Raw genomic sequence first — 57,671 nt, forward strand, 5'->3', positions numbered from 1 at the left:
TCCGCGGTCGCGCCAGCGTGCGCGGGATCATCGACGCCCGGGCATTGGCGGAGACCACCGACCTGGTCGTCGCCGCCGGCGGCCGCGTCGAAGCGGTCCGCGAGGGCATCGCCGAGACGGTCAAGCTGTCGACGCTCTCCTACAACCACCCGACGTGGTGGTTGCAGAAGTCGCAGCCGGACAGGTGGTTCCACATGGAGGTACGCGGGGACGCACTCGTCACCCGGCTCGAGGAGGTGGAGAAGGTGTACGAGGGCGGCATGCTGCATCTCGAGGTCGGCCACGAGATGATGTTCGGGATGCTCAACGGGATCTACCGCAGTCCGCAGCAGGTCATCGACGGCGTCGCCGCACTCGAGGATCTCGGGGTCGGCGTCCACTCCCCGCACCAGTGGTACGTCGATCTCGATGCCGAGCGCGTCCGCGCGCTGGCGCACCAGACCGACCCGAAGGGTCTGCTCAATCCCGGAAGGTGGATGTGAACACGGTGACCACCAGGACGACGCGCCCGGCCGCGCATCGGCGTTATGCCGAGCTGACCACCGAACAGATCGGCACCACCCTGTCGCGGGACTCGATTCTCGTACTACCCACGGGCGCAATCGAACCGCACGGCCCGCACCTGCCGTTGGCCACCGATCTCATCGTCGCGGAGTCGGTCGCCGAGGCCGTCGTGGACCGCGGTGCCGCCGCGGGGCACGATGTCTGGCTCCTGCCGGCGCTGGGTTACACCAAATCCGACGAGCACTCGCGGCTCCCGGGCACGATCTGGCTGCGGGCGAGCACCCTGTTCGAGACGATCGTCGACATCGGGGCGTCGCTCGCACAGACCCCGGCGCGTCGTGTGCTGTTCCTCAACGCGCACGGCGGCAACTCCGCACTGATCGAGGTCGCCGCGCGCGAACTCCGACGACGGTTCGACCTGCAGACCTTCTTTTCCTCCGGCCCGGGTCACCCCGGTCCCACCGAGCGCGGACTCGGTATCCACGCGGGCTGGGCGGAGACCTCGATGATGCTGCACCTCCGGCCGGATCTCGTGCACATGGACAAGGCGGTCGCGACGGTGGCGGACGCGGTCGCCGACGCCGGGCACGTCGGTTTCGCCGGCACCGTCCGATTCGGTTGGCTGTCCACCGATTTCGCCGAGTCGGGGGTGATCGGCGACCCCACTGGAGCCGACGCCTCGATCGGCGCGAAGCTTTTCGACGAGCGCGTCGAGGACCTGGTCGCCGCGCTGCCGGAGATCGCCACCTTCGACCCGGGCCGGGTGGGGCGTTGATCACCAGCGGTACCGGATTCGGAACCGATTGCGCGAGCGCGGATCAGCTCTCGGTCCACCCGATGACGCTGCTGCGGAACTGGCTTCCCCCGTCGGACGAGCCACGGCCGTTGATGGCACTGGCGACGTGCGGCCCCGACGGTTATCCCCGGGTCCGACACGTGCTGATCACCGAGGCCGACGACACCGCGGTCTACTTCCACACCGACAGCCGGTCGGCCAAGGTGGCCGAACTCGCCGACAACCCCCGGGCCTCGATCGCGATCGCCTGGCCCGCCGTCGGCCGGCAGGTCGTCGCGCACGGTGACGTCCGGCGAGCGTCGGACGACGAACTGTCCGAGGCCTACTCGCGCCGTTCCCGGTACCTGCAACTCCTGGCATGGTTGAACGACGACGACCTCGCCGCAATGCCACCCGAGGAGCGGCGTCGGCGATGGTCCGACTACGACTCGGCCCACCCGCGACTGACCGCACCGCCCACCTGGACCGGGTACGCCGTCGACTTGCGGGAGATCACCTTCTGGCGCGGCGACCCGGACGGGCCGTCGCAGCGAGTACGGTTCACCGACAACGGAAATCATTGGAATTCGGAGGTTCTACCGGGATGACCGGCACTTACCACAACGCCCTCGTACTGCCGGTCAGCGGCGATAGGCCCTGGTTCTGGGGATGGCTGTCGGTGGGCGAGGACGGCCGGATCTCCGGGATGGGCGAGGGCTCACCGCCGGCCGACGCACCGCTCCCCCGCCACGATCTCGACGGCGCCTTCCTCGCACCCGGTTTCGTCTCGGCACACAGTCACATCTACACCGGCGGGATGCGCGGGGTGGCGCCCAACAGCCCACTTTATGAATGGGTCACGCTGAACAGCACGATGCTGCTCGGCGCCGAAGCGCAGGACCTGTACTGGATGACGCTGGCCGGCGGGCTCGATCACCTGTCCTCGGGAATCACCTCCGTGTACAACTTCACCCAGTCCCGCGTCCTGGCACTCTTCGACTACGAGGAGTCCGTCCTCAAGGCGGCTCGGGTGCATTCTCCGGAGTTCGTCACCGCCCAGGTGGACGGCCTGGCGGCCACCGGGATCCGATTCGTCACCAGTGTGCGACTCGACGACGAGCAACTCGGCGAGGACGCCGCGTTCGCCGGTTTCGACGAGGTGATGAGCCACCTGGCGACCGTCGACCGCGACCTCGATCTGGGTGGTTCGGTCTACGGCTCGGTGCAGTGGTCGTCGTCGCAAGCGACCGCCGAACGCGAACGGGCACTGATGGACCGGTACGGGATCACCAATCAGGCGCACTTCGTCGAGACTGCCGAGCAGATCGAGATCCAGCAGTCGAAGTTCGACTGGTACGACGCCGCAGGCGTTCTGGGCCCCGGCTTCGCCTTCGGACACTTCGTGCACCCCACCGAGAACATGGTCGCGCGTGTGCGCGACACGGGGTCGGCGGTGGTGTGGCAGCCGATGTCGAACGGTCGGCTCGGTTCCGGCATCGCCGACATCCCCCGTCTGCTCCGGGATTCGGTGACCGTCGGCGTCGGTGTGGACGACCAGTCGTGCACCGACGTGTCGGACCCGTTCGAGAACATGCGCACCGGGCTGTTCCTGCAGCGCGGAAAGCACAGCGACGCCGCGATTCTCACCCCCGTCGACATGCTCGCCCTCCACACGCTCGGGTCGGCGTCGGCGATGGGCGTGGCCGACAAGGTCGGTTCGCTGGAGGTCGGGAAGTTCGCGGACTTCCTCGTCGTCGATCCCCGGTCCCCCCACCTCGGCCCCATCTGGGACCCCGTCGCCACCTACGTGCTCGGTTGCGGACTGCGCAACCTACGCGAGGTCGTGGTGGGTGGCCGCACGATGTGGGACCGCGACGTGGCCGATCCGCGACGCGCACAGGCCGATTCCGAACTCACCGAGCGGATGATCGCGTCAGCGGCGCAGTCGGGGATTCATGCGGTCCGCCCACCCCTCGACGTGTCCCACTGACGCTGCCGTTGACAACGGCGCCATGCAGATGACACCATCCCACAGTCATAGGAATCACCCGATTCCTGTATCGTGCGATGTCAGACGTCGAGACGAGGTACAGCCATGTCGGAACCCGACCGATCAGAGTTGCTGGAGCGGTCCGCCGACGGAGACGTAGGCTATTTCGGCCCCGATTCGTGGTCGTGGAAAGTCTTCCTACACCCTGCGACGCAGGTCATGATCGCCCAGATCACCAACGCACTGGAATCCCCACACATCGTCTTCCAGCACGTTCTCGCCGAGCACGATCCCGTGTTCGGCGCCCCGTCGCGCACAGCCCGAGTCCCCGACGGACCCCAGGTCACCTTCTTCGAGCGGGTACAGCGGACGGTCAGCGTTCCCGCTCCGATCCTCTTCGGATCGAAGAGCCAGGCCGACCTGGCCGCTCGCAAACTGTTCAACTACCACCGACCGATGCGCGGGACGATTGCCGGTACCAGCGAGAAGTATGCCGCCACCGACGAGTCGAGCATGCTCTTCGCCGCGGTCACGATCGTTCACGCAGCAATGCTCGCGTATGAGAACTTCGCTTACCAGGATGGGCGACGCGTTCGGCGTCTCACGAAAGAGGAGGTGTGCGAATACCTTTCCGAGGGAGCCCAGATCGCTGTTCTCATGGGTGTACCCCGCGACGCCTTCCCGACCAGCCCGGACCAGCTCGACGACTACTACGACTCGGTCGCAGACCAGTTCCGGACCAAGCAGGGTTGGTCTGCGGACCGGTTGCGCGCCATCCGACTGCTGACGACACTCGGCAACGGCCGTCGTCCGCGGCACGTCGCGGTCGACCTGGTGCTGGGACTGTCCGAACTGATGTGTCTGGCCGTTCTCCCCGAGGTGTTCCGACGCGGCAACGGCGTGCCGACGATCGCCGATCCGCTTCTCCGTCTGATGTACGTTGCCGTGCAACCCCTTTTCCGACGCCTCGGCAGCAGCGCATCGCTCACCACGAAGGTGCATGATCTGTATCGTCGCGACGACCCGTTGACCTCCCAGCTCCTCGACAACGCTCTGCGACTCACTGCGTCGCACACGGAGCCGCAATCGTTCCCGTTCGCGTCGACGCAGCTCACCCGGCACGCCGACGGTCGCACCTTCGGCGAATACTCTGCGGTACAACAAGTCTTCGACGAGCTACCCGCCGTCGAGGCCGGCGAGTTGCGGGGACGGTGGCGCGGTACCGAGATCCTCACGAAGCACAGGCTGGATGGGTCCCTGGAGCGGATCGGCTGGTACGGCAAGCACTTCGACGGCGAGGGCAATGCCCTGCCGATCCTGATCCAGACCCAGTCCGGGCGAATTCACCCCTTGAACCCGGCATTGATACCCACCCCACTGTTCCTTCGACCACCGAAACTCCCGCAGCGGGTCGACCGGTTGCTGCGTCGGGTTCTGAACGCCACGGTCCCGATCACGCCCGCCGACCGCCCAGCCGCGTCCGTGCGCATGATGGACTACCGCGGAGAGCAAACCGCCGCCATGATCTACGACAAGCAACCGGTCATCGACCTGTTCAAGTCAGCCGGGCCGAACGTGGTGCTGGGCGCCATGCAGTCGCGTGCGGAGGACCGCCCACACTTCTTCCTACTCGAGAAGGACGACGACGCGCGGAGCCCGATCTCCGTGCACTGACCCCGTCGACTCATTCGGGCGCCGCGCCGCGCAGTCCCGCCGATTCAGCCAGGGCACAGACGATCTCGACCGCGGCGTCCGCAAGTTCGTCGCGATCGACAGCCAACCGGCCGTCGGCGAAGTCGAGGTAGAGCGCGACAAGTGCACCCGACAGGCCGGTCGCGATGATCGGTAAGCGCCCCGGAGTCGGAACGAGCTCGTCGTCGACCCCCAACAGGCCCATGGTCGTCTCGACGAACAGCCGCGATCGTTTCGCACTGTGTTCACGCAAGACATCGTCGCTCAGCGGCTCACGGAGCAGGATGCGAGCACGGCGCGGATCCTCCTCGAAGAACTCACCGCACGCGCGGCACACCGCGTGGACCGACGCCCGGAAATCGCCGCCGGTCTCGATCGCGGCCACCCGCTCGAGGACTCGAGATTCGACCCTGTCGTATATCGACACAAGGAAATCGTCTCGGCCGGAGAAGGTCTCGTAGAAGTAGCGTGGACTGAGGCCCGCCTCTCGCACGACCGCCCGCATCGTCACCGCACCGGCACCAGAGGTTCCGAGCAACCTCTCACCGACGTCCAAGAGTTGGTCGCGCCGCTTCAGGGAACGATCCTGGAGCGTCTGACCTCGCCACCGCTTCTGCGACGAATCACCCACCGTCCGACCCCTCTCCACACTTTCGACCATCGTCCTTGACAGTACTCAACGCAAGAGGAATCATATGATTCACGTTGGTTCGAGATTCGACGCGCCGCCTTCACCGGGCCTGCGAGTCCACCTCTCCACCGTTCGACTCGAGGACACCGAACGCCGAGTTGGGCTCTCGCACAACGGCGACGAGCTCGACAACCTCACCACCAGCGCCGCTACACGCCGATCATCGCCGCCACCGCGGCACAATCGAAAGGACCGAAGATGACTTTCAGCGAAGAGATGTTCCAGGAGGCGTTGCGGAAACCCCGCCTCGCACGACCCGCACCCGAGTACCTCGATTCGAACCGTGGCGAACGGGTTCGTGTTTTCTCGGAAGAGGAACTCCAGGCCACGACTCGCGAGTGGTTCACGATGTGGGAAGCAAAACTTGATCTGTACAGCAGGGCCTTCGGTCGCGACTTCTCGTGGCTGATGACGTGGGCCAAGAAATACTGGTGGAGTTTCCTCGTCCGCGACATGAGTCTGAACGACGAACTGTACGCGGCCGACATGACATACACCGATGTGACGACGTTCGGCCGGACGATCGTCGGCATCGACGACTTCGTCACGTACAACTTCGCATTCTTCGATGCGATCCCCGACTGGCGCTATGACCCGATTCCCGACCAGGTGTACGTCGACGTCACACCGGAGGGAACCGTCCGCACCATGATCCGGTACATGGGGAGTGGACATTTCGACGGATCGCTACGCCTTTACCCCTACGACGACACGGCGGCGGTCGTCCACGGCAACGGCCGGTTCCTCCAGTGCCCCGCCGTGGATCGCTATCACTTCAACAAGGACGGCCTTCTCCAAGAGGGAGAGACGCTCTACGACTCGCTCGATGCGCTCCAGCGTTCGAGAATCCTGCCACGCGACGACAGTTGGCAGTTCCGCACCCTGTTCGCGGCATCGAAGGTCCCAGCGGTCCTACGGCAAGCACAGGTGAAGCTGGGCCGCGCGTCCTGAGGCGCACTGTGACGGCGCGACATCGCCACGGTCGGGGGGTCAGGACCCGAGGAGCGTCGACGACCAGCGGTCGGTGTAGTCGGCGATCCGTGAATCGGTGGTGTAGGTCGAGTCGATCAGGTACAGACCGGGTGCCGGGCACACCGCTCCGAGCTCCACCAGGACCGGTTTGAGCAGCAGATCGGGCGCCATCGCGTGCGCGGGGCCCGCCCCGAGCATCAGCGGGACGGCGACGACATCGCGCAGGCCCTCGGCCGTGGCGAACTGGTCGAGGAACAGTTTGAGGATGCCGGTATAGGTCGCCTTGAAAGTCGGGCTCGCCACCACGACGAGATCCGACGAGGCGACTACGTCGACCGCGGCCTGGACCGCGGCGTCACCCCATCCGAGCAGACCCGGCCCGAGTTCGATCACGTCGACGACGTGGTCGGGATCGGTCCCGGTCAGTGCCCGCGCCAACTGCCGGGCGGCGTCGAGCGTGCGCGAACCGGGCTTCGGGTTCCCGGCGACAACAGTGGTGGTCATGGTCCGCCTCTCGAGTATGGGTCCCGGCTATCGTGCCGCAGCAGGAGCGGGCACACCCGCCCGACGCCGCAGTATCGTCACTGCCGCGGTGGTCACGACCAGCGCGACGATCGTCCCGATCGCGACGCCGACGACCGCCGTCGTCGAGGCCTCGGCGGCCACGATGATCCCGACGAGCGCCCAGATCAGCGTGAGCGGGTACGCGACGAGCACCGACCCGACGGCGGCGGTCACGGCGAGGCCGAGCAGGGCACACGCCAGCAGGATGGTCAGCTGCCATCCCAGGGACCGAGGGTCGGCGAGGTCGGCACCGATCGCCGCAGCCCAGTTCTGGAAGACCGCCGTGGTGGCCCAGGCCGCATAGACACCGACGAGGATGCGGGTCAGGACCGTGAGCCACCGGGGCGCCGCGTCGTCGGCCGGTCTCGCGGCGATGCGGGCGGCGTCGAGCAGGACCACCGTCATGACCGTCAGCACGATCGGTGTCACCCACGTCCACTCCGCGGCCGACACCAGAATCCAGACCGCCGCGCCGGCGAACGCGACTTCGAGGTCGATGAGCAGACGCCGCGGGTCGTCGGTCCCGGTGGCACCTTTCCACACCACGGCAATGGCGAAGACGATCGACAGCAGGTAGATGAGACTCCAGATCGAGAACGTGTAGCCCGCCGGGGTGATCAACAGATCTGTGGTCGACTCGTTGGGCGAGGCGCCGAAACCGGAGAACGGGACCACGGGCGCGACCACCTGCGCGACCGCCAGGAACACGGCAAGCCAGGTGATCGGACCGGAGATGCGTGTGGGTGTCATGTGATCCAACGTAGGCACCAGTGTCCGGTTTGCGCCGCGAACTCTCTTGAGGTTGCGAGCGAGACACCCCCTCCGCCTAGCGCCCGAAGCTTGCGGCGGGACGTCTCCCCGCTCCTGAGGAGCGGCCTGAGCTTGCGGAGGCGCGGGCCCACTGCTCCCCATGGAGCGTCGGGTATACGCCATTGCTCGTTACAGAATCCCGTTGAGCAGAACGAGTTTCACACTGTGGAGTTGTCAAGGATCGTGTGGCGCCGGGGCCGACGCCGGAGGGTCTGTGGAGTGTTCGCGTGGACTGTCTAGACGAGGGCGTCGTCGAGTCGCATGGTGCGCCGGTTGTAGGCGGGCCGGGGTAGGCGCCGTGGGTCGATGTCGACGGGCGGAATCAGCCAGGGGTGCCGGTCGGGTCCCATCACGACCTGCCAGCCGTGGTGATGGACCTGGGTGTGACAGCGTTGACAAAGCAGGCACCCGTTGTCCAGATCGGTGGGACCACCGTCGGCCCAGTGGACCAGATGGTGAACTTGCGTGTGCGCTGCTGGCGCACCGCATTTCACACAACACCGATCACGGACGATGATCGCCTGCCGCAGATGATGCGGGAACAGTCGTTTCGTGGTGCCCATCCGCAACGGCACCCCTTCGGCGTCGAGGACGATCTCGGCCACCCCGCCATCACACGACAGCCGGCGCGCCGACGATGGCGACACCGCACCCATCCACGGCAGGCGTGCCGGGTCAGCGCCGTCGGCAGGGATGGTGACCAGGAGTTGGGTGCGGGGTGCGCCGGCGGTGGTCATCGCCGCGCCGATCGCAGCTTGATCCAACAACAGCTCCAGCCCATCGGCGCGGCGCTCGGCCGCACTGCGACGATCCGTCGCGCCGTCGGGTTCGGGACGCGGACAGGACCGTTCGTCGATCATGGACACGAACTTCTCTCCGATCACCGCAGTCACATCTGCGGTGATCGCGACCCGACCCTCGTCGGTGATGCGGGTGTGCACGGTGTTCAGCGACGCATCATCGGCCGCCGGCACAGTGCTGGGGTCGGTGGCGGCGACCCGCATGGCGATCCCGCGGGCATGGTCGTCGATCTGGGCCGGGGTGGCACCGGAGAACGCCTGCGCGAGCAACTCGCTCTCGAACGTTGACCGGTCGTCGTCGGACAACGCTGACGCGGAACGCTTGCGCACCAACGTGATCCCACGGATCACCGCGTCGACACACTCAGCAGACAGATAACCCTCGGCAGCACAGTCGGCGACCTTCGGCACCGACTCCAGCCCGCGAGCGATCCGCACATAGCGGTGCGCGGCCGCGGGCGGCATGCCCATCTCGATCAGTGCGTTCCGTGTGGTCGAGCCCGCCCGCGCTGCGGCACCCGTGACGTCGAAAAGTGCTGTGTGAAACGCGATCTGGTGGTCGAGCACGTTGTGCAACATCCGTAGCTCGTCGAGCCGCTCGTGCAGGGCACGACCACTGCCGTCGTCGGGCGGTGGTTGCAGGACGGCGAGGGTGTCGCGGAGTTCGGTGATCGAGGGCATGACACCAAGCTACTCGCAATCACGTTCGACGACGAGATTCATCCACAACCGCGGTGACAGCGAATCCTGTTGCACAGCAGTCGCTGTTACTCTCGTACCAGCAGTGAACCGTGGTGAACTGTGGTGAACAGAAGCCCCATCAGTCCCACTTGTTCAGTCAGAGCCGGTGCGCCCGAGTCACTCATGACCCGTTCCCCGAGGAGCGAGCTTGCGAGCGTCAATGCCTGCTCCCTGAGAAGCCGCCATCACACCTGCGGTACTGCGGACTTTCGGATCGGGGCGCGGAAAGGCTCGTCGAACGACCAGACCGATGGCGACGGCCGCGACCGCGGCGTAGACGACGCCGGTGACGATGGCGCCACCGAGGGTCCCGACTGCCTGGCCGGCGACACCGTCGAGCACCACCATCACACCCGCACCGCTGTAGGCGAAGGCGGAGAACCGCGACGCCACACGGCCCTGCTCGACGGCGCCGAGACCGCGGGTGACAGCGGCGAGCGCCACTCGGTACCCCCCGGCCTGACCGATCCCGCCGACGACCGTACCCAGGACGATCACGTCGAGCCGGCCGAGGACGAGACCCACCACCGCCGTCGACCATCCGACGACCAGGAGCACGCCGACCGCCGGTAGCGTCGTCACGAGCCGCACCCCCACGCCGGCGAGACTCGCGACCATCGAGACCAACAGACATGCGCCACCGACACATTGGGCCACCAGGAGCGAGTCGCTCGCTCCGGTGGCGAGGATCGCGGCGGGCATCGCGCCCACCGCGAGCGCACCGATCGCCCACGCCAGCGCGCCGACCAGATAGGCACCGGGATCTCGACGACGGGTGCCCGCGACGTCGAGGTCGCCGGTGTGGACGTCGAGGTCGCCGGTGTGAGCGTGCGTCGACTGCGCCGCTGAGCCATCGTCCGTCGACGAATCATTGCCATACGCAAGCAGATCGGGAGCCAGACGCAGACCGACGAGCAAGACGATCAGGCATACGGCGGTCGCCGCGGCGTGGATCGCGTACACCGTGACCAGCTGCCAGGGCAGGAACACGGCTATCGCGATGGCCGCGACCAGCCCGCTTCCGGCGCCGATGAGCGAACCGGAGGCGATGAACGCACGACCCCGTTCGCCGCGGGCGGCCACCATGATCGCCGCGGCGGCGCCCGTGCTCAGGCCCACCGACGCCCCGGTGAGGAACCGTCCCGGAAACAGCAGCACCTCGACCGATGCGCCGACGATCTGCAGGAGGTCGCCGACGATCGCCGCGAGGAGGGCGAGCGGTAACACCGTGCGGCTGTGCCGGATGAGCGGGCCGCGAGCCGAGATCAACAGGATGATGATCAGGGCGATGAAGTAGGTGGCGAACAGCACCGACGCCGCGGCGGGCCCGAACCCATGGGTGTCCATGTATCCCGGGAGCAGTGGCGTCATCGCATTCGAGTCGCAGATGGCGAGAATGAACCCGACCCCGGAAGCGCCTGCGAGCACACGGATTTCACGGTCGGATCTCAGAGCGATTGCCATGGGGAGAACTCAAACCGACGTCTGTGACCATCGGGCAACCCCGTCGTGGCCGTCGTATTGCGCACCTCGTCGCCCCGACGCCGAGGCGCTGACCTGCCACGTTCTGGCGGGTGACGACGATGGCGCCGGTCGCGCCGGAGACTCAGCCCACCGGGCGAAGGTCCGGAGTCGCCCCCGGACGGGGTCCCCAATACCTCTCGACCCAACTGCCCGACCCGGCCGGTTCATCGGTCTCGGTGATGTCCCAGTCCACGAACTCGTGTAGATCGCCCGCCATCTCGACGATGACGTCGCGCAGTTCGAGGGGCTCCAGCCAGCGCGGCGGGATGGCCTCGACCCCGTCGCGCGCACCCAGCAGGTTGCCTGCGATCGCGCCGGTGGAGTCCGAGTCGCCGTCGTGATTGACCGCGATGATCACCGCGTCCTCGAGGTCGTCGGCCACCAGCGCGGAGTAGACGGCGATCGCGAGCGCCTCCTCTCCGACCCAGCCCTCGCCGAGGCGCGTGATCGCCGACTCGTGGGACAGGCCCGAACCGGCGAGGACTTCCGCGGCCTCCAGTGCGGCAAGGGTCTCCTCGTGACCGGCCCGATCCCGGAGGATGCCCTTCGCCGTCGCCAGCGCCTCCGGCAGGCCGGCCCCGACGATCAGCTCGCGAACCGCGACCGCGAGAACGCCGGCGGGAAGCGAACCGGAGGGATGGCCGTGGGTGAGCGCCGCGAGTGTGGTCGCGAGGTCGAAAGTGCCTGCGGCAGACCAGTCCGCGCGGGCCGCGAACAAACCGACCGGCGCCACCCGCATGACACCTCCGCAGCCCTTGCTGTCGTTGTCGGCCGGGGCGCCCGGACGAGTGGTCACCCGGAGCGCCTCGAGACAGGTGGTGCCGGGTGCCCGCCGGCTGTGCAACTGCTGGTGCCCTGCCAGCCAACTGGACCGTTCGGTCGTCGCCAGCACGCCGTGCCGCGGATGGCCGCCCTGCGTGATGAACCACCGCAGGTATGCGCGGGCCGTCGTGGCCGCGTAGCAGGAGATGCCTCCCGCGCAGTCGCGGGCCCAGGCGCGCAGCAGACCCTCCGCAGTGAACAGCGTCATCTGGGTGTCGTCGGTGATGGTGCCGAGGCCGCCGTACGCCTCGGAGTAGGAGGTGATGCCCGCGGGTCCGAACCTCTCCAGGATCGCGTCCCGAGTCGAGAACTCGACTGCCCCGCCCAGCGCGTCGCCGGCAGCACCGGCGAGCAGACATCCGGTGAACCGATCCATGTTCGCCCCCTGTGCTTTCCCCGGCGTTCATCCATGGTCACACGGTTGCGCCGACTCTGCTGGACAGCGGACCGCGAACGGGTACTTTCAGAGGACCTCGAGACGAAGGGGCTCCGATCGTGCTCTCCCTAATCCCCGGTTCACAGCGTCGCAGCCTGGACGAGATCGTCGAGCGCCTCGACTTCTCCGTCGGCGACCGCACCGCCAAACGCAGCGCCTTCTGGTTGATGCTCACGCTGTCCGGCGTCATCGCGGTTTCGGGAGTCGTCGCCGACAGCACGGCGACCGTCATCGGGGCGATGATCGTCGCGCCGCTGTCGACACCGATCCTCGGCATCGGACTCGGAATCGCCACCGGCCGTCGTCGACTCGTGCTCGCGAGTGTCGGTTACGTGCTCGCCGGGGTCATCCTGGTGACAATCCTGGGCGTCGTGTTCGCCCAGTTGCTACCCAACCCGACCAACGTGCTCTCCAACTCACAGGTGCTGGGCCGGACGTCACCGACGCTCGTCGACCTCCTGGCCGCCCTCGCCACCGGCCTCGTCGGCGCGATCGCCATCACCCGTCGCGACGTCGGTGATGTGCTGCCCGGCGTGGCCATCGCCATCTCCCTGGTGCCGCCACTCGGGGTCGTCGGCGTCTGCCTGGGGTCGGGAGCCCCGTCGCTCGCACTGGGCGCCTTCGTGCTGTTCGCGTCGAACGTGGTCGCGATGATCATCACGAGCCTCGTCGTGTTGACGATCGCAGGCTATGGCCGAGAGGCCGCCGATCTCGCCGGTGCGGAACATCCGAGGGCCCCTCGACGCCGGGCCTACGCGGCACTGGCCGTAGCTCTCGTCGTCGTCACCGTCCCGATGGTCGCGAACTCGCTCTCGTCACTGTGGTCCCGGCAGATCGCGACCGCGGCGGAGTCGTGGCTCGGATCGGGCGGGAACGACTCGTCCGAGGTCACCGGTGTCAGCTGGACCGGCAGTACGGTCACCGTCAGTGTGCTCGCCCCACAGGACCTGCCGCCGATCGACGAGCTCCAGACGACGGTCGACGAGTTGGTCCCCTGGGACCCCGAGGTCGTCGTCGTCCACACCGTCGGCGAGCGGTCGGGTGTCAACTGAGCGTGCCGAACCCCGGCGAGGCATCCGCGCTTCTGACAGAGTGGTACGTACGCATCGCTCACCGAGAACGTCACCGTACGCACTCAACCGAGAATCGACGAGGTCAAGCACATGGCTCTCTCTCGAGACGCATCCCCTGCTGTGGCACAGGCGAATTCGTCCGCCCACGATCACCTCCCGTTCCAGGACACCCGCGACCTGGACGCCGCCACGCGCGGACTCGTCGCCGAACTCGATCCCCCCGCCATCGCCGGCCAGGACGGGAAGCCGGTGTGGGATTGCGATGAATTCTCCTTCCTCGCCGACGAGGCGCCTGCCACCGCCCATCCCAGCTTGTGGCGGCAGTCGGGTCTCGTTGCCCGACAAGGCCTCTTCGAGGTGACAGATCGGATCTACCAGATCCGCGGCCTGGACCTGTCGAACATGACCGTCGTCGAGGGCGACACCGGCGTCATCGTCATCGACCCACTGATCTCACAGGAAACCGCGGCCGCCGGCCTCCGCCTCTATCGGGAGCATCGTGGCGATCGTCCGGTCACCGCCGTCATCTACACGCACTCGCACATCGATCATTTCGGCGGCGTCAAAGGAGTCACCACCCAGGAGGCCGTCGACGCCGGCGAGTGCCAGATCATCGCGCCCGCAGGCATGGTCGAGCACGCGGTCGCCGAGAACGTCTACGCGGGAACGGCGATGGGCAGGCGCGCGGCGTACATGTACGGGGCCGCGCTGCCGAGGGGCCCGCGCGGTGCGATCGGCGCGGGCCTCGGCCAGTCCACGTCCACCGGCACGGCGACCCTGATCGCCCCGACCCTCGACATCACCACCACCGGACAGGTCGAGACCATCGACGGGGTCACCATCGAATTCCAGCTGACGCCCGGCACCGAGGCACCGGCCGAGATGAACTTCTACTTTCCGCAGATGCGCGCGCTCTGTATGGCCGAGAACGCCACCCACACCCTGCACAATCTGCTCACGTTGCGGGGTGCCCTGGTCCGTGATCCGCACGTGTGGTCGCGCTACCTGACAGAGGCGATCAACGATTTCGCGGCGCGCTCCGACGTGCTCTTCGCGTCGCATCACTGGCCGACATGGGGCACCGCGGAGCTCACGGAGTTCCTGTCCCTCCAGCGCGACCTCTACGGATACCTCCACGATCAGACCCTTCGGCAGCTCAACAAGGGCCGGACCGGTCTCGAGATCGCTGAGGACATCGCGTTACCTCCCGCGCTCGCGAACGCCTGGCACACGCACGGCTACTACGGCTCGGTGAGCCACAACGTCAAGGCCATCTACCAGCGTTACATGGGATGGTTCGACGGGAATCCGGCGCACCTCTGGGAGCATCCGCCGGTGGAATCGGCGAAACGGCATGTCGAGTTCATGGGCGGCGCGGACGAGGTGGTACGGAAGGCCCGCCGGTCGTTCGAGGCGGGCGACTTCCGATGGGCTGCCCAGGTCCTGAACTACGTCGTCTTCGCCGACCCGGCGCACGAGGAGGCGCGGAGTCTCCAGGCGGACACGCTCGAACAGCTCGGCTATGGCTCGGAGAACGGCACGTGGCGCAACTTCTACCTCATGGGGGCGTACGAGTTGCGCCACGGACCCGTCGGGACGCCGACCACGACGGCGGCCACGGACATCGTCGCCGCCATGTCGGTCGATCAGCTCTTCGACGCCGTCGCCCTGCGAGTCGACGGGCCGGCGGCCTGGGACGCCCACATCGTCCTCGACTGGCACATCACCGACGCCGACCGACGCCACCGGTCGGAGCTGCGCAACGGCCTCCTGGTTCATTTCGACGTGGATCAGGCAAGCGCTGACGACCCCGTCGCGGCCACGTTCACCCTGACGAAGCAGACCCTGCTGACGCTGCTCCTCGGGCTCGTGGATCTCGGTACGGCCGTCGAAGCGGGCGACGTCGGCGTCGACGGTGATCCGAGTGCGTTCGGCGAACTCGCCGGCTACCTGGACGACCCGGATCCCGATTTCGCGATCGTGACACCCTAGGAGACTGCTGAAATAGTCGGTGTCGTTTCGGTGTGGGGTGAGCGGGTTTGCCTGGTGGGCTGGGATCCTGGTGGGTATGCAGGGTGAGCCGGATCGTCAGGGTGAGTTTCTGGATGTGAACTCGGTCGTCGGGCATTTGCTGGCCGAGGGCAGTGTGTTCGCGTTTTTGGCTGCTCATCGCGAGCAGTTGTTTCCTGCGGAGATGTTCGCGGACCTGTTTCCCAGCGGCCGGGGCCGTCCGTCGATCCCGCCGGCCACGATGGCGTCGGTGATCGTGCTGCAAACGCTGCAGGGTTTGTCCGATCGCGAAGCCGCTGATGCGGTCACTTTCGATCTGCGGTGGAAAGCGGCGTGTGGATTCGTGTTGGGTAACAAAGGTTTTCATCCGTCGACTCTGACGTACTGGCGTCGGCGACTGGCAGCCAGCGATCGGCCGCACCGCATTTTCGAGGTGGTACGCGAGGTCATCACCACCACCGGGGTGCTCGCGGGTAAGAGTCGTCGAGCGCTGGATTCGACGATCTTCGATGACGCGGTGGCCCGCCAGGACGCCATCACCCAGGTGATCGCGGCGATCCGGCGGGTCGCCCGAGAGGTCGACGGTGGTGCGGTGGTGGTCGAGCAGCACGCGACTCGTCTGGCCGCGTTGACCGGCGGCGGCTATGACCGGCCCGGCAAGCCGCGGATCGCCTGGGATGATGAGTGTGCTCAACAGGACCTGATCAGCGCCCTTGTCGAAGATGGGTTGGCCGTGCTCGACGGTCTGGACCTCGAGGCCATCGACAAGGAACCGAGTAACCAGGCCCAGGCGCAGGCGGTGGCATTGCTGGCATTGGTGACCGGCCAGGATGTGGAACCGGCACCAGGTTCTGATGGCACCGACGGACGCTGGCGCATCGCGCCCCGGACCGCCCCGGACCGGGTGATCTCCACCGTCGATACCGACACCCGGCACGCCCACAAAACCCGGGCACGCCAGCAGGACGGGTTCAAGGGCCACATCGTCAATGAACCGGAGACCGGGTTGGTCACCGCGATCGAGATGACCAAAGCCGCTGGTCCGGACACTTCCGACGGAGCAGTCGGGGCACGGTTGTTGCTGAGCGATCCGACCGTCGCCGACGACGCCGACGATCGTGAGGTGCTGGGTGATTCAGCGTATGCCTCCGGTGACATGCTGGCCACGCTGGCGCGGACACGATGGAACGCGGTGATCAAACCCAAGCCACACATGCCGGCGGTTGCTGGTGGTTTCGTCGTCGACGATTTCACCTTCGACGCCGACTCGAACACATTGACCTGCCCCAACAACCTGACCCGACCGGTCAGCGCGAAAGGCCACGTCACCTACGGTGCGGCCTGCCAAGACTGCCCACTTCGGGCACGGTGCACCACCGCGGTTCGTGGACGCAAAATCAGTTTCGGCGAACACCACCAACTCCAGCGCGAACACCGACAACACTTCTCTGACAACACTATTGCCGACACCTACCGCCAGCATCGACCCATGGTCGAACGGACGATTGCCTGGCTCACCCGCGGTAACCGGCGGGTGCCCTACCGTGGAATCGAACGCAACAACAACTGGCTGCACCACCGCGCCGCCGCGATCAACCTACGCCGCCTGATCACCCTCGGACTGACTACCACCAACGGCACCTGGACACTGGCCACCGCCTGAACCGCGGCACCGCCGCCCACCTAGATCGATCACCACGACCACACCCCGGAACCGACACATCCCCGCAGCAGGAACCTCAACCCAGGCTGGACCCTAATTCAGCAGGCTCCTAGTTCCCGCCGGGCGGCCCGGCCGACCCGACCGAGGGTGACACTGCTCGAACACACGTGCGAAACTGTCCGGGTGGGCATGAAGTGGATTGGCGGGGACAACGGCCAACCACACCGGCCCGCCTTCGTGCGGGTCGGCCACAAGGCGGTGCTCATCGACCTCGGCGCGCTCTACCCCAATGCACCGCATTTCAGCGGCGAGTACCACCCCGACGGTTTACAGATCCGGTCGGTGCACCTCGGCGTCCTCACCGAGTGGGGGCGCGACGAATGGGGTGCCTGGTACGGCAAGGTCACCTACACGATCACCTCGAAGGACCGACAGGAGAAGGTCACGCACTGGGTGCCGTCGTGGGCGTTGCGCCCGGCCGGTGACCGGCCGCCCGGGCGACGGTGACCGCCCCCGAGGAGCGAGCTTGCGAGCGTCACCCCCTGCTCCCTGAGGAGCAAGCTTGCGAGCGTCACCCCCTGCTCCCTGAGGAGCGAGCTTGCGAGCGTCACCCCCTGCTCCCTGAGGAGCGAGCTTGCGAGCGTCACGAAGGGTCCTGGTGAGGCGGGTTGCGAGACCCTTCGTGACGCGCCCTCCGCAAGCTCCGGGCGCTCCTCAGGGAGCAGAAGGGTGACCCTCCGCAGGTGAGCAGAAGGGTGACCCTCCGCAGGTGAGCAGAGGGGTGACCCTCCGCCGGGAGCAGAAGGTGGGCCCTGCGCAGGGAGCAGAGGGGTGGCCTCCGCAAGCTCTGGGCGCTCAGCGGATGAGCGGGTCGCGCGGCAAGCCGAGGATGCGTTCGGCGATCTGGTTGCGGGTGATCTCCGACGTCCCGCCGGCGATCGACATCCCGCGGGCACCGAGGATCAGCAGGCCGGCCAGCTTGCCGGGACCGGACGAGAACGCGACGTCGGGTCCGAGCAATTCCGCGGCCAGGTGCGCGCGGTCGCTGAGATGCTCGGCGAGAAGCAGTTTCGTCACATTTCCCTCGGGTCCGGGAGCGGCGCCGACGACCGATCGGGCGGCACGACGCAGATTCAGCAGTCGCAGCGCATCCTCGACGGCGAGGAACTCACCGACCTTCGTCGCCGCCCCCTCGACCCGGTCCCCGTAGCCCTGGACGAGTGCCACCATCTGTTGGACCGCACCGTCGCTACCCGGCGCACCGCCGCCGATGCTGACCCGCTCGTTGCCGAGGGTCGCGCGGGCCACGGCCCAGCCGTCGTTCGGTGTGCCCACCACGTCTTCGTCAGGGACGAAGACGTCGGTGAAGAACACCTCGTTGAACTCGGACCCGCCGGTGATCTGCCGCAGCGGACGTACCTCGACACCGGGCGCCGACATGTCGATCAACACCGCGGTGATGCCCTTGTGCTTGGGGGCTTCCGGGTCGGTCCGCACCGTTGCCAGCCCTCGCCGGCACAGGTGGGCGCCGCTGGTCCAGACCTTCTGGCCGTTGATGCGCCATCCGCCGTCGACGCGCGTGGCCCTCGTGCTGACCGCCGCCGCGTCCGACCCGGCGCCGGGCTCGGAGAACAACTGACACCACACCTCGTCCCCGAGCAGCGCCGGCCGGACGAACCGGTCGATCTGGTCCTGCGTGCCCTCCTGGATGAGGGTCAGGATGACCCACCCGGTGATGCTGTAATCGGGCCGCTTCACACCCGCGGCCGCCATCTCCTCCTCGATGACGAGTTGCTCGACGGAATTCGCGGCGCGTCCCCATGGCCTGGGCCAATGCGGCATGACGTAACCGGTGTCGATGAGCTTCTCGCGCAGCGCGGACTCGCCGACATCGGCGATCTCGGCGATGTCGGCTCGTACGCGCGCACGCAGTTCTTCGGCCTCGGGTGGGAGGTCGAGGCTGTTGGCACGGGTGACGCCGCCTGCGGAGAACTCATACACGTCACGAGCCGGCTGTTGTCCGCCGAACAGCGCCTGCAGCACGGTGGCGCGGCGCAGATGCAGGTGCGCGTCGTGTTCCCAGGTGAAGCCGATGCCACCGTGCACCTGAATGTTCAGCTCGGCGTTCGTCGTGTACGTGGGCAGTGCCAGCGCGGCCGCCGATGCCGCGACCAGCCCGAGCGCGTCGGCGTTCTCGTCGGCCGCCCGCGCCGCGTCCCACACCACCGCGGTGGCGGCCTCCGCGCCGACGAGCATGTTCGCGCAGTGGTGCTTGACGGCCTGGAACGTACCGATGGTGCGGCCGAACTGTTCGCGGACCTTCGCGTAGGCCACCGCGGCGTCCAGCGCGTCCCGCGCCCCGCCGACGGCTTCGGCCGCGACCAGCGTCCGGGTGAGCGCCAGCGCGGTGGCCGCCAGTCTCGGCAGACGGACGGCGGCAGCACTCGACAGCGACACCCTCGCCGACAATCGGGTCGGGTCCAGATCGGCGTGCGCGCCCACCTCGACACCGGAGTCCGACGACTCCACCACCAGCACATCGTCGTCGCCGATGAGTACCAGCAGATCCGCGAGCGGTGCGCCGAGTACCGCGTCGACCTGACCGGAGACCGCCCCACCGGCCTCGGTCAGTCCCGGCACCACCGCGACACCCGCGGTGACCGTGCCGTCGACGAGCGACCGCAGCCAGCGGGCTCGCGTCTCGTCGTCGGCATGAGTCAGGATCGCCGAGGCGACCACGGTGGGCAGGAACGGACCCGGCGCCACCGCGCGGCCCAATTCCTCTGTCACGACGACCAACTCGGCGATCCCGAAACCGGAACCGCCGTACTCCTCGGCGACGTGCAGACCCAGCCAGCCGAGTTCGGCGATCTCCGCCCAGAACGTGGGTCTGGCCTCCTCGGGCGCGTCGAGTCGGTCTCGCGCCTGCGCCCGCACCTTTCGGTCGACGGCGAATTCGCGCACCACCGAGGCGAGTTCGACGTGGTCATCGGTCAGGGCAATACTCATGGCGACTCCCGGGATCGTCGGTCACCCGATCACACCATCTACCCCCGGTCCGGGGTGGACGCTTGAGACAAACTCATCGAATCCGTTCCCGACGCGCCCGTTGCACGACCGGGTCCGGGAACGGCACGGCATCGACGAGGTCCCTGGTGTACCGGTCTGCGGGCCGGGTGAGCACGTCCCGCGTTCCGGCCGATGTCCGCCGCGAGATCGACGACGCCGCGGAGACCTCGGCGGACTGAGGCGTTCCGATCACCGTGAGCGATTCCCTCGATCGCACCACCGTCGCGGTGGTCTGATGAATTCGATTGCCATCGAACGACATTGAGAAGAGGATGAGAGATGACCCTGGCGCAGATCGAGGACCGGACCGAGCGCGAGCAGGCAGCTCAGCAGATCTACCGCGACGCGGGGATCACCGTCGACAAGCTCGGCGAGCACATCGGGGCACGCATCGGCCAGGTGCGGCTCGGCGGCGACCTCGCCCCGGAGCAGGTGGAGGCGATCCGCCTGGCGCTGGCGATCAACAAGACGATCGTCTTCGAGGGCCAGGACCAGCTCGACGACGACAGCCAGTACGCGTTCGCCGAACTCCTGGGCGATCCCACCGCACCTCATCCGACGGTGACCTCACGCGGCGAACAGCTGCTGACCATCGAAGGCGCCGCGAACAGCTGGCACTCCGATGTGACGTTCGTCGATCGCATCCCGAAGGCGTCCATCCTCCGGGCGGTGACGCTGCCGAGCTACGGCGGCGCGACGACCTGGGCGTCGACGGTGGCCGCCTACGAGCAGCTGCCGAAACCGCTGCGCGCGTTGACCGAAGAGCTGTGGGCCACCCACACCAATCTGTACGACTACGTCGGCCAGAAGGAGCCCTCGGGTGGTGTCGACGTCAGCCGCAAGGCCGAGCACTACAAGGAGTTCACCAGCTCCGAGTACCAGACGCTGCACCCCGTCGTGCGCGTCCATCCCGAGACCGGCGAACGCAGCCTGCTGCTCGGACACTTCGCCAAGGAGTTCCGCGGCCTCAAGAGTTCCGAGTTCGCCGACCTCTACCAGCTCCTCCAGGCACGTATCACCAAGCTGGAGAACACCTTCCGGTGGAACTGGAAACTGGGCGACGTGGCGATCTGGGACAATCGCGCCACGCAGCACTACGGCATCGCCGACTTCGGCAACCAGCAGCGTGAACTGCACCGCATCACCCTCGCCGGCGATGTGCCCGTCGACGTCCACGGTCAGGCGAGCCAGGTTCTCCAGGGCGACGCGACGCACTACTCGGTCGTCGAAGAACCCGCCCGACTGTCGGTGTTCGCGGCCTGACCCGTGCGCGCGTCACCGCCCGCTCCCTGAGTTGCGAGGAGCGCAAGCGACGAGCCTCGAAGGGTCCTGGCGAGGTGCGTGGCAAACCCTTCGTGACGCGCCCTCCGCAAGCTCCGGGCGCTCCTCAGGGAGCAGAGAGTGCGGCTTGCGCTCCTCTCGCCTCAGGGCCGGTCGCCCTCGGCGACCGGCCGTTCCGGGTTCGACGACCACTGCGAGAACGAACCCGGGAACAGCGCGGCGTCGATCCCCGTGATGGCAAGCGCCGCGATCTGGTGCGCGGCATTGATCCCGGAACCGCAGTAGACGACGACATCGGAGCCGGCCCCGCCGTCGATACCGACATCTGCGAACCGGCGTCGTAGCTCCTCCGCCGGACGGAAGCGGCCGGAGGTGTCGACGTTGTCCGCCGTCGGGACACTGATCGCCCCGGGGATGTGGCCGGCGCGCGGATCGACCGGTTCGACGTCGCCGCGATAGCGTTCGGCGGCCCGGGCGTCGAGCAGGTGTGCCGGCCCGGCCGCGACGCTGTCCATGGTCGCGACCGGCAGGTGTCCGGGGCTCAGGGTCACGTTGCCCGCTCGCGGCCGACCGCCGTCGCCCGTCGTCGTGCGCAGGCCTTCGGCACGCCACGCCGCGAGGCCGCCGTCGAGAAGTCGCACGTCGGCGACACCCGCCCACCGCAGCAGCCACCAGGCGCGCGCGGCCGCGAGGTTGCCGGAGTCGTCGTAGACCACCACCGGGACGGCGTCGTCGATCCCCCATCGCCGGGCCGCCTCCTGGAGGTCGGCGACGTCGGGCAGCGGATGCCTGCCGCCGACCGGCCCGGAGGGCGGGGCCGCCAGTTCGGAGTCGAGGTCGACGTAGACCGCACCGGGGATGTGACCCTCGCGATAGGCGTGCCGACCATCGAAGTCGCCCAGCTGCCAGCGCACGTCCAGCAGGATCGGCGGAGTCGCCAGCAGCATCTCGGCCAGCTCGAGCGGGGTGATGAGGACCTCGGCCATGGCGGCGAGGGTACCAACGCGAACCGATGGCAGAATGGGGCAATCCGCCCATGACCGGGCACCTGGCCCTCCGTCGCCCTGCCGTCACCACCCTCAGGAGTCCATCCCGTGGCGTTGTTTCCTGCCGTCGTCTTCGGACTCATCACGTTCTGGCTGCATCGGCGCATCGTCCGCGCGACCGCGATGCCGCGCCCCTGGTCGATCATCGCCGACGTGGCGCTGGTCGTCCTGTGGGCGCTCGCCCTCATCGGCTTCGCCACCGGACGGGTGCTCGACCCGTCGTGGGCGCGGCCCATCGGCACGATCGGGCTGATCTGGCTCGCCGCCGTCTTCTACCTGTTCCTCGGCCTCGCGGTGGTGGGCCTCGTGTCGTTCGCCGCACACATCGTCCGCTGGATCCGGCGACGTCGATCCGGAGTGCAGGACAACCCCTCGTTCGCGGCCCGTCGGCTCAGCAAGCTCCGGGTCGCCACGGCCGCGGTCGTGGTGGTCGCGCTCGGGGTCACCGGCTACGGGGTGTGGGAAGCATCTCGCCCCCAGGTCGTCGACATCGACGCCACGTTCGCGAGCCTGCCGCCGCAGTTCGACGGAACGCGCATCGCGGTGATCTCCGACCTGCACGTCGGCCCGGCCCGTGACGCGTCGTTCACCCAGCGCGTCGTCGACGACGTCAACGAGCAGGAGCCGGATCTCGTCGTCCTCGTCGGCGACCTCACCGACGGCACCATCCCGAACGTCCGCGACACCCTCGACCCCCTCGCGGATCTGGATGCGCCTCTCGGGGTCTTCGGTGTGAGCGGCAACCACGAGTACTACGCCGACGACGGTGGTCGGTGGCTCGACGTCTGGGAGGAATTCGGCGTGCGCACGCTGCGCAACGCACGAGCGCCCATCGAGGTCGACGGCGCGACCATCACACTTGCCGGCGTCCACGACGCCACCGCCCCCGAACCGTACGAGCCCGACCTCCCGGCGGCGTTGGCGGGAACGTCTCCCGAAGACTTCACCCTGCTCCTCGCCCACCAGCCCAAGCAGGCCGTCGAGGCATCGGATCTGGGTGTCGACCTCCAGCTGTCCGGGCACACGCACGGCGGCCAGCTCTGGCCCATCCGCTACCTCGTCCGTGCCCAGCAGCCGACGATCACCGGGCTCGACCAGATCGGGAACACCACGATCTACACCACCCGCGGCGCCGGCGCCTGGGGCCCGCCGGTCCGTGTCCTCACGCCGCCGGAGATCACGATCCTCACGCTGCGATCGGCGCCGCCTGCCTCCTGAGGCGCGAGGAGCGAAAGCGACACCCCCTGCCCCCTGAGGTGCGAGGAGCGAAAGCGACGAGCCTCGAAGGGCTGGTGAGTTGACTCGCCGGCCCTTCGAGGCTCGCTTCGCTCGCACCTCAGGGAGCAGATGGGTGGGCTCGCTCGCACCTCAAGGAGCAGGATGGGGCTCGCTCTCGAGGAGCAGCGGCTCAGCCGTTGATATCGGAAGGATGGGTCGCCAGTGGGGTGACCTTGATCCGCATGTACTGGAACAGCGGCAGACCTGACAGCAGGGTGTGCAGTTCGTCGTTCGACTCGACGTCGAAGATCGAGTAGTTGGAGTACTCCCCGACGATCCGCCAGATGTGCGGCCACTTGCCGGCGCGTTGTAGATCCTGCGAGTACGCCTTCTCCCGGGCGACCGTGTCGGCCCGGACGTCGGGGTCGAGGTCGTCGGGGATGGACACGTCCATCCGCACGTGGAACAGCACTACTTCGCCGGATCCAGCACGAAGTCGTAGGAGATGGTGAAGCCGCCCTTGCCGTCGTCCTTCGGGTCCAGCACCAGTTCGGGCTTGACGGCGCTGGCGACGTCGTCATCGTTGTGCGGGTCGCCCGGGAAGTACAGCTGTGCGGTCAGCTGCTCGTGGCCCGGTGCCGAGACCTTGAGGTGCAGGTGCGCGGGACGCCACGGATGCCAACCGGCCGCGGAGATCATCTTCCCGCACGAGCCATCGGTCGGGATCATGTACGGCGCGGGCCGGATGGTGGTGATCTCGAAGCGGCCCTCGTCATCGGCGGTGAAGGTGCCGCGCAGATTCCACTCCGGAATTCCCGGCGCGAACTGCGAGTAGAAGCCGTCGTCGTCGGCGTGCCAGAGTTCGACAGTGGCGCCGGCGAGGGGGGTGCCGTCGCACGACCGGACCTGGCCGGTCCACACCAACGGATCGCCGGGCTCGTTGTCCCGCATGGGCAGAGTGCCCTTGGCGCCGAGTTCCGGAGCGTCCGGGACGTAGTACGGGCCTTCGATGCTGCCCTTGTTGCCCTGACGATGCGAGGTCGCGACGTCCTCGACGACGTGCTCCACCCAGACGTCGAGGAACAGCGGCCACTCGCCGTCCTCACCGACGTTGATGAGCCACGCCTTGAGCGCGTTGTACTCGTCGTAGGTCACCTTGTGCTTCCGGATCACCTCGTGCACGCCCGCGAGGACCTCGTTGATGAGGGCCGAGACACGTTCCGGCGCAGTGTCCTTCACTGCCTCGAACGGAGACTTGTCCGCGTGGAACCGCTCGGTGGCGGAGGCGCCGGACGCCGCGGCGGTGGCGACTTCCTGGGGATGCTCGGTGGTGGTCATGTTCTTCTCCTTGCTACTGGGTTCGTGGGGCTGCCACGAGACGTGTTGTGGGCGTGCGGGTCTAGTTGTCGGTGCGATAGCGGTCGAGCTTGTCCGGATCGATCTCGAAACCGATGCCCGGCGCGGTCGAACGGTGCAGGTGGCCATCGCGGATCTGCAACGGCTCGGTCAGCAGGTCGTCGCTCATGTCCAGGAAGTTCGACAGCTCACCCGCGTAGCGCGAGGTCAGCTCGAAGGCGCTGCCGAAGGCGAGCGTGCACGCCGTCCCGATCTGTCCGTCGATCTGGTTGCCCATGACGACCGGGACGCCCAACCCCTCGGCGAGGTGATGCGTGCGGCGTGAGGTGGTGAAACCCGACCGCGCGGTCTTGATGCTGACGGCGGTCGCCGACCGGCCGAGGATCTCGCGGGTGACGTCGGCTGGCGTGGGCACCGATTCGTCGGCGATGAACGGCACCGGCAGCTGTTCGACCAGCCACCGGCGACCGAGCACATCGGCTGCGTCGCAGAGCTCTTCGGCGAACAGCAGATCGAGGTCGGCCATCTCCCGCATGGCTCGCGCCGACTCGGCTGCGGTCCAGCCCCGATTGCCGTCGACGTAGAGTTCGACGTCGCTGCCGAACCGCTCGCGGAGCGCGCGGACGACCGCGGTGTCGAGGGATGCCGGGTGACGTCCGACCTTCACCTTGAAGGTGCGGATCCCGTAGGTGTCGACCATCTTCTCGGCTTCGGCGACCATCGCGGCCGGCTCTGCGAAACCGAGCATGTGACTGACGCGCATCCGGTCGGTGTAGCCGCCGAGCATGTCGCCGACCGGGAGTCCCAGCACCTTGCCCAGCGCATCCCAGATCGCCATGTCCACAGCGGATTTCGCGGCCGGGTTGCCGACCGTGCGAGCCATCCGGCCGGCGACCACCTCACGCTCGAGCAAGGTCAGGCCGACGACCGCGGGCGCGAAGATGCCCTCGATCACGGCGATGATGCCGTCCTGGGTCTCGCCGTAGGTGAACGGGCGGGGCGGCGCCTCGGCGACGCCGACCACGCCGGCGTCGGTGTGCACCCGGACCAGCACGTGGGTCGCGGCGTGCACCTCGCCGGAGGCGAACCTCAGCGGCTTCACGTACGGGATGGCGAACGGAATCGCCTCCACAGCGGTGATTTTCACGGTTTCTCTCCAGATCGAGCACCCAGTCGGGTCCTCACGGAACGGTGGTCGGCAAGCTGGGTGTCGCGCGACTGTGCGGCGGCGGAATCGGCGAAGGCAGCGGCGATGACGTCGGCGACCGCGGTGACGACCGGGTCGTCGGAACCCGATCGCCAGGCGAGTGCCACCTCGACGGTGTCGGCATCGACGAGGTCGCGCACCACCAAACCGTCGAGCGGAAGTGACCGCACCGAGGCCGGGAGCAGGGCGACCCCCAGCCCGGCGGCGACCAGGGCCAGCAGCACCGCGGTACCCGGCGCCTGGTGCGCCCGGTGGGGAACGAAACCCGCTGCGCGACATGTCCGTATCGCGGCGTCGTTGACGGCCGAGTCCCGGCTGTCGTACAGCACGAACGGCTCGTGGCGGAGGTCGGCGACGGAGACCACGGGCTCGGCGGCCAGTCGGTGATCGACCGACACCGCGAGAACCATCGGCTCGACATCGATGACCGTCGTGTCGATGTGCTCCCCGATCGCCGGCGGGCGCAGGATCCCGAGGTCGAGGGTGCCGGCGCGCAGGGCGTCGCACTGGCCCGGCGTGAGCATGTCGGACTGGATACGAAGATCCACATCGGGCAACTCCCGCTTGACGACCCGCGCGATGCGCGGCAGATGGGAGAACGCGGCGATACCGGTGATACCGACCCGGACGAGGCCGCTGCGGCCGGCGGCGATCCGACGCACGCCGTCCACGGCTTCGTCCACGCCGGCGAGAATTCGCTCGGCCTGGGCCCTGAGGTACTGCCCGGCCGGGGTGAGCGACACCTGACGGGTGGTCCGCGTGAACAGGGTGACGTCGAGCTCGGCCTCGAGCTGGCGGATTGCGTACGACAGCGCGGGCTGTGCCACGTGCAACGACTCCGCTGCCTGCCCGAAATGACAGGTGTCGGCCACGGCGGCGAAGTACCGCAAGTGCCGTAGCTCCATGACCCGCCTCGTCTCGTACTGATCGACACCGCGGTTGTGACCGCGGACACGTCTCACGGTAGAGCGTCGATCCATACATGACAAAGACACAAATTGCGGCAATTGATTGACACCATTGATCAATAGGCTGCTTGGCCAGGACTGGCAATTACCCGGGTGTGATCGCCACCACGTGCTGCCACAGTGCAGAGAGCAGCCCACTTCCTGGAGGTTTACGACCATGACCGCGTCCGTATCGGAACACTTGAATCATGTGAACTCGGTCCTCGACGACGCGGTCGTCGACGACCGAGACGCCGGTGTCTACCGCGCCAACCGGCGGATCTTCACCGATGAGGACATCTTCGAGTTGGAGATGAAGCACATCTTCGAGGGCAACTGGATCTATCTCGCACACGAGAGCCAGGTTCCCGAACCTGGCGACTACTTCACCACCTACATCGGCCGGCAGCCCGTCGTCATCACCCGCGACAAGAACGGCGAGTTGCACTGCCTGATCAACGCCTGCGCGCACCGCGGCGCGATGATCTGCCGGCGCAAGACCGACAACCGGATGACCCTGACCTGCCCGTTCCACGGTTGGACGTTCCGCAACGACGGGACCCTTCTGAAGGTCAAGGATCCCGATGGGGCCGGTTACCCCGACACCTTCGACGTCGACGGCTCGCACAACCTGACCAAGGTCGCCCGCTTCGACAGTTACCGCGGCTTCCTGTTCGGCAGCCTCAACGAGGACGTCGCCTCGCTAGGGGAGCATCTCGGCGACACCCGACTGATCATCGACATGCTGGTCGACCAGTCGCCGGACGGCCTCGAGGTGCTCCGCGGCGCGTCGACCTACACCTACGACGGCAACTGGAAGGTGCAGGCGGAGAACGGCGCCGACGGCTACCACGTGACCGCAACCCACTGGAACTACGCGGCCACCACGTCTCGTCGCAGTACCGGGGAGTCGACGAACGACACCAAGGCACTCGACGCCGGCGGGTGGGGAAAGTCCGGCGGCGGCTATTGGTCCTACCCCAACGGTCATCTGTGCCTGTGGACCTGGGCGGCCAATCCACAGGACCTTCCGCTGTGGGATTCGATGGAGCAGCTCAAGGAGATCCACGGCGACGCCAAGGGCGAGTTCATGGTGAAGGGTTCGCGCAATCTATGCCTGTACCCGAATGTCTATCTGATGGACCAGTTCTCGACGCAGATCCGCCACTTCCGTCCGATCGCGCCGGACAAGACCGAGGTCACCATCTACTGCATCGCACCCAAGGGTGAAAGCGACTCCGCGCGGGCTCACCGTATCCGCCAGTACGAGGACTTCTTCAACGCGTCCGGGATGGCGACTCCCGACGACCTCGAGGAGTTCCGGTCGTGCCAGCTCACGTTCCGGGCGCAGGCCGCGCCGTGGAACGACATGAGCCGCGGTGCCGAGCACTGGCTCACCGGTCCCGATCCCGTCGCCGAATCGCTGGGCATGACCGGGGTCATCTCGGCCGGCGTCAAGAACGAGGACGAGGGGCTCTACCCGGTCCAGCACGGTTACTGGCTCGAGCGGATGCGCGCAGCTGCCGCGAAGGAAGAGGCGGCGGCCGAACAAGCAGCGGCCCCAGCCCAGTAGACCGCCGCCCAGCCCACCGCCCTGAAGGAGAGCACCATGACCATCGCTGAGACCAATTCCGCCGCTGTCGATCCCGCCGGGTCGGGCATATCCACCGGCGGAAAGCTCATCACCCAGAACATGATCGAGCAGTTCCTGTACCGCGAGGCCCGCTACCTCGACGACCGCGAATTCGAGAAGTGGCTCGACTGCTACGCCGACGACGTCGTGTACTGGATGCCGGCCTGGGACGACCGTGATCGTCTCACCGAGAACCCGCACCGCGAGATCTCGCTGATCTACTACGGCAACAAGGGCGGCCTCGAGGACCGGGTCTTCCGCATCCGCACCGAGCGGTCGTCGGCGACCTCACTGCCCGAACCCCGGACGAGCCACAACATCGGCAACGTCGAGGTCATCGAACGGCGCGGTGATCTCGTCGACGTCCGGTTCAACTGGCACACCATGTATTTCCGGTACAACACGGTCGACCCGTACTACGGGACCTCCTTCTACACGATCGACTTCTCCGGCGAGCAGCCGTTGATCCGGCGCAAGACGATAGTGCTGAAGAACGACTACATCCACCACGTGGTGGACATCTACCACTTCTAGGACCCGTCCATGACTGTCACCACCGACAACGGCGTCGGCGCCGACCTGCGAACCCCCGACGGCGAGGCCACCATCCATCAGGTGGCGCTGTCCTTCGAAGACGGTGTCACGCGGTTCATCTCGTGCCGCGAGGACCAGACCGTCGCCGACGCCTCCTACCGTCAGCGGATCAACATCCCGCTGGACTGCCGCGACGGGGCCTGTGGAACGTGTAAGTCGTTCTGCGAGTCCGGCGATTTCGACGGCGGGGTGTACATCGAGGACGCGCTCTCCGATGACGAGTCCGCCGCGGGCTATGCGCTCCCCTGTTGCATGAAACCCAAGTCCGATCTCGTGCTGCAGATCCCGGCGACCTCCGATGTCGCCAAGACCCAGGCGTCCCGATTCACCGGCACAATCGTCGAACTCGATCGACTCTCGGACTCGACCATGCGTCTCGAGATCCGGATCGAGAACCGCGGGGAGCTGGCGTTCCTGCCCGGACAGTACGTCAACATCGAGATCCCCGGCAGCGACGACGGCGAGGGCACCCCGGTGTCCCGGTCGTACTCGTTTGCCAACGGCTCGCACGAGGACCGTCTCGTCTTCCTCATCAAGCTGAGTCCCGGCGGCGCGATGTCGACCTACCTGACCGACCGCGCCGCGCGCGGCGAGGAGATCGCGTTCACCGGTCCGCACGGATCGTTCTTCCTGCGCGAGGCCACCCGCCCCGTGCTGCTGCTCGCCGGCGGCACCGGCCTCGCGCCGATCTTGTCGATGTTGCGGAAGCTGCACGCCGACAACAGCCGTCGCAAGGTCCACCTCATCTACGGGGTGTCCACCGACACCGATCTGGTCGCCCTCGACGAGATCGAGTTCTTCGCCGAGCAGCTGCCCGGTCTGACGTGGGACCACTGTGTCTCGGACCCGGCGAGTTCCGCGGTCAACAAGGGCTACGTGATGAGCCTGATCGAGCCGGCCCATCTCTACGACGGGGATGTCGCGATCTACCTGTGCGGTCCGCCGCCGATGGTGGAGTCGGTCCGCAAGCACGTCGCCCAGGCCGGCATCGCGCCGACGGGCTTCTACTACGAGAAGTTCGCGCTCGCGGCGCGTCCGGAGGCCGGTGCCGAGACCGGCACGGTCCAGAAGACCGAGGCGCTCAGCGACGAAGCCGCCCCGGTGGCGACGCCGGAGGCGAGACCGGCGCCCGCGCCGGACGCCGACGACCCGATCATCGTGGCGTCCGACGCCCGGTCGATCGCCGGTCAGCAGACCCTCCCGGCCGCCGATCTCGCATCGTGGTCGGGCACCCGGCCGGTCGTTGCCGCCGACGACTCGCTGACCCGCATCGCAGGACAGCCGTTGTGGCACAGCGAATCCGATGACCGCGGACTGGACTCCGATGCGGGGTTGCTGCGACCGACGGCGTCGCATCCGGCGGGTCCGGCACGGTCGATCGCCGGGCAGGAGGTGTTCGCGCCGTCGAGCCTGGAACCGCTACACGAAGCGGTTCCCGCGGTGGCAACCGAAACGCCCACCGTCGGGGACACCGTCGCGGGACCGGCAGTCGTCGGTTCGCAGGGCTACCAGATCGGCGAGGAGCATCCGGCGATCCACGAGTCGGACGCCCTGTTCGAGGCCCGGGCCGCCCTGGAACTGGGCGCCCTCGAGCTGACGTTCGGGCGCTTGTCCACGCAACAGCTGGCCGGTTACCGTCTGCTCGCCGACGCCACGGTGCCGTACGTGGACGGTGATCGCTTCGTCGATGCCGCGGAGTACACCGAGACCAACGCCGCGTTCCACGACTACCTCTTCGCGCAGACCGGTAACGATCACCTGCTCGAGGCCTACAAGGCGCTCGGCGTCAAGGGCCGCATGAGTGAAGTGCTACGGAACGCGACCTGGTGTCACCCGTTGTGCGCGCAGGACCACATCGACATCGTCTCGGCGTTCGAGGCCGGGGACCACGACGCGGCACGAGCACTGATCACCGCGCATGCCGACCGGTCGAAGCAGACCATGCGCCGAGCGATGGCCGACGAATCGGTTTCGCGTCGATCGCGTTTCGTCACCCCGGGCCGGTTCGCCGGCAAGGTCGTCGTCATCACCGGTGCCGCACAGGGGATCGGCGAGCAGACCGCCCGGCGAATCAGCGCCGAGGGCGGCAGGGTCGTCCTCGCCGACCGGTCGAAACTGGTCGCCGAGGTGTCCCGCGATCTCGACGCGAACGGTCCCGGCGCGGCAGCCGCCATCGCCGACCTGGAGGGTTTCGGCGGCGCCGAGTCGGTGATCCGGCAGGCGTTGTCCACGTACGGTCGGGTGGATGTGCTGATCAACAACGTGGGCGGCGCCATCAACTTCAAACCGTTTGTCGAGTTCACCGAGGAGCAGATTCGGGCCGAGATCGACCGGTCGCTGATGACGACGCTGTACGCGTGCCGGGCGGTCCTGCCGTCGATGACACGCGCCGGGGGCGGGGTGATCGTCAACGTCTCCTCGGCGGCGACGCGAGGCATTCACCGGATCCCGTACTCGGCGGCGAAGGGGGCGGTGAACGCGTTGACCGCGTCACTGGCGATGGAGTACGCCGACGACGGCATCCGAGTGGTCGCCACGGCGCCGGGAGGCACCGAGGCACCGCCGCGTCGGATCTCACGCGGTACACCGGAGCCGCGCAACGAGATCGAGTCACAGTGGTATCAGGCCCACATCGACCAGACGATCGCGTCGTCGTCGATGCACCGGTACGGCACCCTCGACGAGCAGGCGGCCGCCATCTGCTTTCTCGCTTCCGACGAGGCGTCGTACATCACCGGGACCGTGCTGCCCGTCGCCGGCGGCGATCAGGGTTGAGCTGCTGACTAGTATGGACCGATGATGGTCACCGGCGGGTGCGTCGGCCGCGACCGCGAGATCGAATTGCTCTTCTCGCGGCTCGACGCCGTGTCGGAGTCGGGCTTTCTGGCCGTCACGGGAAGTCCCGGAATCGGCAAGTCGACGCTGCTGAGGCACCTGGTCCGGCGGCGACTGTCTGCTCCGACAACCGGTTCCACGTTGTGGGCCGCGGTCTCACCGTGGCGAGCGCACACGCCCGGCGCACTCATCCGGCAGCTGGTACAGGACCGGCCCGACGCCACACCCGCGACAGCTGCCGACCCGACCCCGGACGACCTGCTCGACGCACTACTCGCAGCGGTCACCACTCCTGCGGAGTCATCGACCGAGGTGCCCGGCGACACCGCCGGACTCATCGCCGTCGACGACGCCGACCTCGCCGACGAGGAGTCACTGCAGGCGTTGGTCTCACTCACCCGAGAACACCGGGATCGCCGAATCCTGGTCGTCCTCACCATGTCTCGGCCGGGTACCCGGCTCGTCGGCAACGCACTCGACGAGCTACGACTCGACGGCCTGGACCCAACGGGTACTGCCGACCTCGCCGCGCAGCGCGGCATCGTGCTGCACCCGGCGATGCGGGAGGAACTGGCCCGGCACACCGGCGGGAATCCCCGCGACATCGTGGCCCTGCTCGACGAGGTCCCGCCAGGCACCTGGTCCCGCACCGGCATGGGACTGCCCGCGCCGGCCCACGTCGTCGCGATGGTGCGGAAACGATTGCCGGACAACGACACCTCGGCTCGCGCGCTCATCGAAGCGCTCGCGATCCTCGACCCCGCCGAGCCTCTCGCCACTGCAGTCGCACTCGCCGGGATCACCGACCCCCTCGGCGCCATCGACGACGCGCGCGCAACCGGTCTGGTGACGGACGACAGGGCATTGACACCCGCGGAGGCGCAACCGCGTCTCGCCGGGCCCCTGGTGCGGGCCGCCGTCCTCGAGGTCCTCGGCATGAAGACCGTGGGCGACGCCCACCGTCGGGCCGCGGACCTCGTCGACGACCCTGCCCGACAGCTCCATCACCGCGTCGCTGCCACCTCGACGGTCGACGCCGCCCTCGCCGACGCCCTCACCGACCTGGCACGCGCCCGCGGCGCCGACGGTGCGTGGGCCGAGGCCGCCGGGCTGTACGGGCAGGCGGGCCGGCTCACCCCCGACCCGTTGCAGCGCGACACACGGGTGACGCTCGCGGTCGATTCACTTCTCGCCGCGGGCGACTGCACCGGTGCCGGCGCCCTCGTACCGACCGTGGAAAGCCTGCGCGAGACACCGCTGCGCAATGCGACCCTGGCGTACCTCGCCATCCTGCGGGGCCGGTCGGCGGAGGCACAGCTGCGTCTCGACCGGGCGTGGGCGATCGTCAACGTCGAGCGGGAACCCGATGTCGCCGCCCTGATCGCGCAACGTTTCGTCCTGCACAACCTGGTCCGATGCCAGGGCACCGAGTTGGTGGACTGGGCCGATCGCGCGGACGCGATGGCCGACGCCGGATCGGCCGCCCGAGTGGAGGCCGCCGTCATCCGTGGACTCGGACTGGCCTGGTCGGGACACCCGGATGCCGCACGCGCCGAGTACCAGACGGTGTCGGAACGGGTTCGATACGGCGCGCAGGCGCAGCGTGCGATCATGGGTCGCGGTTGGCTCGAACTCGGCCTCGACGAGATCGACGCTGCGCGTACCGATCTCGAAACCGCCGTGTCGATGGCGCAGCTCGGTGGCTCCACCCGGATCACGTTGTGGGCGCTGGCCTGGCTCGCCCGGGTCCAGTTCCTCACCGGCGACTGGGACGATGCGCTGCGCGGCGTCGAGGCCGGCCGCGCGCTCGCCCGCAACAGCGGCATCGCGCTCACCACGCCCCTGCTCAACTGGACTGCGAGCCAGATTGATTCGCTGCGCGGGAACTGGGAGGACGCGCATGGAAGTATCGCACAGAGCAGCACCTCCATCGGCGACTACGAGATCATGCGGATACCGGACCTGCTGGCCCGGGCCCAACTGGCGGAGGCCGCAGCCGACTACGGCAAGGTCCGGCGGATACTGACGCCGCTCGTCGCGATAGCCGAGTCCGTCCCGGCCCTGTCCGAGCCGGGCCTGTGGCCGTGGGTCGACGTCCTCGCCAACGCACTGGTCCTCGAGGGACGGCACGAGGCCGCCGACGATCTGCTGCGACGCTACGAGATCCGGTCCGCCGAGCGGGGCCACCGGTCGTCGGCAGCCCGGATGAAGTACGCACGCGGCCGCCACCTCGGCGCAACCGGTGACATCCACGGAGCACGGCGCACCTTCGAGGAGGGCATCGAACTCCTCGACGGTCTCGGCCTGCGCTACGACCAGGCGCGGGTGAACTTCGCCTACGGCCAGACGTTGCGACGTGCGGGCAAGCGCCGGGCCGCCGACGCCGTCATCGGGACCGCCCGCGACCTGTATCTGTCGCTCGGCGCGACCACCTACGTCGAACGCTGTGAACGCGAACTGAAGGCCGGCGGTCTCGCGACGTCGCGTGGTGAGAACCACACCGCCACAAAGGGTGCCGCCGAACTCACGTCGCAGGAGGAGGCAGTGACCGCCCTTGTCGCGCGCGGCCTGTCGAACCGGGAGGTGGCGGCCGAGCTCTACATCTCACCGAAGACGGTGCAGTACCACCTGACCCGGATCTACGCGAAGCTCGGTGTGCGGTCCCGCGCCGAACTCGCAGCCACCCGCCGGTGACGTCGACCGTGCGTCAGACTCCGTCGACCGTGCGTGTGTACCTGCAGGCGATCTATGCTCCGGCCGTCGCGTAGGCGGCGGTGCGGTCGGTGACCGGCGCACCGGTCCGGTCCTCGATCATCCCCAGGTCCACGCCCGGGGCGAACTCGACGACGTCGAATCCCGTTCCGGCGATGTCGAACACACCGAGGTCGGTGATCACGCGACTCACCACGCCGCGGCCGGTCAGCGGGAGCGCGCAGCCCTCGAGCAGCTTGGGCTCACCCTTCTTGGTGACGTGATCCATGAGCACGATGACCCGGCCGGCGCCGTTGACGAGGTCCATGGCGCCACCGATGCCCTTGACGAGGGCACCCGGCACCATCCAGTTGGCCAGGTCGCCGTTCATCGCGACTTGCATGCCGCCGAGGACCGCGACGTCGACGTGGCCGCCGCGGATCATCGCGAAGCTCGTGGCCGAATCGAAGTACGACGCCCCGGGCAGGACCGACACGGTCTGCTTGCCGGCGTTGATGAGGTCGGGGTCGACCTCGTCGTCGTAGGGAAACGGTCCGACCCCGAGGATGCCGTTCTCGGCGTGCAGGTGGACGCCGGAGTTGTCGGGCATGAGGTCCGGAATCATGGTGGGCAGACCGATTCCCAGGTTGACGTAGTCACCGGGGGTGAGTTCGCGGGCGGCCCGGGCGGCCATCTCGGTACGGGTCCAGGTCATGTCGGCACTCCTAGGCTGACGGCGATGCGGTGGGACGTTCACGGACGGTGCGCTTCTCGATCCCCTTGCGCGCGACCTGTTCCGGCGCGAGTTCGACGATCCGCTGCACGAAGATGCCGGGCAGATGGATCTCGTCGGGTCCGAGCTCGCCGACCTCGACCACCTTCTCCGCCTCGACGATGGTGATGCGCCCGGCCATCGCCGCCGGCGGATTGAAATTGCGTGCGGCAGCATGAAATCGGCAGTTGCCATCCGTGTCGACGACGGCGGCCCGGATGAGTGCGTAGTCGGTGACGATCGACTCCTCGAGGACCATCTCCCGACCGTGAAAGGTCCGAACCTCCTTGGGCGGGGACGCCTCCGCGATGGTGCCGTCGGAGTGGTAGCGCCAGGGCAGTCCGCCTTCGGCGACAAGCGTGCCGACACCGGTGGGGGTGAAGAACGCCCCGATCCCGCTTCCGCCGGCGCGCATGCGTTCGGCGAGGGTGCCCTGAGGGGTGAGTTCGACGGTGACCTCGCCGGACAGGAACTGGCGGCCGAACTCCTTGTTCTCACCGATGTAGGACGCGACGACCCGATCGATGCGCCGGGCCTCCAGCAGCAGACCCAGACCCGCACCGTCGGCTCCGCAGTTGTTGGAGACGATGGTCAGGTTCGCCGCCCCCTGCTCGAGGAGCGCGTCGATCAGGAAGCCGGGGATGCCGGCCAGCCCGAAGCCGCCGACCGCGATGCTCGCACCGTCGGGGATGTCGGCGACCGCCTCGGCGGCCGACGCCGCGAGTTTGGTCGGGCCGCCGGGACGGTCGACGACCGTCGTCGTGGCCGCACTGTCGCGAGTGCTCATTGCTGCTCCAGGTGTTCGATGAGTGCGGGAGTGATGGTGTCGACTTGTTCCGCGTTGGCCAGGTGGGCCGAGTCCGGGACCACCAGCAGGCGGCCGTTCGGCACGGCATCGACGATGACGCGCAACAGATCCGGCGGTGTCGCCGGGTCATCGGCACCGGCGATCGCCAGTGTGGGCGCGATGATCGACGACAGGTCGGATCGCTGATCCATGGCGGAGATCGCCTCGCAGCAGGCCGCGTATCCCTCGGCAGGAGTGGCGGCGACCATGGCCTCGAACTGCTGTCGGGCTTCGGTGTTCGCGGCGAGGTAGCCAGGAGTGAACCACCGCTGGACCACGGCCGCGGCGACCGCCGAGGTGCCGTCGGCGCGCACGAGTGCGGCACGGTCCGTCCAGCCCTGCGCCGGTGGCAGATACGCCGCCGTGCACAGCAGGGCCAGCCGATCCACTCGTTCGGGATTGCGTGCGGCGACGCGCATCATGGTCATCCCGCCGAGCGACAGCCCGACGAGGTGTGCTCGTTCGATGTCGAAGCGGTCCAGCAGCGCGATGACGTCATCGGCCAACTCATCGATCGAGTACGGCCCCGGTGGCACCGGCGAATCGCCGTGCCCCCGGGTGTCATAGCGCACCACGCGGAATCGCTCTTCGAGCGCGGCGACCTGCGAATCCCACATCCGATGCGTCGAACCCAGCGAGTTGGACAGTACGACCGCCGGTCCGTCGGGACGTCCGGTGACGACGGCGTGCACCTGCGCGCTCATCGGGTCGCCTCGAAGATAGCGGCGAGTCCCTGTCCGCCGCCGATGCACATCGTCTCCAGGACGAATCGGGCGTCACGCCGGCGCGCTTCGTAGGCCGCGGTGGCGAGGATGCGGGCGCCGGTGGCTCCGATGGGATGACCCAGCGAGATCCCGGACCCGTTGGGGTTCAGTCGTTCATCGGTCGGGTCGACCTTCCACTCCGCCAGGCAGGCGAGCACCTGGGCAGCGAAGGCTTCGTTGAGTTCGATGAGGTCGATCTCGTCGAGCGTGAGGTCGGCGCGGTCGAGGGCGGCGGCGGTGGCCCCGACCGGGCCGATGCCCATGACCTCGGGCTCGCAACCGGTGACGGCCCACGAACGCAGGGCGAGAAGGGGTTCCAGTCCGCGGCGCTCCGCCTCGGCGCGTGTGGTGACCACAGCCATGGCCGCACCGTCGTTCTGGCCCGAGGCGTTTCCGGCCGTGACCGTCGACTCGCCGTCGATCTTGAGCCTGATGGGACGCAGCGCTGCAAGCGATTCCGCAGTAGCGTCCGCTCGCGGGTGCTCATCGCGGTCGACGACGGTGTCGGGACGGCCACGTCGGCCCGGGATGGTGACGGGCACCAACTCGTCGGTGAAGCGGCCGCTGTCGTGCGCCGCGATCGCCCGTTCGTGGGATCGGGCCGCGAACTCGTCCTGCTCGGTCCGCGAGATGCCGTACCGCGCACGGAGATTCTCGGCGGTCTCGATCATCCCGCCCGGTACCGGGTGTGACTCGCCGCCCGCGGTCAGACGCCCGCGGTCGAGGCGATCGCGGAGTTCCACGCCACCCTGCTTGATCCCCGACCGAAGACCCAGCGCGTAGTGCTCGACGGTCGACATCGACTCGGCGCCACCGGCGACGACGAGGCGCGCACCGCCGGTCGCGACCATCGACGCCCCGGTCAGGATCGCCTGTAACCCGGAACCGCAGCGACGGTCGATCTGCATTCCGGGTACGCCGACTCCGAGACCGGCGTCCAGAGCCGCGATGCGACCGAGCGCCGGCGACTCACCGTTGGCATAGCCCTGCCCGAGGATCACGTCGTCGACATCACCCTCCTCGAGTCCGGTGCGCCGGACGAGTTCGCGAAGGAGGTCGGTGGCCAGTCGGGTGACGGGCACGGTCGACAGCGCCCCACCCATGCGCCCGACCGGGGTACGCAGTGGCGAACAGACAACGATGTCGGTACCCGCGTCCGTGGTGAGAGATGCCATGAGTCCACCCTAGGAAGCAACAGCGATATGCAGAAGTATCCATATCCCGGCATTTGATATGGAGCAGATATCAACGCTCTAGACTGACTCCATGGAACTGCGACACCTGCGCTACTTCCGCGCCGTCGCCGAGGAGCTGCACTTCGGCCGGGCCGCCGAGCGGCTCCACATGGCCCAGCCACCGCTGTCTCAGCAGATCCGCCAGCTGGAGGACGAGCTCGGTGTCGCACTGCTGGCCCGGTCGACGCGTCGTGTCGAGCTGACCCCGGCAGGTGCGGATTACCTGCAGCGAGCCGTCGCGATCCTGGACTCGGTCGACGCCGCTGCACGACAGGCGCAACGGATCGCCGACGGGCGGCAGGGCAACCTCGCGATCGGGTGCGTGGGTTCGGCCACCTACTCGCTGTTGCCCGCGCTCGTGCGCGCACTGAGCGACGAACTGCCCGATGTGGACGTCCACGTTCGCGGCGAGATGCTGGCACCGGCCCAGATCGCCGCGCTCGAGTCCGGGGACATCGACCTTGCCTTACTGCGCATGCCCATCAACACCACCGGACTGCGGGTCGAGTCGATCCGCAGCGACCGCCTCATCGTGGCACTGCCCCACGATCATCCGCTCGCCCACGGCGCATCGGATACGCCCGTCGACCTCGCGCTGTTGGGCGGCGACGACTTCATCGTGCACGCGGGCAGCGGGAAGTCGGTCATGCACGGGGTCCTGTCGGCGGCCGCCGGACGCGCGGGATTCGTCCCGCGCATCCGGCACGAGGTCGAGGAGACGTCGACGCTGGTGACACTCGTCGCCGCGGGGGTGGGGGTCGCCCTGGTCCCTGAACCCACCTCAGCGCTCGGTATACCCGGCGTCGTCTACCGCCCGCTCGACACCGACGACGAGGTCGAACTGGCCGTCGCGTTCCCCGACGGGCCCCAGTCCCCGCTCGTCGACCGGGTCCTGGCGGTGTTGCGCACACTCTCCTGAACGCCGCAAACCCACCCCTTTTCGGTATATCCACCCACCACACAGGGGGTGGAAACACCGAAAAGAGGTGGGTTTGCGAATGTCTCGGATCAGCGGTGGGTGAAGTTCGGGTCCCGCTTCTCGACGAAGGCGGCCATGCCCTCGGTCTGGTCGTCGGTCGCGAACGTGGAGTAGAACAGCGCGCGCTCGGCGCGGACACCCTCGACGAGGCTCGACTCGAACGCGCGATTGACCGCGTCCTTGGCGGCGGCGGACGCGATCAGCGACTTCGAGGCGATGACCTCGGCGACCTCGATGGCGGCGGCGCGGCAGTCCTCCTTGGGAACGACGCGCGAGACGAGGCCGAGGCGTTCGGCCTCGTCGACCTTCATCTGGCGGCCGGTCAGCACCATGTCCATCGCCTTGGCCTTGCCCACGGCGCGGGTGAGACGCTGCGAGCCGCCGATCCCGGGGATGACGCCGAGGTTGATCTCGGGCTGACCGAAGACGGCGTTGTCGCCGGCGATGATGGTGTCGCACAGCATCGCGAGCTCGCAGCCGCCGCCGAGGGCGTAGCCGGTGACGGCGGCGATGATCGGCGTGCGAGCCCGCGACAGCTCATCCCAGGCACCGAAGAACTGCTCGTTGACCACGTCCGCGTAGGACTTCGACGACATCTCCTTGATGTCGGCACCCGCGGCGAACGCCTTTTCCGAGCCGGTGATCACGATGGCGCCGATCCCCTGGTCGACGTCGAACTCCCGGACGGCACCGACCACTTCGTTCATCAGCTCGGTGTTGAGGGCGTTCAGTGCCTTGGGGCGGTTGAGGGTGATGATGCCCACCCGGCCGCTGGTCTCGACGATGATGGTCTGGTGTTCGGTCACGGTCAGTCCTCTTTCGGTTCGGTGACGGGCGGGATGTTACGGGCTGACTCCCACCCGGGGAAGGTCTCGGTCAGACGGTCGGGAACGTGAGGTCGTCGGGCAGTGGCGCGAAGAAGGCGTCGACGGCGTCCCCGGAGAACGTGGCCCACTTCGGATCGCGGTCCTTGTCGATGACCTGGGCGCGGATGCCCTCGGCCATGTCGGGATGCAGCAGGCAACGCACCGACACGCGATACTCGCGCACCAGGGTGTCCTCCAGGGTCGCGTCGCCGGCCGCCTCGCGCAGCGAACGCAGGGTGACGACCAGTGCAGTCGGGCTCTTCGCCTCGATCGCGTCGGCGGTCTTGTCCGCGAAGGGCGAGCCCACCGCGCGGCATCGTTCGACGATCTCCGAGACCGAATCGGCCGCAAACGCTTCCGCGATCCATCCGCGATGTTCGGCGAGTTCGGAAGCCGGCGCGTCGACGGCGTGCGCGGACAGTGCCGCCTCGATTCCCGACTCGCCGATCACGGCGAGGAACGCCGGCAGCGACTCCGACGGGACGAAGTGATCGGCCAGGCCCATCGCGATGGCGTCGGCGCCGCGCAGGTGACCGGCGGTGAGGCCGGCGTAGGTTCCGAGCCCATCCGGAACGCGCGAAAGCAGATGCGTACCACCGACATCGGGCACGAAGCCGATACCCACCTCGGGCATCGCGAGTTTCGTACGGTCGGTGACGATGCGGATGTCGCCGTGCGCGGAGACCCCGACACCGCCGCCCATCACGATGCCGTCCATGATCGCGACATACGGCTTGGGATAGCCCGAGATCAGCGCGTTCAGACGGTATTCGTCGAACCAGAACCTCGCCGACGGCGACTGCTCGGCGTCACGATCGGTCGACTCGGGATTACCGCTCAACGCGGACGCGTCGCGATGGATGGCGACGATGTCGCCACCGGCGCAGAGGCCCCGCTCACCGGCGCCGGAGAGAACGACGGCCTCGACCGCGTCATCGGCGGCCCAGGCCGCGAGGTGCTCGGCCATTGAGCCGACCATCTCGTGATCGATCGCGTTGATGGACTTCGGACGGTTCAGGATCAGCGACCGCGCCGACCCGTTCTCCTCCGTCAAGACCGATGGTTCCGACACGGGCGAACTCCTCTCCACACCGACAGTTCTCCGATGGTTGCATATCCTAGTAACTGAGGTCCAGCCCGACTCAGGTTAGGGTTACCTCATGGGCTATTCCAGAGCACGCGTTGCCGACGTCGCCGACCTGACGCCCAATCTGCGTCGCATCGTCTTCGACGTGAACGATCTGCCAGGACTCGGCTTGCCCGGCGGCGCCGACGAAGCCGTGGGCATCTACTTCCCACACGACCCCGAGCGTGTCACACCGGATATGGAATGTCGCGACGGCACGTGGGCCTATTACGACACCGACCCGGCGCCCGACGGCCGCAACTACTCGATCCGCTCGGTCGACCACTCCGCCGGCACCATGGTCGTCGACTTCGTCATCCATGCCGCCGGCCCTGCAACGCTGTGGGCCCAGCGCGCCGAAGCGGGGCACGACGTGGTGATGACGCACGCGCGGTGCTGGTACGCACCACCCGCCGGCGTCGAACGCCTGATCCTCGCCGCCGATCTGGCCGGACTCCCCGCCCTGGCCCGAATCCTCGACGAACTGCCGTCGACCGACGGTGTCACCGCCGTGGTCGAGGTGCCCGCCCCGACCGAACTGGCCTATCTGCCCGAGCGCGACGTCGAGCTGATCACGCTGGTCGGCGGCAACTCCCGCACGCCGAGCCGTCTCGCGGACACGGTCTGCGGACTCACCCTGCCGACCTCGGGCGCATACTGTTGGTTCGCCGGCGAGGCGGCGGAGTCGCGTGCGATCCGCAAGCACCTGCGCGGCAATCTTCGCTGGGACCGCCGGTCGTACGACGTCATCGGCTACTGGCGTGTCGACGCCGAGCGATGGACGCAGGCCTATGTGGAGCGGGGCGCGGAACTGTTCGCCGTCTATCGCCAGGCGCTCGACGACGGCAAGAGCGAGAAGCAGGCGTCGGAAGAGTTCGACGAGGCGCTCGAGCGGGCCGGCCTCTAGTACTCGGCGACCATGCCCTTGTCGGGGGCACGATACATCGTCCATAGGAACCGGGGTATCGCCCGCGGGGGCAGCGGCGACGGCCAGTCCCGTGCGCGCATCAAGGCTTCGGTGCCGCCGTCGACGGTGACGACCGCGCCGGCCATGAAGTCCGCCGCCGGTGACAGCATCAGCATGACCCAGGCGGCGAGCTGGTCAGGAGTTCCGTACTCGCGCACCGGAACCGGAAACGACTTCACGTGCCCGGCCTGCGGACCGTCGAGTTGCGACTGCAACAGCGGCGTCATGACCGGCCCGGGAGCGAGGACGTTGACCCGGATGCCCTCACCGGCCCATTCGGTCGCCGTCCCGTGCAGGCGGCACCACTGCGTGACCGCGATCTTCGACGACGCGTACGCCACCGGGCCCGTGACGCCGCGCCGGCGTCGGATCACCTGGACGGCCCCCTCGGGGTCGCCATCCAGCAGGCGTCGGATGGCGGATTTGGGGACCAGCGGCGTGACCGTCGTCGAATTCGAACCGAAGACAACCACTTTCGCCTTCGCCCCAGCGGCCAGCGCCGGACGCCAGGCGGTCAGCAGTTCGGTCACCCCGAACACGTTGACCTCGACGATCATCCGCTCCCGTCCCGGCCGCGGGGCCCATGCCCGCGGCCAGCACGGCCCCGTCGAGTTGCCCGCCGGATCGGGCGAGGACCTCGTCGGCCGCGCGGCGTCGGCCCTCGGGTGTCGACAGATCGGCGACGACGTCGGCATCGCGCTGATCGACCCCGATCACGGTGTGACCGTCCGCGCGCAAGGCGGCGGCCACCGACGCACCCATCCCCGACGCCGAGCCCGTCACCACGTATGTGCCGGCCGAGGTCACGCCAATCCCCTTTTCCCGCGGTCGGATTCATCGGCCGCACCGTGCCGGTGCTGGGTCCGCTCGTAGGCGTCGTTGAAGGCACGCAGCTCGTGGAGCAGGGCCTGCGGCGAGCCCGGGGCCAGATCGGCGAAGACCTGCTCGAGCCGTTCGGCACGCAGCAGGCCGTCGCGCCGGAACGCCTCTCGCCCGGCCTCGGTCGGGCGGATCATCTTCGACAGCGAGTCCTCGACCTCGAACCGCTCGACGTAGCCGTGTTTGATGGCTGCGTTGACCTGCCGGTTGACCGTCGACTGCTCGAGCTGGAGGTCGGCGGTCAGCTCCCGCAACGTCCGCGGCCGACCGTCGGAGAGAATCCAGAGGATCGCGAAGGCCGAGCGTTCCAGGCCGACGGCGGGATGCACCAGGCTGCGACGTCGCGACATCCGCAGCAACTCCTGCGCCAGGTCACGATGCACCGGCGACTGCCAGGGCGCATGGTCCTCCGACATCTCTCCTCCATCTGTCGACATGGACAACCTACTGTCCGATTTGCTTGTGTACATTACATATGTATGCTGCATACCTCGAAGGAGGTCTCCCCCATGAGCCAAGTACGAGGTTCCGCGCCCGAGCTGACCGACGACGCGTCCGACGCGGTCGAGAAGGCACCCGCCGGCGCGATCGGCAGCGTCGTGGTGTTGTGTTTCGGCGGCCTGGTCGCCTCGCTGATGCAGACGCTGATCATCCCGATCCAGCCCGACCTGCCCCGTCTGCTCGGGACATCGATCGGCAACGCATCGTGGATCATCACCGCGACCCTGCTCGCCGCCGCCGTGGCCATGCCGATCGCCGGACGCCTCGGCGACATGTTCGGCAAGCAGCGGGTCCTCCTGGTGAGTGCGGTACTGCTCACCCTCGGTTCGCTGATCTGCGCGCTGGGCGACTCGCTCATCCCGCTGATCATCGGACGCGGCGTGCAGGGTCTGGCCATGGGATTCATCCCCGTCGGCATGAGCCTCATCCGCGAGATCACCCCGCCCCGGATCACCTCGATGGCCGTCGCCGCGATGAGTGCCACGCTCGGCGTCGGCGGTGCGATCGGCCTACCGCTGGCGGCCTGGATCGTGCAGACCTGGGATTGGCACGCCCTGTTCTACGTGGCAGCCGGTCTCGGCGTCCTCGTCACGGTCGCGGTCCTCGTCCTGGTCCCGCGCGTGAACGACGCCGCGGGCGGACGCATCGACGTCTCCGGAGCGATCGGGTTGGCCGTGGGACTGTCCGCCTTCCTCATCGCCGTCTCGAAGGCGAACGACTGGGGTTGGACGTCCGGCGCCACACTCGGACTCGGTATCGGCGGAATCCTGGTGTTGATCGGATGGGGATTCTTCGAACTGCGCCAGCGTGAGCCGCTCGTCGACCTGCGCACCACCGCACGGCCCGCCGTCCTGCTGACCAACATCGCCGCCGCGGCGATCGGCTTCGGCATGATGGCCCAGTCCATCGTGCTGCCGATGCTGCTGCGCCTCCCGGAGGCCACCGGTTATGGTCTGGGACAGTCGCTTCTGGCCGCGGGCCTGTGGATGGCGCCTGGCGGACTGATGATGATGATCTTCGCGCCCATCTCGGGCATCCTCATCAACCGGATCGGCGCCAAGATCACCCTGGCGATCGGCGCCGCCATCCTGGGATGCGGCTACCTGCTCGCCTTCTTCCTCATGGACGCGGCCTGGAAGCTGATGCTGGCCTCGATCGTGTGTGCCATCGGTGTGGGGGTCGGCTACGCGGCGATGCCGACCCTGATCATGGGATCGGTGCCGGCCACCGAAGCCGGTGCCGCCGTGGGACTCAACGGACTCATGCGTTCGCTGGGCACCACCGTCGCCTCCGCCGTGATGGCACTGATCCTGGCCAGTGCCACGATCTCGCTCGGCGGCACCGAGGTGCCCGACCAGTCGACGTTCACCTGGTGCTTCCTCGTTGCCGCGGCCGCCGCCTTCGTCGGCATGGCGATCACACTGACCATCCCCTCGCGTCGCGGATCGTCGAATGTGCCGGAGGAGCAACCGCTTCCGGCTCGGGGCTGATCCAGATCCGGGTTGCGGTCATCGCCCAGATCAGGGACGCAGGGGCGGGAAATACGACTCGGCACCCAGTGCGCGAACGTCGTCGAGCCATCCCGAACCGTAGGCCTCGACGGTCCGCACCGAATCCGGCTCCTCCAGATTCCAGGCCTGTCGTTTGTAGGTCCAGTTCGTTGGTTGCAGACGGTGCGCCGCGCGCCAGTGATCGATCGACGCTCCGTGGTCGCCCTGCCGGTGAAAGTACTCACCGAGCTCGAAATGGGCAGCGGCCAGCGATTCGTTCGCGGACCGCGGCTGTGATCGCTCGATGACCTGATCGGGATCGAGGACATAGCGACTGGTGGCACCGTGTGCTGCCCAGTCACGGACCATGGCCGGGTAGAGCGCGTAATCGATCCTCATCTTGGCGATCTCCGACCTGACCGCGCGGTGGTCCGCAGGCATCTCGTCGAGCGATTGTGCGGCGACCTCGGAACTCTCGTGCGGATTCTCGAGCCAGGCCGGCTCAGCCGGTCGGACGATCACCCCCTGCTCGTCGACCCACATCGCGTTGGGGACGTTGGTGACACCGAAACGAGCTCCCAGGATGTGGGTCCGGTCGATCAGTGCCGGGTGTGACGGAGCGGCCTTCTCGATCCACGGACGCGCTGCCTCGGCGCCGCCGGTGTCGAGGGCAACCGTCACCACCTCGACTCCGGACGGATGCAGTTCGTCACGGAGCTCCCGCCACAGGCGCAGGTCTTCCCGACACCCACACCACGATGCCCACGCCACCAGGACGGTCTTCTGGCCCAGCAGGGAGTCAAGTCGAAAGAGGGTCCCGTTGAGTTGCGGCAGTTCCAATTCCGGAGCCACCGCCGTCGTAAGCGACCGGCCCGTGATCGTCGATTCCGGGCCCAGTGCCCATACATCAACCCGTTCGTCCTTCACCAGACCCATCCCGAGCCGCTCGGCGATGGAAACGATGTCCACATCGGCCGAGTCGCCATCACTCGAGTTGAGCAGGGGCACACACACTTCACCTTTGCAGGCGCCCTGGGGCTTGAGCGCCCAGCCGGTGCCCTGCAGAAACATGTCGGCGTCGATGTCCAGAGAAGTCAGGATCATCGCCCGGCCTCCACGGTCGTGTCTGTGATCCCCATGAGTTGTTGCATCCGCTCGGGATCGACGCCGATCCGGTGCGACAAGGAGAGGGCATCCCAATACTCCCGCCAGTTGACGATGAGTCCATCGTCATCGATCTCGAAGATCGCCAACAGCGGGTTGTGCACGCGAACGTTGTTGTGCAGCATCGTGACATGGTCGATCCGCTCGGTGATGACGTAGCGGTCGTCCGACACGACCGTAAGGACCTCGCACACGCAGTCCTTGTAGTCGTCGGCTTGACGGGCGAGCTCCCCGGCGATGGCATCACGCCCCTGGATCGCCTGCCGCGCAGGCACGCCGACCTGATACCAGGCATCCTCGCGGAACAACGCGGTCACCCGTTCCAGATTCGGCCGGAAGTCGCCCAGGTCGAGGATGCGCAGGACCTCGCGAACCGGCGCCTCTTGCTTCGAACCCATGTGGTCCCTCTCTCTCCATCGCTTGCATGTGATCACGGTCATATCATGTATATCACTGTCAGAAATGATCTGGTGTGAACCGGACCGTCATCGACGGTGGCCTCGATTCCGCACTGATGAGCCGTAATAGAGCGCCAAAACGCTTGCATCAGGAATTCAGCATGTCAGAATCGAGACTCACCGTCGTTTGAAGCGACCCTCGGCGAGCAACGTAGAGGCCGTCGGCCTGGATCAAGGGCGTACGTCGACAGCCGAACGGTCGAGGAAGTCCGCCAGGCCGGCAGAGAAGACGTCATTGTCGTCTCCTGCGACCATGTGGCCCGCCTCGCGGACGTCGACCACCTCGAGATGCGGGATCAGAACCCGCATCTCTGCGACTCCCGCGTCGGAGACGACGTCCGACATCCGTCCCCGGACGAGCAGGAACGGGCAGGTGACGTCTCGGGCGGCGGCTCGCGAACGCTCATAGACAACTTGGCTGTTCGGGTGCTCGGGACTGTCGGCAGAGTCTTCGACATCGAGACTGCGAGGGTCCCAGTGCCAATGCCACCGCTCCCCTCGTAGCCTCAGGTTCTTCTTCAGGCCCTCGAGACTGCCGGACCGGCGGCGCCGCGGGTTGTACGCGGCGATCGCCTCCGATGCCTGCTCCAGGCTGTCGAAGCCGTCGGGCGCACTCCGCATGAAGTCACGGACCCGCGCACTACCGGACTCCTCGATCTTCGCGGCCACGTCGACCAGGACCAGCGCCTGCGCGAGTCCCCTGTTCTCACCGGCTGCGATCAGCGAGACAATGCCCCCCAGAGACGCTCCCACCAGCGACAACGGTTGTCCGGGTTCGCGGCGACGAATCTCGGATGTCAGGGACATCAGGTCATCGAGGTGCCCCGACAGACCATAATTGCCGTCGGGCGCCCAATCGCTGTCGCCGTGACCCCGGAGATCCACGGCGTAGGTCGTCCATCCCAGAATCGCAAGTCGTTCGCCGGCCGTACGCCAGGAATGCCGAGTCTGCCCGCCGCCGTGCAACAGCACGACGACGCCGCGGGAATCACCACCGGCCCACCGGTCGGCGGCCAACTCGAGTCCTCCGCCGGGAAGTGTCACCCGGTCGTGCGAGACCTTGTCGGTAGCCATGGCACCCCCTTCATCTGGTGCGATCCGTCGTCGCCCGCATCGATCAAGCACCATCGTGCCAGCCGCAGCCGAGATTCGCACAACCATGGATTTTGTTGCACACGAACACGATACGATCCTACTGCCCTAGAGTCAGGAGAAACATGGCTGCCCTCGACCTGGTCCTCGTCGAACATTCCGGTTCCACGTGCACCGTCACACTGAATCGTCCCGAAGCACGTAACGCCCTGTCGCAGGACCTCAACCGGGAACTCATGGCCGCTGTTGCCGACGCGGACGACGACCCCGGCGTGGCGGTCATCCTGCTCACCGGCGCGGGCGGTTCGTTCTGCGCCGGCATGGATCTCAAAGAGCTGTCCGCCAGGGGTTTCTCCGGGAGCGAGAAGACCGAGAACTGCATCGACCGCGTCGCCGTGTGCGCCACGCCGGTCATCGGCCTCGTAGACGGGCCGGCGGTCACGGGTGGATTCGAACTCGCGCTCGCATGCGACTTTCTCATCGCGTCGACCACCGCGCGGTTCGCCGACACCCACTCTCGCATCGGGATCGTCCCCGGCGGTGGGTTGACCGGCCGTCTTGCCGAAGCCGTCGGAGTTCGGCGAGCCCGGCACCTCAGTGCCACCGGGCAGTATCTCGATTCCGCCACCGCCCTGGCCTGGGGACTGGTGAACCAGGTGGTCGAGCCGACCGCATTGCACGACCGCGGACTGGCCGTCGCCGAAGCCTTCACCGCAGCCGATTCGGCCACACTGCAACAGATCTGGTCGCTCTACGACGGGCTGTCCGACGACGGGATCGTCGAGGCCCTCACCCGGGAGGCCGAGACCAACCGGGCCTGGACCGCCGAGGTGGCCGCCGTCGCCCAGTCGACGGCATCAGTCCTCGAGCACGGCCGTTCGCAGACAGCACACGACGGGCGCTGACGACTCTCGGGTCAGCGCCCGCGTGGGCTGTCGTGCAGTACCGTCGGTCACACGACCTGGTTGTCGGACTCTCTGTCCCGTTGCCCGACAAGGACTACATGCTGGTGGGGCCCCCGGGAACTTCAGGAGCGACCCGGCATCGCCACGCAGTTGCTGGCCTGTGACATAACGGGATTCGTCGGACGCGAAGAAGAGCACGGCATTGGAGATGTCCACGGTGTCCACATACGGGATGGGCATTGCCTGGAACGTCGCGAAGGCGGGCTCGACCTCTTCGCGCGTCGGATGTTCCAGATCCGGGCGGAACACCGAATACAGACCATCGTTGTGCAACAGATGAGTGTCGACGTTGGTCGGATGGATGACGTTCACGCGGATGAACTCCGAGGCCAAGTGCAGTGCGAGCTGCTCGGAATAACCGACCAGGGTCTTCTTGGACCACCCGTACCCGGCCGAGCCGGGCCCCATCGCCGGATTGTCCGTCGTGTTCGGCAACATCGCCGCCGTCGATCCGGTGATCACGACCGATGCATACGAGCCCAGGTGCGGCATCGACACCGCGACAGTGTTCATCACACCGACGAGGTCGACGTCGACGGCATCGACGAAATCTGACGCGTGCGGGTCACCCATGGCCATCGGCAGTATTCCGGCGTTGGCGACCACGATGTCGAGATGGCCGAGCGAAGCCAGTCCCTCGTCGAGCGCCGACTTCAGTTGAGCGCGGTTGCGCACGTCGGCCTTGACGGGCACGATTCGACGGTCGAGTTTCTCTCAGACCGCGGTGAGGACGACCTGTTCACCCAAGCTGTTGACCCAGAGCCTCTTCGGTGCCGGCTGGACCGCTGACCGTGTGGGCCGAATCTGATGAGGCCCGACCGGACCGACTACTGGCGGAGGCGTTCGCTCTGGTACGCAACGGCTTCACGAGCGCCTGATCCCGCGCCCGCCGAGCGGCCTCCTCGTGGGCACGTCAATCCCACATCAGTCCGCCGTCGATCAGCAGGGTGTGTCCGGTGACGAACCCCGCCTCGTCCGACAAGAGATAGGCGACCGCCGCCGCAACCTCTTCGGGCTTGCCCATGCGACCCACCGGAATGAGATCGGCCCACTTCTCCTGCTGGTCGGCGCCGAAGGCGATGATCCCTTCGGTCAGGATCGTGCCGGGACCGACCGCGTTCACCTGGATGTTCCGACGCGCGTACTGCAGCGCGGCGTTCTTGGTGAGTCCGACGACGCCGTGCTTGGCGGCGGTGTAGGCAGCCATACCAGGAGCATTCTTGGCGCCCGCGTTCGATGCCATGTTGACGATCTTGCCGTGCCCGGCGCCGACCATGTGAGCGAGTTCGCCACGCATGCACAGGAACGTGCCTCGGAGGTCGACGCCCATCACCGAATCCCACTCGGCGATCGACAACTCGTGCAGATCACCGGGAGTGTGCGCTATCCCCGCATTGTTCACCGCGAGATCGAGTCCCCCGAGGTATTCGACGGATCGCGAGATCAACGCCTCGACGCTGTCGGCATCGGAGACATCCGCCTGGATGAACGTCGCCTTCCCCCCGGCCGCGCGGATGCTGTCCACGGTCGTGGCACCACCTTCGTCACTGATGTCCGAGACCACCACGTTCGCACCGTCTTTCGCGAGGCGAAGTGCGATCGCGCGTCCCAGACCGGACCCCGCTCCGGTGACCAGGGCACCGGAATTCTCCAATGTCATCAGTTATCTCCTCGCTCGACTTCGCCGGCACCGGTCACGACCGACCGGATGGCAACCGGACGAACAGTGCTCGTGCCTCGGCGCACACTACGTCCCCGTCGAGCAGCGCGCCGCGCACGAAGGTCTTGCGCCCCTCGATGCTGTCGATGGTCGCGGTCACCCGGAGTTCACGGCAGACGGGGGTGGCGCTGCGATAATCGACTTTGAGGAACGCGGTACGCGAGTCCGGCTGTCCCTTGCGACTCACGAACATTCCCAGGACATCGTCGAACAGGAGGGTGATCACTCCGCCGTGGACCGTGTCGGTGCTGCCCATGTGGGCGAAACCGAACGTCACCGAACCGAGCATGGAGTCGTCGGAGGTGTCGGTCGACTCATAGGGCACGAGGATCGGGTGCCCGAGGCCCTGCATGCCCAGTTCTCTGGCCGTGCGCTGCCCTTCGGCCACCTCGAAGTGCCGGAGCCGATCGGTCAGATCCTCGATCGCCGCGGTCATCTCCGCTGCCGCCTCGTGCGGTGGGGCCACCAGACACAAAGTCGCCTGTAGGTCTCGAAAGGCTTCGATCATGCCCACGAATGCGTCGATGTCGTGGGCCTGTACGTGGGTCATGATTCGGACTCCTTACGCCGGGAACGCGTGCCGCTGCACGAGCCCTTCGCTCAGCACGCTGAGGTCGGTCTGGAAATCGGTGAAACTGCGGCTGGTCGGTTCGATGGTGATCCACGTGACGCCGGCATCTTCGTACGCGGCCAGTTCGGGCCCGACGGCGGCTACGAAAGCTGCGGCTCCGTCCCTGCGCAGCACTTCTTTCTCGAAAGGCACGAACGAGACATCGACGTCGGGTTTTCCTGCTGATGCTCGGAACCTGTTCAGTTCGCCGATCTGCGTGCGAAGGGCCCCGATGTCCTCCAGGGTGGCGTCCTCGTGATCGCGGCCGTCGACGCCTGCTGTGCGATCGGCATCCAGCCGTCGGCCTTGTCGATCACCCGTCGCCGAGCGGCGCGGCTGTTTCCCCCGATCCAGATCGGCGGACCACCGTCGGTTTGTGGTAGTGGCAGGGCGATGTGTCCCGCCGCGCCGTACGCCGGACCCTCGTGCTCCTCACCACGCCAGGTCGCCCGCATGGCATCGATGGCCTCGTCGAAGAGCTTGCCCCGGCCGCTGAAGTCGGCCCGGAGCGCGTCGAACTCGGTCTCGAGGTAACCGGCACCGAGTCCCAGTGTGACCCGCCCGCCCGATAAAAGGTCCAGACTGGCAACGGCTTTGGCGCCGAGATACGGGCTGCGATATCCGACGACCATCGCGTAGGTGAGCAGACGGATACGGCTGGTCGCCTCGGCGGCCACCGCCAACGACACGAACGGGTCGAACGCGTGATGACCACCTCGAGCCAGCCACTCACGGTCGGGGTAGGGGTGCTCGCTCATCGAGAAGCCGTCGAATCCGGCCTCCTCGCAGCACTTGGCCACCTCTCCGAGGCTGCCGTCTCCGATCCACTCGCGATAGTGTTTTACCGCCCGCATGGGGAACATCAGGTTGAACTTCAACGCCATCTCACACCCTCCGCCATGTCACACCTTCATCTGAAGAGTTCCCGTGCGACCACCAAGCGCTGGACCTCGGTGGCGCCTTCCCCGAGACGCTTCACTCGCAGGTCACGAAACCACCGCTCGAGTGGCAACTCATCGGAGAGCCCGAGCGCACCATGAACCTGGATGCAGGTGTCGATGACCTTGTAGGCCGCCTCCGTGCCGTACATCTTGGCGATGGAGGCGTCGACCTTGACGTCTCGGCCCAGATCGGCATTCCACGCCGCCTGATACATCAGCAACCGGGCAGCACGCAGTTCCACCTCGGCGTCGACGAGCATCCAGGCGACTCCCTGCTTGTCGGACAACCTGCCACCGAAGACCTCTCGGCCCTTGGCCCACCGACACGCCGAGTTCAGTGCTTCCTGCGCGATTCCGATCGGGCCGGCGGCGTACAGGATTCGGCTGTAGACGAGGAAGTCGCTGGCGAGTGCGAACCCACCACCCTCGGCACCGATGCGATTCGCCGCGGGCACCCGCACGTTGTCGAAGTGGAGTTCGTAAGGCGCGAACGACGCCATCACCCCTATCCGGTTGAACGTCAGCCCAGGGGTGCCCCTCTCCACGATGAAACACGAGATCCCGGCACGGCCTTCGCCGGTCCGTGCGTACACCACTCCCCAGTCCGCCCCCTCGGCATGGGAGGTCCACATCTTGCTGCCGTCGAGAACGTACTCATCACCGTCGCGGACCGCTCGAAGGGTGATCGCGCGGGCCGGGTCGGACCCACCTGACGCCTCGCTGATGGCGGTGTAGGCCTTGGTCATCCGGCCGTCGAGGATCGGCTGTGCGAATCTCTGGAACTGCTCGGGCGACGCCTTGAACATGATATTGGGAGGATTGCCGCCGAAGGCGCCGAGCGCTGGGAAGAACGCTCCCATACGGCATTTGGACGCCTCCTCGGCCACCACCACCTGACCGAGCACGCTGAGGCCGGCGCCGCCATACATCTCTGGAGTCTGCAGAGCCCACAGCCCCAGACGACGAGCTTTGTCCTGCAGCGGGATCAGCTGATCTCGCGAAAGCCCGGCGGTGTCATGGGGAAGCGTTGCCTCGAGAGGATGAACCTCGCGCTGCATGAACCGGCGAACCGTCTCACGAAGCATCCGCAACTCGTCGGGCAGTTCCCAGGATCCGAGCGGCGGACCTCCGGCCCCGGTCTCGGTTTCGATTTCCACAGTCACGGATGGCCTCAGACCTTCTGACCGAAACGGTGGTCCTTGGCGCTTTGCAGTTGAGGCACGTGGTTGGCGTCGTACTGCTCAATCCATTCTGCAGGAAGCTTGCCCCACGCCTCACCGATCTTGATCCGCTGCGCCTCGCTGAACACCTCGGAGGCGACCACGTCGCCGACGAAGATGGTGCTCTCCTGCACGTCGAGCGAGCCGATCACCCGGCATTCGACGTAGCTGTGGGCATCGAGGAGGATCGGTGCGCCCGTGACACCTTCTTTGGTCCGGAGTTTGCCGATCTTGTCGCCGTCCCGACCCGAGCTTCCGCCCAGGGTCATCAGGATCTCTATCGAAGCATCGACTTCGTCGTCACCGGCGCTGAGCATATGCATCGCAAAAACGCCGGAACTCAGCAGCATGTCATGCGTCATGTTGTACTTGGTCAGACTCACGGTCGCCCGCGGAGCATCCGGGATGATACTGGCGGCGCCGGCTGACAGCGACATCAGGCCGTTGGCGAAGCCCCCATCGATGGTGGTGATGGCGACTGGGAACGGCCGGAGTCCGCTGAGAACTTTGTTCGCAGCATCGGTGTCTACGGTCATGACTTTCCTTTGTTCGATTCGGGGAAGGACTACCTGTTCGCCGGCGCCGGGACGTCGATGACGACCGCACCGGCCTGACCACCACCCGCGCACATCGCGGCGACGCCGTAACCGCCTCCGCGACGGCGCAGTTCGTTGATGAGCGAGAGAATCATCCGCGCACCCGACGCCGCCACCGGATGACCGATGGAACACCCGCTGCCCAGAACGTTGACGATGTCGGCGCTGATACCGAGCTTCTTGCACGCCGCGACGGGGACGGCCGCGAATGCCTCGTTGATCTCCCACAGCGCGACGTCCGCCACGCCGATTCCGGCGCGGTCCAAGACCTTCGGGATGACGTCGAGCACGGCGAGACCGGTGTGGGCCGGATCGATACCCGTTGCCGCCCAGGCCTTCACCGAGGCCAGCACCTCCAGGCCCTCGTCGGCCGCGAGGTCGGAGCCGACCACCAGGACAGCGGCTGCGGCGTCGTTGATCCCGCTCGAGTTCCCCGCGGTGATGGAGAAGCCCTCGATCTCGGGGTGAAGTGGTTTGAGACCGGCCAGCCGCTCTGCGGTGGTGTCACGACGGGGATGCTCGTCCGTGGCGAACTCGACGAACGTCCCGTCCTGCTGCCGTGCCGACACCGGAACGATCTCGTCGACGAAAGCGCCCGAATCGATCGCCGCGATGGCACGCTCATGCGACCGCAACGCCCACGCATCCATCTCCTCACGGGTCAGGTCGAGTTCGGCGGCGGTGTTCCAGCCGACCGTGATCGACATGTCCATGTTCGGCGCCTCGGCGCTGTCCGGGTGGGTCGGCGGCATCCATTTCTGGGTGAACTCGTCCACGGTGCCGGGGGTCCGGAAGGACTGCATCGGACTGGTGGAGATGGACTGGGTGCCCCCTGCGATGATCGCCCGCTCTGCACCGGAGATGACCTGTGCTGCGGCGTTTCCCACCGCGGTCAGGCTTCCCGCGCAGTGCCGGTTGACGGCCTGCCCGGGGACCCGGGTCATTCCGGTGACCACTGCCGCGTGCCGCGCGACATCACCTCCGCCGTAGTTCGATTCGGCGAGGATGATGTCGTCGATCTGCGTGGGGGCCAGGCCTGATCGTTTCTGGACCTCTGCGACAACCACCTCGGCGAGTTCCATCGCCGTGGTGTCACGCAGGGTCCCTTTGAACGACGTGCCGACGGGCGTGCGTGCTCCGGCGACGATGACGGCTTCGATTGTTGACATGGCTGAATCTTTCGTTCGGTGTGCGCGGCCTCAGCCGAGCGTGAAGGGGTCGCGAGTGGCGCCGCTGAGTTCTACCCAGACGGCCTTGGTCTCGGTGAAGTCCGCGACGGCGTCGATACCGTTCTCACGGCCGATACCGCTCGCGCCGACTCCGCCGAACGGTACGTGCGGAGCGACCGTGCGATACGCGTTGATCCAGATCGTGCCCGCTCGCAGTTTGGCCGCCACCCGATGGGCGCGGTGCACGTCTTTGGTCCAGACCGAGCCGGCCAGACCGAATTCCGTGGAGTTGGCCGACGCGATCGCCTCGGCCTCGTCGGCGAATGTCGACACCGTCAGGACCGGTCCGAAGATCTCCTCGGAGACGGCTCGCATGTCCGCGGTGACGCCGGTCAGGACCGTCGGCTTCACGAAATAGCCACCCAGTTCCCCGGCCGGCACCCCGCCGTAGGCGATGGTGGCGCCCTCTTCGCGTGCAGCAGCGAAGTGCGACAGCACTTTTTGGTACTGCGGCTCGTTGGAGACCGGGCCCATCTCGGTCCGGGGATCCTTCGGGTCGCCCAGGATGATGGTCGAGGCGCGTGCGACGACCTTTGCGATCAGGTCGTCGGCGACGCTCTCGTGCACCAGCAACCGCGACCCGGCCAGGCAGGTCTGTCCGGTCGCGGCGAAGATGCCCGAGATCACCCCGTTGGACGCGGCGTCGAGATCCGCGTCGGGAAACACGACCTGAGCCGACTTCCCACCGAGCTCCAGGGTGAACCGGGTCATGTTCGCCACGGCGGCCTGACCGACGCGGATCCCGGTACCGGTGGAACCGGTGAACGCTATCTTGTCCACACCGGGATGGGAAGCCAGCGCGGCCCCGGTCTCGGGACCCCAACCGGTGACGACGTTGACGACGCCGGGCGGGAAACCGGCTTCCGCGAACAGCTTCGCGAACGCCAGCGTGGACGCGGGGGTGTGGTCGCTGGGCTTGATCACGAACGTGCACCCCGCGGCCAGTCCCGCCGCCAGCTTCCACGCCAGCAACAGCAGCGGGGAGTTCCACGGCGTGATCGCCCCGACCACACCGACCGGCTCATGGGTGGTGTACACGAGGAAGTTCGGCTTGTCGGTGGGGATGACGCTGCCTTCGAGCTTGTCCGCCATACCCGCGTAGTAGTAGAAGTACTCGGGGAGTCCGCGCATCTGCCCGGACATCTCGCGCAGGAGCTTACCGCCGTCGCGCACCTCCAGCTCGGCCAGTTCGTCGGCGTCGCGGGTGATGAGCTCGGCGAGTCGCCAGAGCAGCTTGCCACGAGCTGTGGCGGTCAGCTCGCCCCACGGGCCCGACAGCGCATCACGAGCGGCCTGCACCGCACGGTCGATGTCGACGGCTCCGGCGTCGGGCACCCGAATCCAGGGCCGGCCGGTGAACGGGTCGATGCTCTCGTAAGTCTTGCCGGACTCGGCCGTGACCTCCTCGCCTCCGATGAGCAATGGAACGGTCGCGATCTGTTCGGTGAGTTGGTCAGTGGTCACTTGCACTCCTAAACGAACCTGTCGGGTGTCAGCGGAATCGGGGCTCACGCCTGTTCTTCCGTGAGTCGCTGCGTCCCGATCCCGGGTTGCCGATCTGCGTGTACGACAGGCCGGTGCGAAGCGCGGTGGTCGGGGTCATGTCAAGGGACTCCCAGATCGCCCGAACCGTTCCCTGGATGGCTTCCGGTCGCCGGCCGGCAATTTCGGATGCCAGCTGTTGCGCGCGTTCGCGGAGGGAGTCGCGTGTGGTGATCTCACTGACGAGTCCGGTCCGCAGCGCGGTCTGGGCGGTGATCCGCTCGTCGCTTCCGACCAGGGCCCAGCGCAAGACGTCGCCCAGCGGAACACCGCGGGACAGCATGCCCATCGGCTCCAGCGCGGACACGATCCCGGCATTGGCATGGGGATCGAAGAAGTTGGTGTCCTCGCTGCAGATGACGATGTCGGACTGATTGACGAGATACATCGCTCCACCGGCAACCATCCCGTGCAGGGCGCAGACCACCGGCTTCCACACCCGGTGGTGCTTGGGCCCCAGCAGCACGCCGGGATCCTCCTGGTTGAACCGGTTGACATGAGTCCACCACGGGCCTTCGCCGACGTCGACGCCGGTACAGAAGGCCCGGTCGCCGTTTGCCTGTAGCACCGCGACATGGATGTCGTCGTCATCGCGGACACGCCCCCAGATCTCGGCGATCTCGCCGGTCATCACCTCGTTGAAGCAGTTGAGCCGGTCCGGACGATTGAGCGTGATCGTCGCGACATGGTCGTCGATCTCGAATTCCACGGTGCTATAGCTGTTCTCAGACGTCATGGTGGACACCGTTCTGCACCGGGGACGC

At 67.3% G+C, this 57,671-nt stretch carries 51 protein-coding genes and 3 pseudogenes (2 of these 54 cut by a window edge); 20 read left to right on the forward strand and 34 right to left on the reverse strand.

The features are described 5' to 3' along the window. From MVF96_RS20230 to MVF96_RS20250, 5 genes are all read left to right on the forward strand, one after another. Positions 1–482, forward strand: the final stretch of a protein-coding gene (locus MVF96_RS20230; protein ID WP_058249772.1) for an FAD-binding oxidoreductase. It extends 850 nt beyond the left edge of the window; 482 of the gene's 1,332 nt are visible here — the last part of the coding sequence; the start codon falls outside the window, past its left edge; its stop codon occupies positions 480–482. After that, entirely contained in the window at positions 479–1,279 is an 801-nt protein-coding gene (locus MVF96_RS20235; RefSeq protein WP_058249771.1) for a creatininase family protein, read from the forward strand. The genes MVF96_RS20230 and MVF96_RS20235 overlap by 4 nt, the downstream gene beginning before the upstream one ends. Beyond that, a complete protein-coding gene (locus tag MVF96_RS20240; protein WP_159371489.1) occupies positions 1,276–1,887 on the forward strand; it encodes a pyridoxine/pyridoxamine 5'-phosphate oxidase in 612 nt (203 codons plus the stop codon). Before MVF96_RS20235 ends, MVF96_RS20240 begins: the two co-directional genes overlap by 4 nt. After that, positions 1,884–3,269, forward strand: a complete 1,386-nt coding sequence (locus MVF96_RS20245; RefSeq protein WP_247450233.1) for an amidohydrolase family protein — start codon at positions 1,884–1,886, stop codon at positions 3,267–3,269. The genes MVF96_RS20240 and MVF96_RS20245 overlap by 4 nt, the downstream gene beginning before the upstream one ends. A gap of 105 nt (positions 3,270–3,374) precedes the next feature. Further along, positions 3,375–4,943: an oxygenase MpaB family protein gene (locus tag MVF96_RS20250; protein ID WP_247450235.1), complete on the forward strand. Its 1,569-nt coding sequence runs from the start codon at positions 3,375–3,377 to the stop codon at positions 4,941–4,943. A gap of 10 nt (positions 4,944–4,953) precedes the next feature. Here MVF96_RS20250 and MVF96_RS20255 read toward each other — a convergent pair whose 3' ends face one another. Then, a complete protein-coding gene (locus tag MVF96_RS20255; protein ID WP_247450237.1) occupies positions 4,954–5,499 on the reverse strand; it encodes a TetR/AcrR family transcriptional regulator in 546 nt (181 codons plus the stop codon). Between the two features lie 351 nt (positions 5,500–5,850). On the opposite strand from MVF96_RS20255, the gene MVF96_RS20260 reads away from it, so the two are divergent. After that, positions 5,851–6,603, forward strand: a complete 753-nt coding sequence (locus MVF96_RS20260; RefSeq protein ID WP_247450239.1) for a nuclear transport factor 2 family protein — start codon at positions 5,851–5,853, stop codon at positions 6,601–6,603. 39 nt (positions 6,604–6,642) lie between these two features. Here MVF96_RS20260 and MVF96_RS20265 read toward each other — a convergent pair whose 3' ends face one another. The 5 genes from MVF96_RS20265 to MVF96_RS20285 form a co-directional block, all read right to left on the reverse strand. Further along, positions 6,643–7,128 (reverse strand): NAD(P)H-dependent oxidoreductase, encoded by a 486-nt coding sequence (locus MVF96_RS20265; RefSeq protein ID WP_065631441.1) that lies wholly within the window; start codon positions 7,126–7,128, stop codon positions 6,643–6,645. A gap of 27 nt (positions 7,129–7,155) precedes the next feature. After that, positions 7,156–7,938, reverse strand: a complete 783-nt coding sequence (locus MVF96_RS20270) for an MFS transporter (RefSeq protein ID WP_247450240.1) — start codon at positions 7,936–7,938, stop codon at positions 7,156–7,158. Between the two features lie 296 nt (positions 7,939–8,234). Further along, positions 8,235–9,479, reverse strand: coding sequence for an HNH endonuclease (locus MVF96_RS20275; RefSeq protein ID WP_247450241.1), 1,245 nt, complete (start codon positions 9,477–9,479; stop codon positions 8,235–8,237). A 177-nt stretch (positions 9,480–9,656) separates the two neighbouring features. After that, the gene (locus tag MVF96_RS20280; RefSeq protein ID WP_247450242.1) at positions 9,657–11,003 is read right to left on the reverse strand and encodes an MFS transporter; all 1,347 of its coding nucleotides are present in this window, start codon (positions 11,001–11,003) and stop codon (positions 9,657–9,659) included. A 142-nt stretch (positions 11,004–11,145) separates the two neighbouring features. Continuing rightward, positions 11,146–12,261: an ADP-ribosylglycohydrolase family protein gene (locus MVF96_RS20285; protein WP_247450243.1), complete on the reverse strand. Its 1,116-nt coding sequence runs from the start codon at positions 12,259–12,261 to the stop codon at positions 11,146–11,148. A 119-nt stretch (positions 12,262–12,380) separates the two neighbouring features. Between MVF96_RS20285 and MVF96_RS20290 the strand changes: the two genes are divergently transcribed. From MVF96_RS20290 to MVF96_RS20305, 4 genes are all read left to right on the forward strand, one after another. Continuing rightward, entirely contained in the window at positions 12,381–13,373 is a 993-nt protein-coding gene (locus MVF96_RS20290; RefSeq protein ID WP_247450245.1) for a TIGR00341 family protein, read from the forward strand. Positions 13,374–13,484: 111 nt separating this feature from the next. Then, positions 13,485–15,386, forward strand: coding sequence for an alkyl/aryl-sulfatase (locus MVF96_RS20295; RefSeq protein ID WP_247450246.1), 1,902 nt, complete (start codon positions 13,485–13,487; stop codon positions 15,384–15,386). A gap of 76 nt (positions 15,387–15,462) precedes the next feature. After that, a complete protein-coding gene (locus MVF96_RS20300) occupies positions 15,463–17,067 on the forward strand; it encodes an IS1182 family transposase (protein WP_159371900.1) in 1,605 nt (534 codons plus the stop codon). Between the two features lie 189 nt (positions 17,068–17,256). Beyond that, on the forward strand, positions 17,257–17,574 hold the full coding sequence (locus tag MVF96_RS20305) for a hypothetical protein (protein ID WP_010842754.1): 318 nt from the start codon (positions 17,257–17,259) through the stop codon (positions 17,572–17,574). Positions 17,575–17,922: 348 nt separating this feature from the next. Here MVF96_RS20305 and MVF96_RS20310 read toward each other — a convergent pair whose 3' ends face one another. Next, on the reverse strand, positions 17,923–20,076 hold the full coding sequence (locus tag MVF96_RS20310; protein ID WP_068971402.1) for an acyl-CoA dehydrogenase family protein: 2,154 nt from the start codon (positions 20,074–20,076) through the stop codon (positions 17,923–17,925). Positions 20,077–20,149: 73 nt separating this feature from the next. Then, positions 20,150–20,398 carry a hypothetical protein gene (locus MVF96_RS20315; RefSeq protein WP_068971403.1) on the reverse strand — a complete coding sequence of 83 codons (249 nt, stop codon included), beginning with the start codon at positions 20,396–20,398 and terminating at the stop codon, positions 20,150–20,152. Between the two features lie 17 nt (positions 20,399–20,415). Here MVF96_RS20315 and MVF96_RS20320 point away from each other — a divergent pair, with 17 nt between their 5' ends. Beyond that, entirely contained in the window at positions 20,416–21,399 is a 984-nt protein-coding gene (locus MVF96_RS20320; protein WP_068971404.1) for a TauD/TfdA dioxygenase family protein, read from the forward strand. 161 nt (positions 21,400–21,560) lie between these two features. Here the strand turns inward: MVF96_RS20320 and MVF96_RS20325 are convergent, their stop codons facing one another. Beyond that, positions 21,561–22,403, reverse strand: coding sequence for a sulfurtransferase (locus MVF96_RS20325; RefSeq protein WP_205333395.1), 843 nt, complete (start codon positions 22,401–22,403; stop codon positions 21,561–21,563). A gap of 108 nt (positions 22,404–22,511) precedes the next feature. Here MVF96_RS20325 and MVF96_RS20330 point away from each other — a divergent pair, with 108 nt between their 5' ends. After that, a complete protein-coding gene (locus MVF96_RS20330) occupies positions 22,512–23,681 on the forward strand; it encodes a metallophosphoesterase (protein WP_247450248.1) in 1,170 nt (389 codons plus the stop codon). 190 nt (positions 23,682–23,871) lie between these two features. Here MVF96_RS20330 and catC read toward each other — a convergent pair whose 3' ends face one another. The 4 genes from catC to MVF96_RS20350 all read right to left on the reverse strand — a co-directional run bounded on the left by catC (position 23,872) and on the right by MVF96_RS20350 (position 27,149). Further along, complete coding sequence (gene catC, locus MVF96_RS20335) at positions 23,872–24,153, reverse strand: muconolactone Delta-isomerase (RefSeq protein ID WP_068972006.1); 282 nt, start codon at positions 24,151–24,153, stop codon at positions 23,872–23,874. Then, positions 24,153–25,019, reverse strand: coding sequence for a catechol 1,2-dioxygenase (gene catA / locus MVF96_RS20340; protein ID WP_078112730.1), 867 nt, complete (start codon positions 25,017–25,019; stop codon positions 24,153–24,155). Before catA ends, catC begins: the two co-directional genes overlap by 1 nt. A 61-nt stretch (positions 25,020–25,080) precedes the next feature. Further along, entirely contained in the window at positions 25,081–26,184 is a 1,104-nt protein-coding gene (locus tag MVF96_RS20345) for a mandelate racemase/muconate lactonizing enzyme family protein (RefSeq protein ID WP_247450249.1), read from the reverse strand. Further along, on the reverse strand, positions 26,181–27,149 hold the full coding sequence (locus tag MVF96_RS20350; protein WP_065632613.1) for a LysR family transcriptional regulator: 969 nt from the start codon (positions 27,147–27,149) through the stop codon (positions 26,181–26,183). The genes MVF96_RS20345 and MVF96_RS20350 overlap by 4 nt, the downstream gene beginning before the upstream one ends. Before the next feature lie 220 nt (positions 27,150–27,369). Here MVF96_RS20350 and benA point away from each other — a divergent pair, with 220 nt between their 5' ends. Genes benA through MVF96_RS20370 form a run of 4 tightly spaced genes read left to right on the forward strand, consistent with a single transcriptional unit; the run spans position 27,370 to position 34,947 of the window. Continuing rightward, entirely contained in the window at positions 27,370–28,764 is a 1,395-nt protein-coding gene (benA, locus tag MVF96_RS20355) for a benzoate 1,2-dioxygenase large subunit (RefSeq protein WP_247450251.1), read from the forward strand. A gap of 36 nt (positions 28,765–28,800) precedes the next feature. After that, positions 28,801–29,358, forward strand: a complete 558-nt coding sequence (gene benB / locus MVF96_RS20360) for a benzoate 1,2-dioxygenase small subunit (RefSeq protein ID WP_272498599.1) — start codon at positions 28,801–28,803, stop codon at positions 29,356–29,358. A 9-nt stretch (positions 29,359–29,367) separates the two neighbouring features. Continuing rightward, positions 29,368–32,193 carry a benzoate 1,2-dioxygenase electron transfer component BenC gene (benC, locus tag MVF96_RS20365; RefSeq protein ID WP_247450252.1) on the forward strand — a complete coding sequence of 942 codons (2,826 nt, stop codon included), beginning with the start codon at positions 29,368–29,370 and terminating at the stop codon, positions 32,191–32,193. A 21-nt stretch (positions 32,194–32,214) separates the two neighbouring features. Then, complete coding sequence (locus MVF96_RS20370) at positions 32,215–34,947, forward strand: LuxR family transcriptional regulator (protein WP_165629561.1); 2,733 nt, start codon at positions 32,215–32,217, stop codon at positions 34,945–34,947. A 52-nt stretch (positions 34,948–34,999) separates the two neighbouring features. Here the strand turns inward: MVF96_RS20370 and MVF96_RS20375 are convergent, their stop codons facing one another. Genes MVF96_RS20375 through MVF96_RS20390 form a run of 4 tightly spaced genes read right to left on the reverse strand, consistent with a single transcriptional unit; the run spans position 35,000 to position 38,502 of the window. Next, entirely contained in the window at positions 35,000–35,659 is a 660-nt protein-coding gene (locus MVF96_RS20375) for a 3-oxoacid CoA-transferase subunit B (RefSeq protein WP_137809448.1), read from the reverse strand. A 10-nt stretch (positions 35,660–35,669) separates the two neighbouring features. Beyond that, positions 35,670–36,503, reverse strand: a complete 834-nt coding sequence (locus tag MVF96_RS20380; protein ID WP_065632570.1) for a CoA transferase subunit A — start codon at positions 36,501–36,503, stop codon at positions 35,670–35,672. Then, on the reverse strand, positions 36,500–37,267 hold the full coding sequence (gene pcaD / locus MVF96_RS20385; RefSeq protein WP_137809449.1) for a 3-oxoadipate enol-lactonase: 768 nt from the start codon (positions 37,265–37,267) through the stop codon (positions 36,500–36,502). Before pcaD ends, MVF96_RS20380 begins: the two co-directional genes overlap by 4 nt. Continuing rightward, a complete protein-coding gene (locus MVF96_RS20390; protein WP_065632568.1) occupies positions 37,264–38,502 on the reverse strand; it encodes an acetyl-CoA C-acetyltransferase in 1,239 nt (412 codons plus the stop codon). The genes pcaD and MVF96_RS20390 overlap by 4 nt, the downstream gene beginning before the upstream one ends. A gap of 91 nt (positions 38,503–38,593) precedes the next feature. Between MVF96_RS20390 and MVF96_RS20395 the strand changes: the two genes are divergently transcribed. Continuing rightward, complete coding sequence (locus MVF96_RS20395) at positions 38,594–39,481, forward strand: LysR substrate-binding domain-containing protein (RefSeq protein ID WP_065632567.1); 888 nt, start codon at positions 38,594–38,596, stop codon at positions 39,479–39,481. An 89-nt stretch (positions 39,482–39,570) separates the two neighbouring features. Here MVF96_RS20395 and MVF96_RS20400 read toward each other — a convergent pair whose 3' ends face one another. Beyond that, the gene (locus tag MVF96_RS20400; protein ID WP_058249749.1) at positions 39,571–40,347 is read right to left on the reverse strand and encodes an enoyl-CoA hydratase; all 777 of its coding nucleotides are present in this window, start codon (positions 40,345–40,347) and stop codon (positions 39,571–39,573) included. Positions 40,348–40,417: 70 nt separating this feature from the next. Continuing rightward, on the reverse strand, positions 40,418–41,479 hold the full coding sequence (locus MVF96_RS20405; protein WP_065632566.1) for an enoyl-CoA hydratase/isomerase family protein: 1,062 nt from the start codon (positions 41,477–41,479) through the stop codon (positions 40,418–40,420). An 88-nt stretch (positions 41,480–41,567) separates the two neighbouring features. Here MVF96_RS20405 and MVF96_RS20410 point away from each other — a divergent pair, with 88 nt between their 5' ends. Further along, positions 41,568–42,440 carry a siderophore-interacting protein gene (locus MVF96_RS20410; RefSeq protein ID WP_058249747.1) on the forward strand — a complete coding sequence of 291 codons (873 nt, stop codon included), beginning with the start codon at positions 41,568–41,570 and terminating at the stop codon, positions 42,438–42,440. Here MVF96_RS20410 and MVF96_RS20415 read toward each other — a convergent pair. Both MVF96_RS20415 and MVF96_RS20420 read right to left on the reverse strand, forming a co-directional pair. Continuing rightward, positions 42,437–43,262 (reverse strand): annotated as a pseudogene (locus MVF96_RS20415) (SDR family oxidoreductase). The gene MVF96_RS20410 and the pseudogene MVF96_RS20415 overlap by 4 nt on opposite strands. A 41-nt stretch (positions 43,263–43,303) precedes the next feature. Further along, the gene (locus MVF96_RS20420) at positions 43,304–43,795 is read right to left on the reverse strand and encodes a MarR family winged helix-turn-helix transcriptional regulator (RefSeq protein ID WP_065632565.1); all 492 of its coding nucleotides are present in this window, start codon (positions 43,793–43,795) and stop codon (positions 43,304–43,306) included. Positions 43,796–43,888: 93 nt separating this feature from the next. Here MVF96_RS20420 and MVF96_RS20425 point away from each other — a divergent pair, with 93 nt between their 5' ends. After that, positions 43,889–45,370, forward strand: a complete 1,482-nt coding sequence (locus MVF96_RS20425) for an MFS transporter (protein WP_078112740.1) — start codon at positions 43,889–43,891, stop codon at positions 45,368–45,370. Positions 45,371–45,400: 30 nt separating this feature from the next. On the opposite strand, the gene MVF96_RS20430 is transcribed toward MVF96_RS20425, so the two are convergent. The 3 genes from MVF96_RS20430 to MVF96_RS20440 all read right to left on the reverse strand — a co-directional run bounded on the left by MVF96_RS20430 (position 45,401) and on the right by MVF96_RS20440 (position 48,066). Beyond that, positions 45,401–46,474: a ResA-like WAxxUGC motif-containing protein gene (locus MVF96_RS20430; protein WP_247450254.1), complete on the reverse strand. Its 1,074-nt coding sequence runs from the start codon at positions 46,472–46,474 to the stop codon at positions 45,401–45,403. Beyond that, a complete protein-coding gene (locus tag MVF96_RS20435; RefSeq protein ID WP_065632562.1) occupies positions 46,471–46,932 on the reverse strand; it encodes a nuclear transport factor 2 family protein in 462 nt (153 codons plus the stop codon). The genes MVF96_RS20430 and MVF96_RS20435 overlap by 4 nt, the downstream gene beginning before the upstream one ends. A 231-nt stretch (positions 46,933–47,163) precedes the next feature. Beyond that, on the reverse strand, positions 47,164–48,066 hold the full coding sequence (locus MVF96_RS20440; protein ID WP_065632561.1) for an alpha/beta fold hydrolase: 903 nt from the start codon (positions 48,064–48,066) through the stop codon (positions 47,164–47,166). Between the two features lie 143 nt (positions 48,067–48,209). Here MVF96_RS20440 and MVF96_RS20445 point away from each other — a divergent pair, with 143 nt between their 5' ends. Beyond that, on the forward strand, positions 48,210–48,989 hold the full coding sequence (locus MVF96_RS20445; protein ID WP_065632560.1) for an enoyl-CoA hydratase: 780 nt from the start codon (positions 48,210–48,212) through the stop codon (positions 48,987–48,989). 105 nt (positions 48,990–49,094) lie between these two features. On the opposite strand, the pseudogene MVF96_RS20450 reads toward MVF96_RS20445, so the two are convergent. The 10 genes and pseudogenes from MVF96_RS20450 to MVF96_RS20495 form a co-directional block, all read right to left on the reverse strand. Further along, positions 49,095–49,763 (reverse strand): annotated as a pseudogene (locus MVF96_RS20450) (SDR family oxidoreductase); the annotation flags it as partial. A gap of 199 nt (positions 49,764–49,962) precedes the next feature. Beyond that, on the reverse strand, positions 49,963–50,709 hold the full coding sequence (locus MVF96_RS20455; RefSeq protein ID WP_065632559.1) for an SDR family NAD(P)-dependent oxidoreductase: 747 nt from the start codon (positions 50,707–50,709) through the stop codon (positions 49,963–49,965). A gap of 34 nt (positions 50,710–50,743) precedes the next feature. After that, positions 50,744–51,319, reverse strand: coding sequence for a PaaI family thioesterase (locus MVF96_RS20460; protein ID WP_065632558.1), 576 nt, complete (start codon positions 51,317–51,319; stop codon positions 50,744–50,746). A 12-nt stretch (positions 51,320–51,331) separates the two neighbouring features. Then, positions 51,332–52,263 (reverse strand): annotated as a pseudogene (locus MVF96_RS20465) (LLM class F420-dependent oxidoreductase). A gap of 26 nt (positions 52,264–52,289) precedes the next feature. Beyond that, the gene (locus tag MVF96_RS20470) at positions 52,290–53,405 is read right to left on the reverse strand and encodes an acyl-CoA dehydrogenase family protein (RefSeq protein WP_065632612.1); all 1,116 of its coding nucleotides are present in this window, start codon (positions 53,403–53,405) and stop codon (positions 52,290–52,292) included. An 86-nt stretch (positions 53,406–53,491) separates the two neighbouring features. Beyond that, on the reverse strand, positions 53,492–54,076 hold the full coding sequence (locus MVF96_RS20475) for a flavin reductase family protein (RefSeq protein WP_065632556.1): 585 nt from the start codon (positions 54,074–54,076) through the stop codon (positions 53,492–53,494). A 29-nt stretch (positions 54,077–54,105) separates the two neighbouring features. Continuing rightward, positions 54,106–55,305, reverse strand: coding sequence for a thiolase family protein (locus MVF96_RS20480; RefSeq protein ID WP_065632555.1), 1,200 nt, complete (start codon positions 55,303–55,305; stop codon positions 54,106–54,108). Positions 55,306–55,335: 30 nt separating this feature from the next. Then, positions 55,336–56,802, reverse strand: a complete 1,467-nt coding sequence (locus MVF96_RS20485; RefSeq protein WP_175401201.1) for an aldehyde dehydrogenase — start codon at positions 56,800–56,802, stop codon at positions 55,336–55,338. 55 nt (positions 56,803–56,857) lie between these two features. Beyond that, positions 56,858–57,643, reverse strand: a complete 786-nt coding sequence (locus MVF96_RS20490) for an enoyl-CoA hydratase/isomerase family protein (RefSeq protein WP_065632553.1) — start codon at positions 57,641–57,643, stop codon at positions 56,858–56,860. Next, positions 57,633–57,671, reverse strand: partial view of a class I adenylate-forming enzyme family protein gene (locus MVF96_RS20495; RefSeq protein WP_065632552.1) — the final stretch only. Its footprint extends 1,557 nt past the window's final position; 39 of the gene's 1,596 nt are visible here — the last part of the coding sequence; its start codon lies beyond the right edge, outside the window; the stop codon is at positions 57,633–57,635. Before MVF96_RS20495 ends, MVF96_RS20490 begins: the two co-directional genes overlap by 11 nt.

The sequence above is a fragment of the Gordonia hongkongensis genome (assembly GCF_023078355.1).
GTDB lineage: Bacteria > Actinomycetota > Actinomycetes > Mycobacteriales > Mycobacteriaceae > Gordonia > Gordonia hongkongensis.

Bases quoted from the DNA above. Each gene is read 5' to 3' on its own strand.
- MVF96_RS20325 (WP_205333395.1), bottom strand. From the start codon at position 22,403: ATGGCCGAGGTCCTCATCACCCCGCTCGAGCTGGCCGAGATGCTGCTG.
- benB (WP_272498599.1), top strand. From the start codon at position 28,801: ATGACCATCGCTGAGACCAATTCCGCCGCTGTCGATCCCGCCGGGTCG.
- MVF96_RS20420 (WP_065632565.1), bottom strand. From the start codon at position 43,795: ATGTCGGAGGACCATGCGCCCTGGCAGTCGCCGGTGCATCGTGACCTG.
- MVF96_RS20460 (WP_065632558.1), bottom strand. From the start codon at position 51,319: ATGACCCACGTACAGGCCCACGACATCGACGCATTCGTGGGCATGATC.
- MVF96_RS20285 (WP_247450243.1), bottom strand. From the start codon at position 12,261: ATGGATCGGTTCACCGGATGTCTGCTCGCCGGTGCTGCCGGCGACGCG.
- MVF96_RS20250 (WP_247450235.1), top strand. From the start codon at position 3,375: ATGTCGGAACCCGACCGATCAGAGTTGCTGGAGCGGTCCGCCGACGGA.
- MVF96_RS20490 (WP_065632553.1), bottom strand. From the start codon at position 57,643: ATGACGTCTGAGAACAGCTATAGCACCGTGGAATTCGAGATCGACGAC.
- MVF96_RS20370 (WP_165629561.1), top strand. From the start codon at position 32,215: ATGATGGTCACCGGCGGGTGCGTCGGCCGCGACCGCGAGATCGAATTG.
- MVF96_RS20480 (WP_065632555.1), bottom strand. From the start codon at position 55,305: ATGTCAACAATCGAAGCCGTCATCGTCGCCGGAGCACGCACGCCCGTC.
- MVF96_RS20470 (WP_065632612.1), bottom strand. From the start codon at position 53,405: ATGCTTCGTGAGACGGTTCGCCGGTTCATGCAGCGCGAGGTTCATCCT.
- MVF96_RS20375 (WP_137809448.1), bottom strand. From the start codon at position 35,659: ATGACCTGGACCCGTACCGAGATGGCCGCCCGGGCCGCCCGCGAACTC.
- MVF96_RS20425 (WP_078112740.1), top strand. From the start codon at position 43,889: ATGAGCCAAGTACGAGGTTCCGCGCCCGAGCTGACCGACGACGCGTCC.
- MVF96_RS20305 (WP_010842754.1), top strand. From the start codon at position 17,257: ATGAAGTGGATTGGCGGGGACAACGGCCAACCACACCGGCCCGCCTTC.
- MVF96_RS20265 (WP_065631441.1), bottom strand. From the start codon at position 7,128: ATGACCACCACTGTTGTCGCCGGGAACCCGAAGCCCGGTTCGCGCACG.
- MVF96_RS20270 (WP_247450240.1), bottom strand. From the start codon at position 7,938: ATGACACCCACACGCATCTCCGGTCCGATCACCTGGCTTGCCGTGTTC.
- MVF96_RS20260 (WP_247450239.1), top strand. From the start codon at position 5,851: ATGACTTTCAGCGAAGAGATGTTCCAGGAGGCGTTGCGGAAACCCCGC.
- MVF96_RS20455 (WP_065632559.1), bottom strand. From the start codon at position 50,709: ATGACATTGGAGAATTCCGGTGCCCTGGTCACCGGAGCGGGGTCCGGT.
- MVF96_RS20390 (WP_065632568.1), bottom strand. From the start codon at position 38,502: ATGGCATCTCTCACCACGGACGCGGGTACCGACATCGTTGTCTGTTCG.
- benA (WP_247450251.1), top strand. From the start codon at position 27,370: ATGACCGCGTCCGTATCGGAACACTTGAATCATGTGAACTCGGTCCTC.
- MVF96_RS20320 (WP_068971404.1), top strand. From the start codon at position 20,416: ATGACCCTGGCGCAGATCGAGGACCGGACCGAGCGCGAGCAGGCAGCT.
- MVF96_RS20300 (WP_159371900.1), top strand. From the start codon at position 15,463: ATGCAGGGTGAGCCGGATCGTCAGGGTGAGTTTCTGGATGTGAACTCG.
- MVF96_RS20295 (WP_247450246.1), top strand. From the start codon at position 13,485: ATGGCTCTCTCTCGAGACGCATCCCCTGCTGTGGCACAGGCGAATTCG.
- MVF96_RS20350 (WP_065632613.1), bottom strand. From the start codon at position 27,149: ATGGAGCTACGGCACTTGCGGTACTTCGCCGCCGTGGCCGACACCTGT.
- MVF96_RS20380 (WP_065632570.1), bottom strand. From the start codon at position 36,503: ATGAGCACTCGCGACAGTGCGGCCACGACGACGGTCGTCGACCGTCCC.
- MVF96_RS20445 (WP_065632560.1), top strand. From the start codon at position 48,210: ATGGCTGCCCTCGACCTGGTCCTCGTCGAACATTCCGGTTCCACGTGC.
- MVF96_RS20430 (WP_247450254.1), bottom strand. From the start codon at position 46,474: ATGATCCTGACTTCTCTGGACATCGACGCCGACATGTTTCTGCAGGGC.
- benC (WP_247450252.1), top strand. From the start codon at position 29,368: ATGACTGTCACCACCGACAACGGCGTCGGCGCCGACCTGCGAACCCCC.
- MVF96_RS20275 (WP_247450241.1), bottom strand. From the start codon at position 9,479: ATGCCCTCGATCACCGAACTCCGCGACACCCTCGCCGTCCTGCAACCA.
- MVF96_RS20435 (WP_065632562.1), bottom strand. From the start codon at position 46,932: ATGGGTTCGAAGCAAGAGGCGCCGGTTCGCGAGGTCCTGCGCATCCTC.
- MVF96_RS20280 (WP_247450242.1), bottom strand. From the start codon at position 11,003: ATGGCAATCGCTCTGAGATCCGACCGTGAAATCCGTGTGCTCGCAGGC.
- MVF96_RS20395 (WP_065632567.1), top strand. From the start codon at position 38,594: ATGGAACTGCGACACCTGCGCTACTTCCGCGCCGTCGCCGAGGAGCTG.
- MVF96_RS20440 (WP_065632561.1), bottom strand. From the start codon at position 48,066: ATGGCTACCGACAAGGTCTCGCACGACCGGGTGACACTTCCCGGCGGA.
- catA (WP_078112730.1), bottom strand. From the start codon at position 25,019: ATGACCACCACCGAGCATCCCCAGGAAGTCGCCACCGCCGCGGCGTCC.
- MVF96_RS20410 (WP_058249747.1), top strand. From the start codon at position 41,568: ATGGGCTATTCCAGAGCACGCGTTGCCGACGTCGCCGACCTGACGCCC.
- MVF96_RS20315 (WP_068971403.1), bottom strand. From the start codon at position 20,398: ATGTCGTTCGATGGCAATCGAATTCATCAGACCACCGCGACGGTGGTG.
- MVF96_RS20310 (WP_068971402.1), bottom strand. From the start codon at position 20,076: ATGAGTATTGCCCTGACCGATGACCACGTCGAACTCGCCTCGGTGGTG.
- MVF96_RS20245 (WP_247450233.1), top strand. From the start codon at position 1,884: ATGACCGGCACTTACCACAACGCCCTCGTACTGCCGGTCAGCGGCGAT.
- pcaD (WP_137809449.1), bottom strand. From the start codon at position 37,267: ATGAGCGCGCAGGTGCACGCCGTCGTCACCGGACGTCCCGACGGACCG.
- MVF96_RS20475 (WP_065632556.1), bottom strand. From the start codon at position 54,076: ATGACCGTAGACACCGATGCTGCGAACAAAGTTCTCAGCGGACTCCGG.